A 56841-nucleotide genomic window follows, 5' to 3' on the forward strand; every position below is an offset into this window, starting at 1 on the left:
CAGGGCCGCGAGGCCCGCGGCGAGCGCCAGCACGCCCCAGCCGACGACGGCCAGGGGCTCCCGCGGCAGGGCGAAATAGCCGGCCGCGCCGCAGCCGACGGCGACCGGCGCCCAGAGCGCCAGGCGGTCGCCCTGGGCCTGCGCCTGGGCCGCCAGCCAGACGCGAACGGCCGACAGGCTAGGAGGGCGGCGAATCCACGTGCTAAGAGGCCGGCCAACGGCGACGCCCGCGGCGTCGCGCCCCTCACCTTCAGTCGAAACCTCTATGTCCGACCGCCCCGTCGTCACCCGTATCGCCCCCTCGCCCACCGGCTACATGCACATTGGCACGGCCCGGACGGCGCTTTTCAACTGGCTTTACGCCAAGCATGTCGGCGGCAAGTTCCTGCTGCGCATCGAAGACACCGACCGCGAGCGCTCGACCGAGCCGGCGGTGCAGGCGATTTTCGACGGCCTCAACTGGCTGGGCCTGACGCCGGACGAGGAGCCGGTGTTCCAGTTCTCGCGCGCCGACCGCCATCGCGCGGTGGTGCAGGAGATGCTGGCGCGGGGCTCGGCCTATCGCTGCTACATGACCCCGGACGAGCTGGCGCACGAGCGCGAGACCGCCCGCGCCGAGGGCCGGGTGATCCGCTCGCCCTGGCGCGACCGCGGCGAAGGCAATTATGACGCCGACCAGCCCTATGTGGTGCGGCTGCGCGCGGCGACCGAGGGCGAGACCCTGATCGCCGACCAGGTGAAGGGCGACGTCACCTTCCAGAACAAGGATCTGGACGACCTGATCCTGCTGCGCACGGACGGCTCGCCGACCTATAACCTGGCCGTGGTGGTCGACGACCACGACATGGGCGTGACCCACGTGATCCGCGGCGACGACCACCTGAACAACGCCGCCCGCCAGACCCAGATCTATCAGGGCATGGGCTGGGACGTTCCGGTCTGGGCCCACCTGCCGATGATCAACGGCCCGGACGGCAAGAAGCTGTCCAAGCGCCATGGCGCGCAAGCCGTCAGCGAATTCGACGACATGGGCTATCTGCCCGAGGCGATGCGCAACTACCTGGCCAAGCTGGGCTGGGGCCATGGCGACGACGAGATCTTCGGCGACGAGCAGGCCCAGGCCTGGTTCGACATCAAGGATGTGGTCGGCGCGCCGGCCCGGCTAGACTGGGCCAAGCTCGCCCATGTGAACAACCACTATATCCGCGAGGCGGAGATCGACCGGCTGGTCGGGCTGGTGACCCGAATCCTGAAAAGCCGCGACTGGCCGCTGCATGATGGCGACGAGGCCATTCTGCAACGCACCATTCCCTTGGTACGGGACGGGGCCAAGACCACCCTGGAACTGGCCGACAATGTGGTGTTCGCCCTGAAGCGCCGGCCGCTGGAGCTGCCGGAAAAGGCGATCGGCATGCTCAATGACGAGACCCGCGGCCGATTGGCGCGGCTGGCCGCTGTTTACGCGAACGTCACCGACTGGAGCGTACCGGTTCTGGAAGAGACGAACCGGAAGTTCGCGGAATCTGAAGGTGTTGGCCTTGGCAAGATCGGCCCGGCCCTGCGCGCTGTCCTTTCAGGCGGCTCGCCGGCCCCCGACCTCGCCGGCGCCTTGGTAAGCCTCGGAAAACCGGAAAGTCTCGCGAGGATCGACGACGCCCTTTCGCGCGCTGCGTAAGGCGCTATAAGGCTCGCGAACAGGCGTTTCAATTCCAGCATAAAAAGGGGATGGCATGGCCGACACGGCGAAAATGAGCATCGGCGCCAAGACCGTCGAACTCCCGGTTTTGACGGGGACGGATGGGCCCCCTGTCGTCGACATCCGCAAGCTCTACGCCGAGGCCGACGTCTTCACCTACGACCCGGGCTTCACCTCGACGGCGAGCTGCGAGAGCAAGATCACCTTCATCGACGGTGACGCGGGTATTTTGCTGCACCGCGGTTATCCGATCTCCCAGCTGGCCGAAGACTCCAGCTTCCTGGAGGTCTGCTACCTGCTGCTGAACGGCGAACTGCCGACCGCGGCCGAGTTCGAAACCTTCGAACACACCATCACCCACCACACGATGCTGCACGAGCAGTTCGACCGGTTCTTCCAGGGGTTCCGGCGCGACGCCCACCCGATGGCGATCATGGTCGGCGCCGTCGGCGCCCTGTCGGCCTTCTATCACGACAGCACGAACGTCGATGATCCGGTCCAGCGGATGATCTCGTCGCACCGGCTGATCGCCAAGATGCCGACGATCGCGGCGCGGGCCTTCAAGTACTTCCGCGGCCAGCCCTTCGTGCATCCGCGCAACGATCTCTCCTATGCGGAGAACTTCCTGCGCATGTGCTTCTCGGTCCCCGCAGAGGACTGGAAGCCGAACCCGGTGCTGACGCGGGCCATGGACCGGATCTTCATCCTCCATGCCGACCACGAGCAGAACGCCTCGACCTCGACCGTCCGCCTGGCCGGTTCGTCGGGCGCCAATCCGTTCGCCTGCATCGCCGCCGGCATCGCCTGCCTCTGGGGCCCCAGCCATGGCGGGCCAACGAAGAGGCCCTGAACATGCTGATGGAGATCGGCACGGTCGACCGCATCCCGGAATACGTCCAGGGCGTGAAGGATCGTCGCTATCGCCTGATGGGCTTCGGCCACCGGGTCTATAAGAACTACGACCCGCGCGCGACCGTGATGCAGAAGACCTGCCACGAAGTGCTGGCGGAAGTCGGCCACTCCGACGACCCGCTGCTGAAGGTGGCGATGGAGCTGGAAAAGATCGCGCTTTCCGATCCCTACTTCATTGAGCGCAAGCTCTATCCGAACGTCGACTTCTATTCCGGCATCACCCTGCGCGCCCTGGGCTTCCCGCCCGAGATGTTCACGGTGCTGTTCGCCCTGGCCCGCACCGTGGGCTGGATCTCGCAATGGAAGGAAATGATCGAGGATCCGTCGCAGAAGATCGGCCGTCCGCGCCAGATCTATACCGGCGCTCCGGCCCGCGACTACGTCCCCGTCGACAAGCGCGGCTAAGGTGAGGGGCTAGCGCCCCTCCCCGACGATTTTCAGGACTGCCGTCGCGGCGGCCTCCGAGGGATCGGGGCCGCCGCGACCCATTTTATCGAGCGCCTCGTACTGCTCGGCGACCTGACGGGCGCGCAGCTCGGGATCGTCCAGGCGCGCCGCCACCGCTCGGGCCAGGTCCGGACCATTGCAGTCGTCCTGCACGAACTCCGGCGCGATGAAGCGCTGGGCGGCGATATTGAACAGCACGATATAGGGCGTCCGGATCAGCCGCTTGAGGATGGTGTGGGTGAGCTTGGCCAGGCGGTAGCCGACCACCATGGGCGCGCCGGCGAGCGCCAGCTCCAGGGTCACCGTGCCCGAACAGGCGAGCGCCACCGTCGCGGCCTTCATGGCGTCGAACTTGGCCTCGTCGCCCTCGATGACATGGGCCCGGCGCGACCAGCCGGCCACCTTGGCCTTGACCGCCTCGGCCACCGTGGGCGCGGCCGGAATGACCACCTCCAGGTCGGGATGGTCGGCCTTGAGCAGCCTCACCGCATCCTCGAAGGCCGGCAGCACCCGCTCGATCTCGCTGGGCCGGCTGCCCGGCATCACCACCAGGATCTGGGCCTCGGGCGCTATGCCGAGCTGGCGGCGCAGGCGGTCGGGGTCGGACCGGGAGAAGTCGATGTTCAGGGCGCCATTGCCCACGAAGGTGACCGGCAGCCCCTCCTTCTCGAAGAACGGGGCGTCGAAGGCGTGGATGGTCAGGAGGTGGTCGACCTTGTCGGCCAGGACTTTGGCGCGACCCGGCCGGTCGCCCAGACCTGGGGCCCGACATACTTGATCAGGGGCAGCTTCGGGTCGAGCTTCCGCAGGCGATCGGCGACCCTAAGCGTGAAGCCCCAGGAATCGATCAGCACCGCCACGTCCGGCTTTTCCCGCGCCGCCAGGGCGGCGGTGTCGGCCACCCGCTTCATGATCCGCGGATAGGCCATCAGGCCTTCCAGCAGACCGAGGATCGAGATCTCGGAGATGTCGAAGGGGCTTTGCACCCCGGCCGCGGCCATGTGCGCCCCGCCGACGCCCACAAAGCGGACGCCGTCGCCCAGCCGTCGTTTCAGGGCCAGCGCCAGGGCCGCGCCGCGGTCGTCGCCGGACGCTTCAGCGGCGACCAGCATGACGCACAGAGGCCGGCTCATGCCGCCTCCGGCGCCACGCCCAGGATGAACAGGCCGAGATCGTCGGCGAGCGCGATGACCTCCTCGCGGTCCAGCACCAGGAGGTGGCCCACCTCGCCCACGATGCCGGCCAAGCCGGCGGCCGCGGCGCGCTGGACCGTGGCGACGCCGATGGTCGGCATGTCGACCTTGGTCTCCTGGATCGGCTTGGGGGCCTTGGCGAGCACGCCCTTATAGGCGCCGGGCTGACCGCGGATGGCGGTCGGAATCTCGTGGGCGACCCGGCGCAGCATGGCGTCGGTGCCTTCCTGGGCCTCGACGGCGAGGACCAGGCCGTCGCAGACCACGGCGCCCTGCCCCACATCGAGGCGGCCGATCTCGCGAGCGACGTGCAGGGCCCGGGCGATGTCGGCGGCGTGTTCCGGACCGGGCGCGACCTTGCCCAGCGGCCCGGCGCCCAGGGTCAGGTCGGTATTGGCCTCATGCGCGCCTTCGATGGCGAAACCCTCCTTGGCGAACTCGTCCAGCACGACGCGCAGCAGGGCGTCGTCGCCGCTGCGGGCGGCCTTGATCACGGCGGGGATGATCGACATGCCGCGGAGGTCGAGCTTGAGGGCCTTGAAGTCCGGGCGGCTGACATTGCCGACCAGGCACACCGACTGGCAGCCGGCCTGCTTCAGCGCCTTGATGCACTTGCCAACCTCGCCCAGGCCGATATCGGCGCCGGGATAGTCGGCGAGCTCGGGCCCCGCGAAGCCCTTCAGCCGGACGATGAAGAAGGGCCGGCCCGCCTGTTCGCAGTGGGCGGCGATCTCGACCGGGAGGGCGCCGCCGCCGGCGATGAGGCCAAGCTTGCGCATGGGCCCCGCCTAGATCTCGCGCTCGGGCAGGCAGAGCGGCCGGGCGCCGTCGGCGCGGATGAAGTCGATGATCTCGACCACTTCCGGACAGGCGGCATAGGTCTCCACCGTGTCGTCGAGGCGCTCCTGGAAGGTGCCCTCGTCGGCGAACAGCATGCGATAGGCCGCGCGCATGGTGTTGATGGTCTCGCGGCTGAAGCCCCGGCGCTTGAGGCCGACCAGGTTCAGGCCCTCGAGGTGGGCGTGGTTGCCCCAGACCGAGCCGTAGGGAATGACGTCCTTCACCACGGCAGCGAGGCCGCCGATCATGGCGTGACGGCCGACCCGGGTGAACTGGTGCACCGCCGCCAGGCCCCCGACGATCACATAATCGCCGAGGTCGCAGTGACCGCCGAGGGTCGCCTGCTTGGTCAGGATGCAGTGATTGCCGACCTTGCAGTCGTGGCCCACATGGCTCTCGATCATGTAGAGGCCGTCGGAGCCCACCTGGGTGACCCCGCCGCCATTGACCGTGCCGATGTTCATTGTCGCGTGCTCGCGGATGACATTGCGGTCGCCGATGCGCAACTGGGTCGGCTCGCCCTTATAGGCCGTGTGCTGGGGTGGTCCGCCCAGCATGGCGAAGGGATAGACGGTGTTGTCGGCGCGAGCTCGGTGTGGCCGTCGACCACGATGTGCGAGACCAGCCGGGTGTTTGCGCCCAGGCGGACATTGGGTCCGATGGTGCAGAACGGGCCGATGGAGACGCCGTCGGCGAGCTCCGCGCCGGCCGCGACGATGGAGGTGGGATGAACTTCGATGGTCACGACGTGGGGGTCTCCACCAGCATGGCGGCGAACTCCGCCTCGGCGGCGATCTTGTCGCCGACCATGGCCTGACCGCCGAACTTGAACAGCCCGCCCCGGGATTTCAGCACCCGCACATTCATGCGCAGGACGTCGCCGGGCCGCACCGGCGCGCGGAAGCGGCAGTTGTCGACCGAGGCGAACAGGATGGTCTTGCCGGCCGGATCGACATCCATGGTCTTGGACATCAGGACGGCGCCGGTCTGGGCCATGGCCTCGACGATCAGCACGCCGGGCATGACCGGATAGTCCGGGAAGTGGCCCTGGAAGAAGGGCTCATTGATCGTCACGCACTTGATCCCAACGATCGATTCATTGGCCACATAGTCCTCGGCCCGGTCCACCAGCAGGAACGGAAAGCGATGTGGGATGCGGGCGATGATCTCCGCGATGTCTATGGACACGCCTGCGCCCGCCGTCGTCCCGCTCATTTATCAGCTCCCTCACGGCCCCGCGTCGCCGCCCGGGCGACCCACGTGACCTCGCGTATCCATTGACGGATGGGCTGGGCCGGGAATCCCCCCCAGGTCTCCCCCGCCGGCACATCTTTCAGCACCCCGGCGCCGGCGGCGATCTGAGCGCCCTCGCCGATCACCAGGTGATCCTTCAGCCCCGCCCGGCCGCCGAACGCGGCGCCGTCGCCGATCGTCACGCTGCCGGAAATGCCCGTATGGGCGGCCATGACGCAATTGCGCCCGACCCGGACGTTGTGGGCGATCTGGACCAGGTTGTCGATCTTGGTGTTCTCGCCCACCACGGTGTCGTCATAGGCGCCGCGGTCGACGCAGCTGTTGGCCCCGATGGTCACCCCGTCCTGCAGGATGACGCGGCCCAGCTGGGGCACGTCGATCACCCCGGTCGCCGCGCCCGTGGCGCCGAAGCCGTGTTCGCCGATCACGGCGTTGGCCAGGATCTTCACCCGGTCGCCGATCAGGGAGAAGGCGATGCTGGCGTTGGAGCCGACATAGCCGTCCCGGCCGATGGTCACGCCCGGCCCGATCACCGCATTGGCGCAGATCACCGTGCCCGCGCCGATCCGCGCGCCGGGGCCGACCACGACGCCCGGGCCGAGCCGAGCGCCCGGCTCGATCACCGCATCGGCCGCGATCGCCTCCGCGCCCGTATGCAGGCGCGGCTGGTGCAGGCGGTTGGCGGACATGGCGTAGGCCGCCTGGGGCGTACGGGTGACCAGGGCCACGCAGCCCTCGGGGACCTGGGCGGCGAACTGGGGCGGCACGAAGCAGGCGGCGGCCGGGGTCTCGGCCAGGTCCGCCAGGTACTTCTTGTCGGTGATGAAGGTGATGCTGTCGCGATCGGCCCGGGCCAGGGTGGCGACGCGGGTGACGCGTACGCCCCCGGCCTCGGGAGAGATCTCGGCGCCCGTCAGCTGGGCGAGTTCGGACAGGGCCACGGGGCCCAGGTCCTGGAAGAAGCGCGGGTCAGGCATAGAAACCGATCTTTGGCGCGACCCGCGCTGTCGCGAGTCGTCTTACTTGCCACTCTGGGCGGCGGGAGCCGGCTGGTCCAGATGTTCACGGTCGAAGGCGAACTGGGTGATCTTGGCGTTCAGGCCGGTGACCACGGCGCCGGTGATGTCCATCGCCGGGTTGGCGATGACCAGGGCGTCGCGTTGCAGCAGCAGCGAGCACTTCGATTGCTGGTAGGCGGTGCGGATCACGGGGTCGAGTTCCTGACCGACGCGGCCCAGGGCCTTCTGCTGGGTGGCCTGCATTTCGCGGTCACGCAGCTGGCCCTTGCGCTGATAGGCGTTGGCCCGCAGCTGCAGATCGGCGGCCTGCTTGTCGAAGCTGGCCTGGTCCAGGGTGCCCTTCTGGGCGTCGAGCGCCTTGGCGGCGTTGTTGATCGCGGTCTGCTCGGCGGTCAGCTCGGCCTGAACCTGGGTGCCGATCTGGCCCAGACGGGTCTGGACGTACTTGCCGACGGTCGACGCGCCGATGGCGCCTTCCAGGGACACAACGCAGACGCCGGGGATCGCCGGGCCATGGCTGATCGGGGCCTGGGCCGCGGCGGCCGGCGCAGCCTGGGCCAGGGCCGACTGGGCGGTCACGAGCGAAGCGGCGGCGACGCAGGTGGCCGCGAAAAGAGACGTCATTTTCATGGGATCAGAACTTTGTTGCTGTGGAGAACCGGAAGGTCTCGGTCTTGTCGTAGGTTTCTTTGGCCAGAACTTGGCTGAAGTCGAAGCGGATCGGACCCATCGGCGACTTCCACGAGATCGACAGACCGGCCGAGGCCCGGAGCGCCAGATTGTCATAGATGTCGGGGTCGCGCTGGCCCGCCGCGCAGGCGTGGGTGTTGGTCGTGGTGTCGGCCGTGCGCGTGACGATGCAGATCTTGTCCTTGTCGTCGAGCATGCCGACGGTGCCGAAGTCGGTGAACAGCCCGGCCTTGATCCCGTATTGTTCGGGCAGGAAGGTCGGGATGGTCAGGTCGAGCGAGCCGATGGCGTAGGCCCGGCCACCCAGCGCGTCGCTGCGGCTGTAGCTGGTGTCCCGCGGACCGATGCCGGCGGTCTCGAAGCCGCGGAAGCTGTTGCCGCCCTTGTAGAAGCGGTCGTTGATCCGGATGGTGTCGCCGTTCCAGCCGCTGACATAGCCCGCCGAGCCGGTGACCGACAGGACGAAGTCCTTGTTGAAGCCGTGGAACCAGGCGGCGTCCGCCTCGGTCTTCAGATAGTTCACGTCGCCGCCGAGACCGGCCAGGTCCTGGTTGAGGTCGGCGTAGAAGCCGCGGGTCGGGCGGATCGGGTCGTTCCGGCGGTCGAGCCGCAGGCCGTAGCCGACCAGCGAGGTGACATAGCTGCCGCGCTGGGCGCAGAGCGAGAGCGAGACGAGCGGCGCGGCCGGATCGCAGTAGCTGGAGTCGATATCGACCTCGTCGCTGCGCAGGACGTAGCGGGTGGACATCGAGGAGTTCAGCGTCAGCGGGAAGCCGAGGCGCAGGTTCATCCCCAGGCTCTTGGACTGATAGGCCGAGTACTGGGAGAAGTCGTACTTGTAGGAATAGACATCGACCCCGGCGCGCAGGTTGCGCCCCAGGAACCGCGGCTCGGTGAAGGACAGGTCGACCTGCTGGCGCAGCGAACCGACCGACACCCGGGCGCGGACGTCCTGGCCGCGGCCGCGGAAGTTGCGCTGGGTGACGCCCAGATCGAGGACCAGCTGGTCCACCGAGGAGTAGCCGGCGCTGAACGAGAGCTCGCCGGTGGGCTGCTCCTCGACCTTCACCTGCAGATCCGTGCGGTCGGGCACCGCGGTCGGGATCTCCTTGATGTCGACGTCCTTGAAGAAGCCGAGCGACTTGATGTTGTTTTTCGAGCGATCGACCAGGGCGCGGTTATAGGCGTCGCCCTCCACCAGGTTCAGCTCGCGACGGATCACGTAGTCGAGGGTCTGGGTGTTGCCGACGATGTCGATGCGGTTGACGTAGACGCGCGGGCCTTCGTTGACCTCGAAGGTCACGTCGACGGTCTTGGTCTCGCGATTGGGGGTGTAGCGAGGCCGCACGTCCACCGAGGCGAAGCCGGCCGCGCCGGCGGCGAAGGTCAGAGAGTCGGTCGAGCTCTCGATCTTCTCGTCTTCGTAGAGGTCGCCGGTGTGGATCGGCACCAGCTGCAGCAGCAGGTCCTTATCGAGCTTCTTCAGCGTCGTCTCGACGCTGATCTTGCCGAACTTGTACTGCGGCCCCTCGTCGAGGGTGTAGGTGACCACGAAGCCGTTCTTGTCCGGCGCCAGCTCGGCGACGGCGGAGATGACCCGGAAGTCGTAGAAGCCGCGGTTGCGATAGTGCTTGCGCAGCTGCTCCTTGTCGTACTCCAGGCGGTCAGGGTCGTAATTGGCGTTGCTGGAGAAGAACTTCAGCAGGCTGGTCTGCTCGGTGACCACGACATCGCGCAGGTCGTTGTCCGAGAATTCCTTGTTGCCCAGGAAGTTGACCCGCAGGACGCCGCTCTTGGGCCCTTCATTGATCTCGAAGATCAGGTCGACGCGCTTTTGCGGCAGCTCGACGATCTTCGGTGTCACGGTCGCCGAGATGCGGCCCGAGCGGCGATAGAGCTCGATGATGCGCTGGACGTCGGTCTGCACCTTGGCCTTGGTGAAGATGCCGCGCGGACGGACCGAGACCTCGTCGCGCAGCTTGTCTTCCTTGAGGCCCGAATTGCCTTCGAAGACCACCTTGTTGATGATCGGGTTCTCGACGACGTTGATCGTCAGATCGCCGTTCACCAGCCCGACCTTCACGTCCGAGAACAGGTCGGTGCGGAACAGCGCCTTCAGCGCCAAGTCGATCTTGGCCGGGCCGACGCTGTCGCCAGGCTGGATCGGGAGATAGGAGAGGATCGTCGATTGCTCGATCCGCTCGTTGCCGGTCACCAGAATGCGCTGCACGACGCCTTCCTGCGGGGCGGCCTGGGCCAGGGCGATCGCCGGCGTGACAAGGGCTGTCGCCCCCATCAAGAGGGCGATGCCGGAGGCGAGCGCGGCGCTATGGGCGCGGGTTCTTTGCATCGTTTCTGCCGTCAACGGAAATGGGCGGGTCAGGAAGGGAGACCGCCGAGGATTTTGAACACACGCAGCTGCTGCAGATCGTTCCAGGTCGCGAACAACATCAATCCGAGCACCAGCGCAAGGCCCACACGATAGCCTGCGGCCTGAACCTTGGCAGCAAGAGGGCGCCGGGCGAGCGCCTCATAGGCGTAGAAGAGCAGATGGCCGCCGTCGAGGACGGGCACCGGCAGGAGGTTCATGAAACCGACGCCGACCGAGATCGCCGCGGCGAGTTGCAGAAGCGCCACGCCGCCGCCCAGCAGGAACGCGCCGAGATTGGGCGCATCAGCCGTGGCGTTGTGGGCGATCTTGCCGGACACCCGGGCGATGCCGAGCGGGCCGCTGAGCTGGTCGGCGGCCACCTGGCCGGTGATCATCCGGCCCAGATAGAAGACGGTGGTCCCGATCATGTCGGCCGTGCGGTCCACCCCGCCGGCCAGGGCCTGCACCGGGCCATAGGTCAGGTGCTCATAGGCGCCCTGGGCGGTGAGGCCCAGCGTGCCCTGCTTGCGCATGCCGCCCATCTGGGCGTCGGGGCGGTTGATCAGGGCCGGGGTGGCGACCAGATCGACGGTCGTTTCGCCGCGGCGGACAGTGAACTGGGTGGGCAGATTGACCCGGATCTGGGCGGTCTCGGCGATCTCGTCGAAGCTGCGGATCGGCTTGCCCTGGACCTTCAGCACGAAGTCGCCGGGCTGGAAGCCGGCGAGCGCGGCGGGGCTGTTCGGGTTGACCGCGGCGACCCGCGGCGGCGACACATACTGGCCGAAGATCAGCAGCAGGCTCGCGAACAGGGTGATCGCCAGGGCGAAATTGGCCATGGGCCCGGCGGCGGCGACGAAGGCGCGCTGCCACAGGGGCTTGAAATGATAGTAGCGGGCGACGGCGGCGCGCCCTTCCCGGCTCTCGATCTCGGCGCGCAGGGAGTCCAGATCGTCGCGATCAGGCACGCTGGCGGCGTTGTCGTCGCCGGAGAAGCGGACATAGCCGCCCAAAGGGATCCAGCCGACGCGCCATTCGACGCCGGACTTGTCGGTCCAGGAAAGGATGGGGCGGCCGAAGCCGATGGAGAAGCGGTCGATGGCCACGCCGCAGGCCTTGGCGGCCAGGAAGTGTCCGAGCTCGTGGATGGTCACCACCAGGGTCAGCACCAGCACGAAGCAGACCGCGGAATTCAGGGCGCCCTGTAAGAAGCCGATCATGGCGCTACCCCTTAATGCCGCGCCGCGCCGAGATCGGCCACGACCTCGCCCGCCACACGCCGGGCCGTCGCATCGTTTTGCCGCGCCGTTTCAAGAGCATCGCCCGTCGACTCCTCAGCGAGGCCCCTCGCCTCCACCCGCTCCAGGGTGTCGGCCACGATTGCGGCAATATCGAGAAAGCCTATCCGTCGGTCAAGAAAAGCGGCGACTCCGACCTCATTGGCGGCGTTCAGCACCGCCGGGGCGGCCCCGCCGGCGGCGAGCGCGGCCTTGGCGACCTTGAGCGCCGGGAACCGGTCATAGTCCGGCTCCTCGAAGGTGAGCGCCCCGGCCTTGGCCAGGTCGAGCTTGGGCGCGGGCCAGGGCAGCCGGTCGGGCCAGGCGAAGGCGCAGGCGATCGGGGTGCGCATGTCCGGCGGGCCCAGCTGGGCGAGCGTGGAGCCATCCGCATATTCCACCAGGCTGTGGACGATGGACTGGGGATGGATCAAGGCGTCGACACGCTCCGCGGGCATGGAGAACAGGTAGGCGGCCTCGATCATCTCGAGCCCCTTGTTCATCATGGTCGCGGAATCGACCGAAATCTTGACGCCCATGTTCCAGTTTGGATGCGCAACGGCCTGTTCCGGGGTGGCGTGCGCCATCTGCTCGCGGGTCCAGCTGCGGAACGGCCCGCCCGAGGCGGTCAGAATCAGGCGTGAGACATGCTGGGCGTTGGCCGGGTCGAGCACCTGGAAGATGGCCGAGTGCTCGGAATCGACGGGAATCACCGCCCCGCCCGCCAGCCGAGAGAGCCTCAGAAGGCTGGGCCCCGCGCAGACCAGGCTTTCCTTATTGGCGAGCGCCACGACGGCGCCGCCCTTCACGGCCCGCAGGGTGGGCGCCAGACCCGCGAAGCCGACGATGGAGGACATCACCCACTGGGCCGGCTCGGCCGCGGCGTCGGCCACGGCGGCGGCGCCGGCGGCGGCCTCGATCCCCGAGCCCTTCAGACGGTCGCGCAGTTCGCCCAGGCAGGACTCGTCCTCGATGACCGCCAGCCCAGGCCGCCAGCGCAGGGCCTGTTCGGCAAGGCGTTCGACATTGCGGCCGGCCGTAAGCGCGACGACCTCGACCTCGGCGTCGGCCTTGTCGAGCAGGTCGAGGGTGGAGACCCCGACCGAGCCCGTGGATCCCAGAATGCTGACGCGGCGTGGCAGGCTCAATGACCCCATCCCAGGTGGTTCACCAGCCGGGCGCCGGCGATGACCACCACTGCAAACAGGAGGCCGTCGACCCGGTCAAGCAGACCCCCGTGTCCGGGGATAAGGTCCCCGGAATCCTTCACGCCGAACCGGCGCTTCAACATCGATTCCCACAGGTCGCCGGCCATGGTGGCGAGGCCGCCGAGCAGGCCGACCACGGCGGCCGCCGCCAGGTTCAGGGTGAACATCGGCAGGGAGGCCATCATGGCGCCGGTGGCCATGGAGGCGGCCAGACCGCCGACGAACCCGGACCAGGTCTTGTTGGGCGAGAACCGGGGCCACAGCTTGGGGCCCTTCAGCACATTGCCGACCGCATAGGCGGCGATGTCCGCCGACCAGGTGATGGCGAAGAGCATGATGGTCCAGTAGCGCCCCTGGGGCATGGCGCGCAGCCAGATCAGGCAGACGCAGGCGATCCCCAGATAGACGACGCCGAAGGCGGCGTTGGCGGGGCGCTCGGCGACGCCGCGCGCCACCAGGGCCGCGGCCAGGCCGCCCAGCAGCATGCCGCCCCAGGCCAGCCACATGTGATCGCGGTGCGCGAGGAACAGCCCGGCCAGGACCGCGAAGCAGACCGCCGCAGAGACCCGCACCGGCGCGTTTGGCGCGGTCATGGTTCCCCATTCGATCGCCAGCACGGCGACGGCGACGGAAATGAGGGTCAGATAGGCCCAGCCCCCCAGCCAGACGGCCAGCAGGACCGAGGGGATCAGAATCGTCGCCGAGAGGACGCGGATTCCGAGGTTGGACCAGTCGAAGCGCTTAGCCTGCGGCAAGGACATCGTCCGCCGCCGCGCCGCCATAACGCCGGTCGCGCCGCCGGTACTCCTCGATCGCCGCCTTCAGGTGCTCGGCGTTGAAGTCCGGCCACAGGACGTCCTGGAAGATGAACTCCGCATAGGCGGCTTCCCAGAGCAGGAAGTTCGACAGGCGCTGTTCGCCCGAGGGCCGGATGATCATGTCCGGGGGCGGCGCCGCGCCGGTCGACAGATGTTGGGTGAAGACCGCTTCGTTGAGGTCGGCGGGATCGGCGCGGCCGGCCGCGACCTCCTCGGCGAAGCGCCGGGCGGCGTCGACGATGTCGGCCTGGCCGCCATAGTTGAAGGCGATGTTGAGGTTGAAGACCTCGTTATGGGCCGTGCGCGCCTCGGCGTCGGTCAGCATCTTGACCAGATCGGCCGACAGCCCCTGGCGGCGGCCCCAGCAGCGCACCCGGACGCCCTCGCGCTCCAGCCGGGCCAGGTCGCTCTCGAAATAGCGCTTGGGCAGGGCCATCAGCTCGGAGACCTCGGCGGCCGGACGGCTCCAGTTCTCGGTGGAAAACCCGAACACCGTCAGCCACTTAATGCCGAGCTCCGGCGCCACGGCGACCGTGCGCTTCAGCGCTTCGACACCCGCCCGGTGACCCAGCGACCGGGGCAGGCCCCGGCGCTTGGCCCAACGGCCATTGCCATCCATGACGATCGCCACGTGCAAGGGCGCGTCCGTTTTGGGCGGCTCGGAAGGGGCGGCGGCCATGGTGATCCTGTGCGTCCGTCGGTGTGCCGGACGATTATACCTGCATGATCTCTTGTTCTTTGGTTTTCAAGGCGTCGTCCACGCGCTTAATCGCCTCGTCCGTCATCTTCTGGACGTCGGCCTCCATGCGCTTCTGCTCGTCCTGAGTAATGACCGCGTCCTTCTCGGCCTTCTTCAGGTCGTCATTGGCGTCGCGGCGGACGTTGCGGACAGCGATCTTCTGTTGCTCAGCGTATTTGGCGGCCAGCTTGACCAGGTCCTTGCGGCGCTCCTCTGTGAGCGGCGGCACGGGAATGCGGAGCGTCATGCCCTCGGTCACCGGGTTGAGGCCCAGTCCGGCGTTGCGGATCGCCTTCTCCACCGAGATCACCAGGGCCTTGTCCCAGATGCTGACCGTGATCGAGCGGGGCTCGGGGACGCTGACCGCGCCCACCTGGTTGATCGGCACGCTGGAGCCGTAGGCGTCGACCATCACCTGGTCGAGCAGGCTGGCCGAGGCGCGGCCGGTGCGCAGGCTCGAGAATTCTTCCTTCAGGGCGAGAACCGCCTTGTCCATGCGGTCGCGGTACTTCGCAAGCACCGGCTTTTCGGCTGCGGCCATCTGCGCTCTCCTCAAAGTTCCGGGCGGTCGCGACGCATGCGAGTCGGCGCGCGCCCACGGGTCTCTATAGCTTGGCCGAGGCGCGCGCCCAACAGAGGCGCCCCTGCGGCCGGGTTCAGACGATGGTCGTGAAGACGCCCTGGCCCTTCAGGACCTTCATGAAATTCCCCCGCTCGCGGATCGAGAACACCACGATCGGGATCTGGTTGTCGCGCATCAGGGCGATGGCCGAGGCGTCCATCACCCGCAGGTCCTTGGACAGGACCTCGTGATAGCTGAGCTCCTCATAGCGCTTGGCCGAGGGGTCCTTCTTGGGGTCGGCGGTATAGACGCCGTCGACGCTGGTGCCCTTGAACAGGGCCTCGCAGCCCATCTCGGCGGTGCGCAGGGCCGCAGGCGTGTCGGTGGTGAAATAGGGCGCGCCGAGGCCGGCGGCGAAGATCACCACCCTGCCCTTTTCCAGGTGCCGGATCGCGCGGCGGCGGATGTAGGGCTCGCAGACCGCGTCCATCGGGATGGCCGACTGGACCCGGGTCTGGACGCCCGCCTTTTCCAGCGCGCCCTGCAGGGCGAGCGCGTTCATGACGGTGGCCAGCATGCCCATATAGTCGGCGCTGGCCCGTTCCATGCCGCGGCCGGCCAATGACACGCCGCGGAAGATGTTGCCGCCGCCGACCACCAGGCACAGCTCCACGCCGGCGTCGACGACCTCCTTGATGTCCTCGGCCACCGCCTCGATGGTCTTGGTGTCGATGCCGAAGAGGGCGTCGCCCATCAGGACCTCGCCCGACATCTTCAAGAGGATCTTCTTGTAGCGCGGCTGGGCGTCGGACATGGGCGGGCTTCCGAGAATCTGGGGTGTCTTACATAAACCAAGGGCGCGGCTCGCGTCGAACGCGGGCCACGCCCTCAAGTCTTCTTTTTTCGCTCAGACCTGGATCAGGCCTTGGCGGTCATCTGGGCCACTTCGGTCGCGAAGTCGGGGCCTTCCGGACCCTTGTCCACGCCTTCGCCAAGGGCGAAGCGCACGAAGCCCTTCACGGCCACCGGCGCGCGACGGCCTTGGCGGTCTCGGCGATCAGCTGCTCGATGGTCTGGTCCGGGTTCATGACGAAGGGTTGCTTCAGGAGCACCACTTCTTCCTGCCACTTGCGGATCCGGCCTTCGATCATCTTCTCGACGACGCCGATCGGCTTGCCCGATTCCAGCGCCTGGTCGGTCAGGAACTTCTTTTCCTTCTCGACGGCGGCCGGGTCGAGGTCGGCTTCGCTGAGCGCCAGCGGCGGGGTCGGCGTACCGGCCACGTGCAGGGCGATCTTGCGGCCCACGTCCTTCAGCACGGCCTGGTCGCCGGTGCTTTCCAGCGCCACGAGCACGCCGAGACGGCCGACGCCTTCGCCCTGCGCATTGTGCAGGTAGAGGGCCACGGCGCCGGCGTCCACCGCGAGGCGGGCCGAGCGGCGCAGACGCATGTTCTCGCCGATGGTGGCGATCAGGTTGGTCACCAGGTCCGAGACGACCTCGCCCTTGGCCGTCTTGGCCGCGGAGATGGCCTCGACGCCTTCCACGGTCAGCGCCACGTCGGCGATGTCGCGGGCGGCGGTCTGGAAGGTCTCGTTCTTGGAGACGAAGTCGGTCTCGGCGTTCAGCTCGATCAGCACGCCGGTCTTGCCGTCGGCGCTGAGCTTGCCGGCCACCAGGCCTTCAGCGGCGGCGCGATCGGACTTCTTGGCGGCCTTGGAGAGGCCCTTGGTCCGCAGCCAGTCCATGGAGGCGTCGATGTCGCCGCCGTTTTCCTGGAGGGCCTTCTTGCAGTCCATCATGCCCGCGCCGGACTTTTCGCGCAGGTCCTTAACCAACGCTGCGGTGATCTCCGCCATGGTCAGCTCCTTCCGTATGAATAAGACGACGGGCCCGGAGGGGCCCGTCGCCGGTTGTCTAGATCGCCAAGACTACGCCGTGATGGCGCAGGCCCGGTGTTACTCGCTCGCGGCCTCGGCCACCGGCGCAGGCGCCGATTCCATGGTCGCTTCCGGCAGGACTTCGGCCGGGGCGGCTTCCGCCGCCGGGGCCGGGGTCAGTTCACGGGCCAGGGTCGGCTCGATCGGAGCCACCGAGGCGCCGAGGTCGACGCCCGAGGCAGATTGGCCGGCGGCCAGGCCGTCGAGGACGGAATCGGCCATCAAGTCGCAATAGAGCTGGATGGCGCGCGCGGCGTCGTCATTGCCCGGGATCGGATAGGTGATGCCGTCCGGATCGCAGTTGGTGTCGAGGATGGCGATCACCGGGATGCCGAGCTTCTTGGCTTCCTGGATGGCGATGGCTTCCTTGTTGGTGTCGATCACGAACATCAGGTCGGGGATGCCGCCCATGTCCTTGATCCCGCCCAGGGACAGTTCCAGCTTGTCGCGCTCGCGGGTCAGCTGCAGCAGTTCCTTCTTGGTGCGGCTGGTGTCGCTCTCGATGACGCCTTCCAGCTCGCGCAGACGGGCGATCGAGCCCGAAACGGTGCGCCAGTTGGTAAGCGTGCCGCCCAGCCAACGGTGGTTCACATAGTACTGGGCGCAGCGCTTGGCGGCGATGGCGACCGGCTCGGAGGCCTGGCGCTTGGTGCCGACGAACAGCACGCGGCCGCCCGAAGCGGCGACCTCGCGCACCTTCACCAGGGCCTGGTGCAGGAGCGGGATCGACTGCGACAGGTCGATGATGTGGATGTTGGAGCGGCTACCGAAGATGTAGCGGTCCATCTTCGGGTTCCAGCGGTGGGTCTGGTGGCCGAAGTGGGCGCCAGCTTCCAGGAGCTGACGCATAGAGAAGTCGGGAAGCGCCATAGGCTTGCTCGTCCTTTTTCCGGTTAACCTCCGCAGGCAAACCCTCCTGATGGAGGACCGGAGTGGATACGTCGGGATGTCTCCCCGAACGCAACCAAACGCCTACGTGTGGAATGGGCGCGGATTTAGGGGTTTCGCCGGCGAAAAGCAAGCGTCGCCACGGGCTTGCAGCCCCTGCGGGAGCCTGACACACTCATAGGTGTCAGGAGAAGCCCATGAAGACCACAGCGATATTGAGCCTGGCCGCCCTGGCCGCCGCCCTCGCCGCCCCGGCCCATGCCGGCCAGAGCAGCTATTCCAGTTCGTCCTTCGCGAGCTACGCCCGCCCGCTCGCGGCGCCGGAACCGCCCAAGCCGATCGGGTCGATGGCCTCGCCGCCCGCCTTCAAGCCGTTCAAGGGCTCGAGTGTCTATTCGCCGCGCGGCGGGCTCAACCCCGATCCGAAACCGGCCAAGCCCAAGGGCTATATCGACCTCTATCACCCGAAGACGAAGAGCACGTTCTAGGGGCCACACCCACCGCTCGTCCCCGCGCAGGCGGGGATCGAAGCGGCCGTTGACCGCCCCACAATCAGGGATGGCCTTCGATTCAGCTTGGATCCCCGCCTTCGCGGGATGAGCGGGGTGGTCAGAGGTCCTCGACGAACACCACGCCGGGGGCGGTCTTGAGCGCGCCGCGGACGGCGCCGTCCAGGGTGAAGCGGCCGGGCAGCTTCATCTCGACCTCGCGGCCGCCCTCGACCGCCGAGACCAGGATGATCTCCCCGCCGCGGGTGTTACTGACCCCTTCAAGACGGCGCTTGAGCGCATCGATCTCGGCGCTTCGCGGGGCGAGGTGGACCCTCAGTCCCGCCACCGCATTGGCGACGGCCTTGTCGACCGGCTCGCAGTCGTCGCCGAAGAAGCGCACCTCCCCGTCGCGGGCCTTGGCCCGGACCTTGAGCGCCACGGCCTTGCCGGGTTCCAGCAGGTCGCGGCACTTGCGCAGGGCCTCGGGCGGGAACAGCACCTCATATTCCCCGGTCGGGTCGGAGAAGGTGACGAAGGCGAACTTCTCGCCGCTGGACTGTGACGCCCGCTCCTGCTTGCGGCGCACGACGCCCGCCATGCGGAACGCCTCGGCGCCGGCCTCGGCCTTGGGGATCACGTCGGCCAGGAGGTCGGTGCGCTTGCGGCGCAGGGCCTCGACCATGTCGTCCAGGGGGTGGCCCGAGAGATAGAAGCCGACCGCCGCCAGCTCCTCGTCCAGCCGCTCGGTCGGCGTCCAGGCCTCGGTGCGCGGCATCTTCTTGCGCAGGGCCTCGTTGTCGTGGCTGGTCCCGGCGAACAGGCCCATCTGGTCGGAGGCCCGGCCGCTGGCCACGGTCTGGCCGTAGCTGACCAGCATGTCGGCGGCGGCCACCAGCTGGGCGCGATTGGGGTGGATGGAATCGAAGGCGCCGGCCCGGGCCAGGGTCTCGAAGGCCCGCTTGTTCACCTGGCGCGGATCGACCCTCTCCACGAAATCGAAGATGTCGCGGAAGGCCCCGCCCTCGCGGCGGACCTCGACCACATGCTCCATGGCCTGCAAGCCGACGTTGCGGATGCCGCCCAGGGCGTAGAGGACCTCGCCCTCCTCCACATCGAAATCGGCGCCGGAACGGTTCACGTCCGGGGCGCGGATCTTCACCCCGAAGCGCTTGGCGTCCTGGTAGAACACCGACAGCTTGTCGGTGTTGGCGATATCCAGGCTCATCGAGGCGGCGAAGAACTCAACCGGCGCATTGGCCTTGAGCCAGGCGGTCTGGTAGCTGACCACGGCATAGGCGGCCGCGTGGCTCTTGTTGAAGCCATAGCCCGCGAACTTGTCCACCAGGTCGAAGATCGCCCCGGACTGGGCGGCCGGAACCCCCTTGGCCTCGGCGCCGGAGATGAAGCGCGCGCGCTGCTGCTCCATCTCCTCCTTCTTCTTCTTGCCCATGGCCCGGCGCAGCAGGTCGGCTTCGCCCAGGCTGTAGCCCGCCAGGATCTGGGCGATCTGCATCACCTGTTCCTGATAGACGATGATGCCGTAGGTCTCGTTCAGCACCGGGGCCAGGGTCGGGTGCAGGGTGTCGATGGGCTTGCGCCCGAACTTGCAGTCGATGAAGGCCGGGATGTTGTCCATCGGGCCCGGGCGATAGAGGGCGCCGACGGCGGTGACGTCCTCGATCGAACCGGGGCGCAGCTGGCGCAGGGTGTCGCGCATGCCCTGGCCTTCCAGCTGGAAGACCCCGACCGTCTGGGCGTTGCTCATCAGCTCATAGGTCTTGGGGTCGTCGAGCGGCACCGCGGCCATGTCGACGCCGGCCCCGCGCTTGTCGAGCAGCTTCAGGGCGCGGTCGATGACCGTCAGGGTCTTTAGGCCCAGGAAGTCGAACTTCACCAGGCCGGCGCTTTCCACCCACTTCATGTTGAACTGGGTGGCGGGCAGCTCGGAGCGCGGATCGCGATAGAGCGGGGTCAGCTCGGTGAGCGGGCGGTCGCTGATCACCACCCCGGCGGCGTGGGTCGAGGCGTTGCGATAGAGCCCCTCCAGCTGCAGGGAGGTGTCGAGCAGCCGGGCCACGGCCTCGTCGGAATCGCGCTGCTCGCGCAGGCGCGGCTCGATCTCGATGGCCTTGGACAGGGTCACCGGATTGGCGGGATTGGCCGGGACCATCTTGGCCAGGCGGTCGACCTGGCCCAACGGCATCTGCAGCACCCGGCCGACGTCGCGCAGCACGGCGCGGGCCTGAAGGGTGCCGAAGGTGATGATCTGGGCCACGCGATCGCGGCCATAGCGCTGCTGCACGTAGGAGATCACCTCTTCCCGCCGCTCCTGGCAGAAGTCGATGTCGAAGTCGGGCATGGAGACCCGCTCAGGGTTCAGGAACCGCTCGAACAGCAGGCCGTAGCGAAGGGGATCGAGGTCAGTGATGGTCAGCGAATAGGCGACGAGCGAACCGGCCCCGGAGCCCCGGCCCGGTCCGACCGGAATGCCGTGCGCCTTGGCCCACTTGATGAAGTCCGACACGATCAGGAAGTAGCCGGGGAAGCCCATCTGGGTGATGACCCCGATCTCCCGTTCCAGCCTGGCCTCATAGTCGGCGACCGGCGCCGTATTGGCCTGGCCCCGCGCCATCCGCGCCTTCAGACCCTCGCGGGCCTGGTGCGCCAGTTCGTCGGCTTCCGAGCGGCCGCCCTCGGTGGGGAAGCGCGGCAGGATGGGGTCGCGCTTCTTGACCATGAAGGCGCAGCGCCGGGCGATGTCGAGGGTGTTGTCGCAGGCCTCGGGAAGGTCGGCGAACAGGGCGCGCATCTCGGCGGCCGGCTTGAACCAGTGCTCCGGCGTGACCCGTCGGCGCTCCTCCTGGCTGATATAGGCGCCGTCGGCGATGCACAGCAGCGCCTCGTGGGCGGCGTACATCTCCTTGGCGGCGAAATAGACGTCGTTGGTGGCGACCAGGGGCACGTCGTGCTCATAGGCGAAGGCCACCAGCTCGGGCTCGGCCACCGCCTCGGTCGGCAGGCCGTGGCGCTGCAGCTCGATATAGAACCGGTCCCCGAAGGCCTCGGCCATGGCCGCCAGGGCCGCATTGCCCTCGACCGTCTTGCCGGCGACGAACAGCGGATCGACCGGACCGTCCGAGGCGCCGGACAAGAGGATCAGGCCCTCATTGTGCTCGACCACCTTGGTCCAGGGGACCGACGGCTCCTCGGTCGCCTCGGCCTCAAGAAAGGCCAGGGACGACAGCACCGAGAGGTTCAGATAACCCCGCTCGGTCTGGGCCAGCAGCACGATGGTCGGCGTCTTGGCGTAGCGCTCGGGCGGCGCGCCGCCGATGCCGGTGACCGGCAGGGCCACGCCCACGATCGGCTGGACCCCCGCCTCCTTGTTGCTGACCGAGAACTCCAGGGCGCCGAACAGATTGGCCCGGTCGGTCAGGGCCACGGCGGGCATGTCGTACTTGGCGGCCAGAGCCCCCAACTTGTCGGCCTTGATCGCGCCTTCCAGCAACGAATAGGCCGATCGGACCCGCAGATGGACGAAACCCTCGCTCTGCGTCTCGCTCACCGACCGCCTCCAAAATTCCCGCCGCTCAGGCGGCCAGCTGGGCCACCTGGCACATCATCCAGACAAAGCCCGCGACCGACATAAAGGCCAGCGATTCCCGCGCCAGACGAACCATGTTCCGTACCCCCGTTGTGTATGTTCTGCGTATGTTCCTATTCTGGTTTTGTTCTCATGACAAGGGGGTGTTGAGAACAATGTGGACAGAACGCCGCAGCGGTCGGTTCAGCCGCGGAACCAGCGGCGGCAGGCGCGGCTGAAGCTGGTGGGATCGGTGTAGCCCAGGGCCTCGGCGATCTGGGCGTGGGTCATAGCGCCCCCGCTCAGCAGGCGCTCGGCGCGGCGGCGCAGCTCGGCGTCCAGCAGCTGGCGATAGCCGACCCCGCCCTCGGCCAGCCGGCGCACCAGGGTGCGGCGCGACACGCCCAGCAGCCTCGCCACCGCATCCGCGCCCAACCTTCCGGACGGCAGGCTCGCCAGCAGGCGCTCCACCCGGCCACGCAGCCCCGCGGGCGCCGTGACCTTCTGGCGGGCGACCTGGAGCTCATGCAGGGCGGCGGCGTAGAGGGTGGGATCGGCGAACGGGGATTCCAGGGACAGCCAGGCCTTGGGCAGGCGCACGGCGTTGCGCGCCGCCCCATAGGTCGCCGCCCCGCCCAGGGCGCGTCGGACATCCTCGGCATGGGCCGGCTCGGCGCAGGCGAAGGTGAAGGCCATGCCCTCCGGCGGCTTGCCCAGGACTGCGGCGAACAGGGCGCGGGTGCCGATGAAGGCGATCTCGATCATCGGCCGCCAGCGCCGCTCATCCAGCGGGACGGTGAGGTCATAGTCGAGCCGGATCGCCTCGGCCTCGCGCCTCAGGGTGAGTTCATAGAACGGGGCCCGGACATGGGCGAAGGCGACCAGCACCTGGACCATGGCGGCGAGGTCCGGCGCGGCCAGGGCCGCCACGCCCAGCGGGCCATGGGCGGAGGGCGTCCACAGCTCGGGCGCCAGGACCGCCCAGCCCTCCCCCACCAAGGCGCTGACGTTCTCCACCTGGCGGGCCTGCTGGAACAGGCTGATGTCGGCGCGGGGATCGCGCACCATCTCCTCGGTGACCCCGGTGCCGTCGAGGATCGCGGCGCGCCGGTCGGCCGTATCGCCGAAGCTGCGCAGGATCAGCCGGAAGTATCCGGGCGACATGGGCAGACGGTCGAGGGCGGGGCTCGCGGTCATCTGGCGCAAAATGCCATGAAACAGGCGCGGTCGGCTATCCTCTTGCGGCGCCGCTCGGCCTAGGGTCTCGGCTCACACCTGCCGCAGAGCAGGCGCCAGGGAGGCACGACTATGGCCGACGGTTCCGTTCCCCAGTCCGCGCGCGATTACGCCAGCACCATTCCCCTCGATCAGATCGATGTCAGCCACCCCGAGCTGTGGCTGAACAACAGCCATTGGCCGCTGTTCGAGCGGCTGCGGCGCGAAGCGCCGGTGCACTACTGCGCCAACAGTCTGTTCGGCCCTTATTGGTCGATCACCCGGTTCAACGACATCATGGCGATCGACACCAATCACCAGGTGTTCTCTTCGGAGGCGGCGCTCGGCGGGATCACCATCCTCGACCAGGGCGAGGAGCTGCGCCTGCCGATGTTCATCGCCATGGACCCGCCCAAGCACGACGTGCAACGCAAGACGGTCAGCCCCGTGGTCTCGCCGGCCAATCTGCAGCTGCTCGAGCCCCTGATCCGCGAGCGGGCCGCCAAGATCCTGGACGAGCTGCCCCGCGGCGAGACCTTCGACTGGGTCGACCGGGTCTCCATCGAGCTGACCACCCAGATGCTGGCCACCCTGTTCGACTTCCCGTTCGAGCAGCGCCGCAAGCTGACCTACTGGTCGGACATCGCCACGACGATCCCCGGTCCCGGCATGATGGTCGAGACAGAGGCGGAAAAGCTGACCATCCTGATGGAGTGCCTGGGCGCCTTCACCGAGCTGTGGAATGAGCGGATCAACGCCCCGCCCAAGGGCGACCTGATCTCGATGCTGGCCCATGGCGAGGCGACCCGGAACATGAGCCCCGAGGAATATCTGGGGAACCTGATTCTGCTGATCGTCGGCGGCAACGACACCACCCGCAACACCATCACCGGCTCCATCGTCGCCCTGAACGAGAACCCGGACCAGTACGCCAAGCTGCGGGCGAACCCCGAGCTGATCCCGTCCATGGTCTCCGAGACCATCCGCTGGCAGACCCCGCTCGCCCACATGCGCCGCACCGCGCTGGAGGACTTCGAGCTGCATGGCCAGACCATCAAGAAGGGCGACAAGGTGGTCATGTGGTACGTCTCGGGCAACCGGGACGAAGAGGTGATCGAGAACCCCAACGCCTACATCATCGACCGGGAGCGCCCCCGCCAACACATGTCCTTCGGCTTCGGCATCCACCGCTGCGTGGGCAACCGCCTGGCCGAGCTGCAGCTGCGGATCGTCTGGGAGGAGATCCTGAAGCGCTTCCCGGTGGTCGAGATCATGGCGCCGCCGGAACGGGTGCCCTCCCCCTTCGTGAAGGGCTATCTGAACCTGCCGGTCCGCATCCCCGCCTGAGGCCGCCCCAAGGTCGCCACGATCGCTTCGTAGGGCGGGCCCAAAGCGGAGCTTGAAGATGGAAGTCGAGATCTCGACCGAAGCGAAGGACAAGCGCTTCAACCGGATGGTCGCCATCACCGTGGTGGTGCTGTCGATCTTCATGGGCCTGTCGCAAGTGAAGGACGGCAACATCGTCCAGGCTATGCAGCAGGCCCAGTCCTCGGCGGTGGATCGCTGGGGCGAGTACCAGGCCACCAAGACCAAGCAGCATATCGACGAGACGGCTCTGGCCCAGATCGAGGCGCTGAGCCTGATCGGCGGCGGCAAGGCGGCCCAGGCCTCGGCCCCGGAGATCGCCCGGCTGAAGGCCGAGATCGCCAAGTACAAGGCCGAAATCCCGCAACTGCGCGACCAGGCCAAGGGCTTCGAAGACCAGTACAACGCCCTGAATGTCCACGACGATCAGTTCGACGCCTCAGACGCCCTGATCTCCATCGCGGTGTCGATGGCCGCCGTCGCCGCCCTGGTCGAGGTGGCCGGCGCCCTCTATGGCGCGTGGGTGTTCGGGGCCGGCGGGATCATCATGGGCCTGGCCGGCTTCCTGGGCTGGAGCCTGCACTCGGACTTCATGGCGAAGCTGCTGTCCTAGAAAACTGTCTGGGTTTCCAGCTTGCCGCCCTTCAGCGCCAGGACGCGGTCCATGTGGCGGGCCAGTTCGAGATTGTGGGTGGCGACCAGGGCGGCGACGCCCTCGCTGCGGGCCAGCTCATAGAGGTTCTCGAACACCGCCGCCGAGGTGGTGGGATCGAGGTTGCCGGTCGGCTCGTCGGCCAGCAGCAGGCGCGGCTTGTTGGCCAGGGCGCGGGCGACGGCGACCCGTTGCTGTTCGCCGCCGGACATCTGGGCCGGCTGGTGATGGATGCGCTCGGCCAGGCCCAGGCGGGACAGCAGCTCCTCGGCGCGGGCGCGGGCGGCCTTGCGGCTGCGCCCGGCGATCATCTGCGGCAGAGCGACGTTGTCGAGCGCGGAGAACTCCGGCAGCAGGTGGTGGGCCTGATAGACGAAGCCGATGGTCGACAGGCGGATGCGGGTGCGGACCCGATCGCTAAGCGCCGAGCAGTCGCGGCCCTCGATGAAGATCTGACCGGCGGTGGGCCGCTCCAAGAGGCCGGCGGCGTGCAGCAGGGAGGACTTGCCCGAGCCGGACGGCCCGATCAGGCCGACGATCTCGCCGCGCGCCACGTCGAGGTCGGCGCCGTTCAGCACCTGAAGGGTGCGGTCGCCGGAGACATAGGCCCGCTCGAGGCCGCGGATGGCGAGGACCAGATCACTCATAGCGAAGGGCCTCGACCGGATCGAGGCGCGAGGCGCGCCAGGCCGGCGGCAGGGTCGCCACGAAGGCCATGGCGAGCGACCAGCCGGTGATGCCCGCGACCTCCTGCCAATCGATCTTGGCCGGCACGCGGGTCAGGAAATAGACGTCGGAATTGAACACCTGGGTCCCGGTCGCCCATTCCACGAACTGTTGGATCGGGCCGATGAAGGTGCAGAACAGGATGCCGATGGCGAGGCCGGCGATGGTGCCCAGGAGGCCGACAGACGCGCCGGCCATGAAGAAAATCCGCAGGATGGAGCCCTGCCCCGCCCCCATGGTGCGCAGGATGGCGATGTCGCGGCTCTTGTTCTTCACCAGCATGACCAGGCCGGAGATGATGTTCATGGCGGCGATGGCGACCAGCATCATCAGGATCAGCCGCATGACGCTGCGCTCGACCTGCAGGGCGCCCCAGTAGGAGGCGTTCTTCTGGGTCCAGTCGGTGACGACGGCGGTGGGGCCGGCGATGCGCGCGACCTCGGACTTCAGGGCCATGGCCTCGTCCGGGTCCTTGAGCTTCATCTCCACGAAGTCGACGGCCGTGTCGCGGCCGAAGAACAGCTGGGCCTGGCTGAGCGGCATGTAGATGAAGGTCTGGTCGTACTCGCTCATGCCGACGCTGAAGGTGCCGGCGATGGTGTAGGTCTTACGCTGCGGCGTCGCGCCGAAGGCCGTGGCCCCGCCGGTGGGCGAGATCAGGGTGAGCGCGTCGCCGGGCTGGACGCCGAGGTTCTGGGCGAGCTTGTCGCCGACCACGATCAGGTCGCCGCCGAAGTCGCCGTCGCCGAAGCCTTCCAGCGAGCCGCGCACCATGTTGCCGGAGACGATCTTGGTGTCGCGCAGGTCGTGCGGGGTGATGCCGCGCACGATGGCGCCGCTGATCTGGCCTTGTCCGAGCGCCATGGCCTGGGCCTCGATGATCGGAGCCGCCTGGGTGACGCCGGGAATGGCCTTGAGCCGGGCGATCATCGGCTCGCGCGCCGGGGTCATCATCACCCCGCCGGTGACATAGACGTGGCCGTTGAAGCCCAGGATCCGGCTGAGCAGCTCGGAGCGGAAGCCGTTCATGACGCTCATGACGATGATCAGCACCGCCACGGCCAGCATGATGCCGATGAAGGAGATCAGCGAGATCAGGGCGACCCCGCCCTCGCTGCGCTTGGCGCGGAGGTAGCGGGCGGCGACGGATCGCTCCCACAGACCGAAGGGCGGCGCGCGGCCGGTCAGGCTCTCAGCTTCGCTCACCCGTCTAGGCCTCGCGACCGAAGAGGAGACCTGGGTGCGGGTGCGGGAAGAGCGGAAGGCGCATGCGGATCCTGACGACGTCTTCTAGGCGACCCGTGATAGCCGCAGCCCCTCGCTCTTGGCAATGAAAGCGCACCAAAAGAAGGCCGACCCGCGCGCGGACGACCTTCGGGAGAGCGCATGAAAAGAAGGCCGCCCAGGGAGGTGGGCGGCCTTCAGGTCGTCGGGGAAAAACGCCACGGGCGGGCCAACTGGGCCAGCCGTGATGACGAGATGTAACTTGAGTTACGCCCTGTCCGCCGCCCCTTATTCCGTTGCGGGAACCGGTTTGCGCGCCGCGCTCAATCTTTGGGCGGGTCGTGCCGCGCCCGCGCAAATATGCGGCGAAACCGCCCGCCTAGCCCCAGTTATGGGGCAGAGCCGGCAGGCTCACGAGGTGGAAGGTGATCGTCAGCCACAGGGCGGCGAACAGGATCGCCGAGATCCAGGTGGTGGTGATGAACTTCTTCTTGAGCTTGGGCTCCACCGGCGCGCCCGGATCGCCGCCATCTCCGAGATCGATTCCCGCCTCGGCGTGGCTGGTCACGCCCAGGGGCAGGACGGCGAAGAGCACCGTCCACCAGATGGTCATGTAGATCGCAAGCGCGGTGAAGATGCTCATCAGTGGGGGTCCTTAGGCGTTTCCATCAGTTCGACCAGCACGCCGCCCATGTTCTTGGGATGGACGAAGATCACCGGGGTTCCGTGCGCGCCGATGCGCGGCTCGCCGGTCCCGAGCACGGTCGCGCCCTTGGCGCGCATGTCGTCGCGGGCGGCGATGATGTCGGCGACCTCGAAGCAGATGTGATGCTGGCCGCCGGCCGGGTTCTTAGCCAGGAAGCCGTGGATCGGCGAGGCCTCTCCATAGGGCTCGATCAGCTCGATCTGGCTGTTGGGCAGATTGACAAAACAGACCCAGACGCCCTGCTCGGGCATGGAAAACTTCTCGCCGATCGAGGTGGCGCCCAGGACGTCGCGATAGAGCTTCACCGACTCGTCGATGGAGGGGGTCGCGACCCCGACATGGTTCAGTTTGCCGATCATGACGCCTCTATACTCCCTATGGGCGGTGGAGGCCAAAGCCCTAGGCGATCTGCCGCAGCGGAACGCCAGGGGGCTGAAGACTAGACCCGCAGCACCGTGGTCTCGACGACCGGGCGGCGGCCCCAGATGCGCTGGCTGGCCTTCTTGACCACCCGCGACAGGGTCTGCTCGATCACGTCGTCAAGCTCGCGGTCGTCGCCGGACAGGCGCTTGAGCCCGTTCTCGGCCTCGCCCGCCAGATCATCCAGCACCTCGTCCATCGGATAGTCGTCGTCGGCCGGCAGGCCGATGGCGCGAACCTGGGGTCCGGAGACGATCTTGCCGCGGCCATCCAGCACGACGGCGACGGTGAGAATGCCATTGAACGCCGCGTGACGGCGCTCGCGCAGGGCGTCGCCGTTCTCGGGCGTCACCACGCCGGCGTCGACATAGAGCCGGCCGGCGGGCACCTCGTCGATGATCTCGGCCCGACCGGGGGCCAGGCGGACCATGTCGCCGTTGCGCGGGGCGATGGTCTGGGGAACCTGCAGGTCCTTGGCGAAGGCGGCGTGCTCAAGCAGATGGCGACGCTCGCCATGGGTCGGCACGGCGATCTCGGGACGGGCCCAGCGGTACATGCGGGCCAGCTCATCGCGGCACGGGTGGCCGGAGACGTGGATGCCCGGATGGTCGCGTTCCGTGTAGAGCCGCACGCCGCGGTCGGCGAGGCGGTTCTGCAGGTTGCGGATCGGCACCTCGTTGCCGGGAATGACCCGGGAGGAGAACACGCAGGCGCCCCCTGCCCCCAGCTTCACATGCGGGTGGGTGCCGTCGGCGATCCGCGACAGGGCGGCGCGGGGCTCGCCCTGGCTGCCGGTGCACAGATAGAGGATCTTGTTCTCGGGGAACTGGTTGGCCTGGGACTCGGTGACGAACTCGCCGACATCGTCGAACAGGCCGACCGAGCGGGCCGCCGCGGCCATGCGGATCATGGAGCGGCCGACCAGGCAGACCTTGCGGCCCGCGGCTTCCGCCGCCTTGATGACCGAGTGCATGCGCGCCACGTTGGAGGCGAAGCAGGCCACCGCCACCTTGCCCGTCAGCCCGCCGATCAGGCCGCCCAGCGCCGTGCGCACGTCGGCTTCCGATCCCGCCTCGCCGTCGACGAAGACATTGGTGGAATCGCAGACCATGGCCAGCACGCCCTCGTCGCCGAGGCGTTCGATGGCGGCGATGTCGGTGACGCCGCCCAGGACCGGATCAGGATCGATCTTCCAGTCGCCGGTGTGCAGGATCGTGCCCAAGGGCGTGCGGATCGCCACGCCGTTGGGCTCGGGGATCGAGTGGGTGAGCGTGATCAGCTCCAGATCGAAGGGGCCGATCGAGAAGCGACCGCTGAGCGGCACCTCGGTGATCTCGGCCTCTTCGAGCAGGTCCTTTTCCCTGAGCTTCTCGCGTAGCAGGAAGGCGGTGAAAGGCGTGGCGTAGAGCGGCGCGCGCAGGCGCGGCCACAGCCAGGCCACGGCCCCGATATGGTCCTCGTGGGCGTGGGTCAGCACGATGCCCAGGATGTCATGGGCGTGCGCCTCGATGAATTCCGGGTCCGGCAGGATGATCTCCACGCCGGGCGTGGTCTGATCGCCGAAGGTCACCCCGAGGTCGACCACGATCCATTTGCGCGCATGCGGCGGACCGAAGCCGTACAGGTTGAAGTTCATGCCGATCTCGTTCGAGCCGCCGAGCGGCAGGAACACGAGTTCGTCGTCTTGTTTGGATTTCGCCATTACGCCTTGATTTGGTTGCGCCGCTGGATTTCCAGCAGACCGCGAATAGTAAGATCGGGGTCGAAGTGATCGATCGCCAGGGTCGCGCCGTGGAACAGCGAGGCCACCCCGCCGGTGGCGACGACGGTCATGGGGCCATCCCACTCCGCCTTGAGACGGGCGATCAGCCCTTCGATGAGGGCTATATACCCCCAAAACACGCCAGATTGCATGGCGCCTACCGTATCCTTGCCCAGAACCCGTTGCGGCTTCTGGATCGCCACCCTGGGAAGCTTGGCGGCGGCCGCGTGCAGGGCCTCCATGGACAGGTTGATGCCGGGCGCGATCACCCCGCCCTCGAACCCGCCGTCGGCGGCGATGACGTCGAAGGTGGTGGCCGTGCCGCTGTCGATGACGATCAGGGCGCCGGGATAGACCACATGGGCGCCGATGGCGTTGACCAGGCGGTCGGCGCCGGCTTCCGACGGCTTGTCGATGCGGACCGGGATGCCGAGCTCGCGTTCTCGCCGATCACCAGGGGCTCCACGTGCAGATAGCGCCGCGCCAGGTTGCGCAGGTTGAAGATCGACTGCGGCACGACGCTGGAGATGATGCAGGCGTCGAGCACCTCGAACTTCAGATTGGCCATGGCCAGCAGCTGGAACAGCCACACGGCGTATTCGTCGGCCGTGCGGCTGGAGTCCGTGGCGGCGCGCCACTGGGCGATCCAGGTCTCGCCGTCATGGACGGCGAAGAGGGTGTTGGTGTTGCCCTGTTCGATGGCGAGCAGCATGTCAGCCTTCCCCGAAAAACACGTCGCCGGCGGTTATCCGCAGAACCGCCCCGTCGTCCAGCCGCAGCCTGAGCGCCCCGTCGAGATCGAGCCCCTCGGCAATGCCCCGGTGGGTCTGGTTGGGCAGACGCGCGACGCAGGGCTCGCCCAGGCCATGGGCCCGCGCGGTCCAGGCCTTGGCGATGGGGGCGAAGCCCTCGCGCTCCCAGATCTGTTTCCAGCTCTCGAAGCTGCGGGCCAGGATTTCCAGGGCGTCGCGGGGCTTGGGCGGGGGCGCAGACATGTAGTCGGCGAATGAGGTCGCCGGGCGCTCCACGTCGGTGGGGGCGTGGGCCAGATTGACCCCGATGCCGACGGCCACCCACAGCTTGCCGTCCGGGCGCTGACCGGATTCCACTAGGATGCCCGAGGCCTTGCGACCATGGATCATCAGGTCGTTGGGCCATTTCAGCCGGGCCAGGTCCGGGCCCAAGCAGGCCTGCGCGAGGTCGGCGACCGCGAGCGCGGCGATGAACGAGACCTGGGCGGCGTCGCCCGGGCTCATCTCGGTCAAGAACAGCAGGGTCGCGGCGAGATTGCCGGTCTTTGTGTCCCAGGCCCGCCCCCGCCGGCCACGGCCGGCGGTCTGGGTGAGCGCGGTGATCCAGACCGGGCCGCCCTCCCCCGCCTCGGCGCGGCGGCGCGCCTCGGCGTTGGTGGAGTCGATCTCGTCATAGGCCTCTATGGCCGGGATCTGCACCTAGGCGAGGCCGAAGGCCGCGGCCGCCGCCTTGGCGAGCGGATCGATGAACACCAGGGCGACCAGCACGACGGGGAAGGTGAAGAGCGCCGCCGAGATGGCGATGGTCTTGGCTTCCATCGGGGTGGCGTCGGTTTTGCCGACGGCGGTGTCGAACCACATCACCTTGATCAGGCGCAGATAGTAGAAGGCGGCGACGACCGAGCCGACCAGGCCGGCGATGGCCGCGCCCTGGATCGCCACGTCCGGCGTATTGATGGCGGCCTTGAACACATAGAACTTGGCCCAGAAGCCGGAGAACGGCGGCAGGCCGAGCGCCGACAGCGAGAACGCGGTCATGGCGAGCGCAATGCCGGGACGTTCGCGGAACAGGCCGGCCATGTCGTCGATGGACTCCATCGACTTGCCGTCGCGGCTGAGCGCCGAGAGGCAGGCGAAGAAGCCGGTCACGTCGACCATGTAGAGCACCATGAACACCAGCATGGCCTGGACGCCCTCGGCGTTGCCGGCGGCGAGGCCGAGCACGGCGTAGCCGACATTGGCGATCGAGGAATAGGCCCACAGGCGCTTGAGGTTTTTCTGGGCCAGGCCGCCGAAGGCGCCGACCGCGATGGACAAGAGCGCCATGATCACCAGCACCTGGCGCCATTGGCCGGCGGCGCCGCCGAAGCCCTCGGTCAGGATACGGGCGAACAGCAGCATGGCGGCCAGCTTGGGCGCGCCGGCGAAGAAGCCGACGACCGGGGTGGGCGCGCCCTCATAGACGTCCGGGGTCCACATGTGGAACGGGGCCGCCGAGATCTTGAAGGCCAGGCCGCAGATCAGGAACACCAGGCCGAACAGCACACCCGTGCCCGCGCCGCCATGCACGGCGGTCGCGATGTCGGCGAACTTGGTGGAGCCCGCGAAGCCGTAGATCAGCGAGGCGCCATAGAGCAGCAGGCCCGAGGACAGGGCGCCCAGCACGAAGTACTTCAGGCCGGCTTCCGAGGCCTTGGCGTTGTCGCGGTGCATGGCCGCGAGCACGTAGAGCGCCAGCGACTGCAGCTCGACCCCGACATAGAGCGAGATGAGATCGGCCGCGCCGACCATCATGCCCATGCCCAGAGCGGCCAGCAGGATCAGCACCGGGAACTCGAAATTGTCGACGCCGCGACGGGCGAACCAGCGCTGGCCCAGCAGGATGGAGACGGCGCTGGCCGCGTAGATGGCCACCTGGGCGAAGCTCGAGGCGGCGTCGGAGACCAGGCCCCCGCCGAACGCCTTGCCCACCGGGCTGACGGCGGCGGCGGCCGCGGCGGCGGCCAGAGCCAGGACGGCGCCTGTGCCGACCACAAGGGTGCGCTTGGGCGCGAAGGCGCCGGCGACCAGCAGGAACAGGGCCGATCCGGCGAGGATCAGCTCAGGGACGGCCAGGGCGAGATCAGCGGAGAAGGTCATGTCGCTTTCGTCCCCTAGGCGCCGATCGCCGCGCGGTAAACCGCGACGAGGCTGTCGACCGAAGCCTGGGTCAGGTCGAAGATCGCGCCCGGATGGACGCCCAGATAGAGGGTGGAGAGGATCAGGGGCGTGAAGATCGCCACTTCCCGCCAATCCAGGTCGGTGATCGCGGCCAGGGCCGGATTGGTCATCTCGCCGAACACCACGCGCCGATAGAGCGACAGGGCATAGACCGCCGAGAAGATCACGCCCGAGGCGGCGACCAGGGCCGTCCAGGTCGAGGCCTTGTAGGCGCCGGTCATGGTCAGGATCTCGCCGACGAAGCCAGAGGTGCCCGGCAGGCCGACATTGCCCATGGTGAAGAGCATGAACACCGCTGCGTACCAGGGCATGCGGTTCACCAGGCCGCCATAGAAGGCGATCTCGCGGGTATGCATGCGGTCATAGACCACGCCGACGCAGAGGAAGAGCGCGCCGGAGATCACCCCGTGGCTCAGCATCTGGAAGATCGCCCCCTGCACGCCGACGGCGTTGCCGGAGAAGATGCCCATGGTCACGAAGCCCATGTGGGCGACGGAGGAATAGGCGATCAGCTTCTTGATGTCGGTCTGACGGAAGGCGACCAGCGAGGTGTAGACGATGGCGATCACGCTGAGCGCGAAGACCAGCGGCGCAAACATCTCGGACGCCTGCGGGAACATCGGCAGGGAGAAGCGCAGGAAGCCGTATCCGCCCATCTTCAAGAGGATCCCGGCCAGGATGACCGAACCGGCGGTCGGCGCCTCGACGTGGGCGTCAGGCAGCCAGGTGTGGACCGGCCACATCGGCATCTTCACCGCGAAGGAGGCGAAGAAGGCCAGCCACAGCCAGGTCTGGATCCAGGGCGCGAACTTGTAGTGCATCAGCTCGGGGATCGAGCTGGTGTGCGAAATCCCGATCATGGCCAGGATGGCGGCCAGCATCAGGACCGAGCCCAGCAGGGTGTAGAGGAAGAACTTGAAGGCCGCATAGACCCGGCGCTTCCCGCCCCAGATGCCGATGATCAGGAACATCGGCACCAGGCCGAATTCGAAGAAGGCGTAGAACAGGACCAGGTCCAGCGCGCAGAACACGCCGATCACCAGGGTCTCGAGGATCAGGAAGGCGATCAGATATTCGAGGACCCGTGTCTCGATCGATTTCCACGAGGCCACGATGCAGAAGGGCATCAGGAACGCGGTCAAGAGCACGAACAGGATCGAGATCCCGTCCACGCCCATGCGGTAGTGCAGGCCCGCGAACCAGTTGGCGTCTTCCACGAACTGGAAGCCCGCGTTGGACGGCACGAACTGGACCGTCAGCAGGGTCGACAGCGCCAGCGTGGCGAGCGTCGTGAACAGCGCGATCCACTTGGCCGCGTTGACCGTCTTGGCGTCGTCGGGCTTGCCCGCCAGGCGCAGGAGCAGGATCGCCGCCACGCCGAGGAGCGGCGAGAAGGTGGTGAGGGAGAGAATGCCGGTCATCGGGTCGCTCCCTTAAGCCTGCCAGGCCACGAGGGCGAAGGTCAGAAGACCCGCAACCCCGAGCAGCATGACGAACGCGTAGTGATAGAGGAGACCGGTCTGCAGCAGGCCGGTCCGCTTGCCGACGGCGGCGGAGACGGCGGCGACGCCGTCCGGGCCAAGGCCGTCGATGATCTTCTGGTCGCCGACCTTCCAGAACACATCGCCCAGGAAGCGGGTCAGGCGCACGAAGGTCGCCTCATACAGCTCGTCGAAGAACCACTTGTTGTAGAGGAAGGTCCAGAGCACGCCCTTGTTGGCGGCGATCCGCGCGCCCATGCCTTCCTTGATGATGTAGACATAGAAGGCGCCGGCGAGGCCCAGCATCGACACCACCAGCGGCGCCCACATCAGCCATTCCGGCGAATGGTGGGCGTGCTCCAGCACGTGGTTGGTCGAGGCGTTGAAGATCGCGCCCTTCCAGAACTCCGTCCGCTCGTCGCCGACGAACTTCTCGACGAAGACGAAACCGGCGAAGACCGCGCCGATCGCCAGCACGATGAGCGGAACCAGCATGACCAGCGGGCTCTCGTGCGGGGTGTGCGCATGACCGTGGCCATGGTCGTCATGGGCGTGATCGTCGCCATGGGCGTGATCGCCGTGCGCATGGGCGTCGGCATGGGCGCCGTGGGCGTCATGCGCGTCGTCATGGCCCCACTTGGCGTGGCCGTGGAAGGTCATGAAGGCCAGGCGCCAGGAATAGAAGGCGGTGAGGCCGGCGGCGAAGATGCCGACCACGAAGGCGAAATAGGCGACGCCGCCATGTTCGCGCCGGCCGCGAAGGCCGCCTCGATGATGGTGTCCTTGGAGTAGAAGCCGGCGAAGCCGAGTTCCACCCCGGGAATGCCGAAGCCGGTGATGGCCAGGGTGCCGATGGTCATGACCGCATAGGTCACCGGCAGATACTTCCACAGGCCGCCCATCTTCCGCATGTCCTGCTCGTGGTGCATGCCGTGGATCACCGAGCCCGCGCCCAGGAACAGCAGCGCCTTGAAGAAGGCGTGGGTGAAGAGGTGGAACATGGCCGCCTGATAGGCGCCCACGCCGGCGGCGAAGAACATGTAGCCGAGCTGCGAACAGGTCGAATAGGCGATGACCCGCTTGATGTCGTTCTGAGCCAGGCCGACGGTCGCCGCGAACAGGGCGGTGACCGCGCCGATCAGGGTGACGATCTGCTTGGCTACGGGTGCGTACTCGAACATCGGCGAGAGCAGGCAGACCATATAGACGCCGGCGGTCACCATGGTGGCCGCGTGGATCAGGGCCGAGACCGGGGTCGGGCCCTCCATGGCGTCCGGCAACCAGGTGTGCAGGAAGAACTGGGCCGACTTGCCCATGGCGCCGACGAACAGCAGCGCGCAGGCGAGGTCCACGGCCGGCCAGACGTGGCCCGCGAACAGCCAGCCCTTGCCGGCCATGCCTGCGATCTGCGGGAACAGCGGGGCGAACTGGATGGTGTGAAACTGCCAGAAGACCGTCATGATCCCCAGCGCGAAGCCGAAGTCGCCGACCCGGTTGACCACGAAGGCCTTGATCGAGGCGGCGTTGGCGCTGGGCTTATGGAACCAGAAGCCGATCAGCAGGTAGGAGGCGAGGCCCACCCCTTCCCAGCCGAAGAACAGCTGCATGAAGTCGGCGGCGGTCACCAGGGCCAGCATGGCGAAGGTGAACAGCGACAGATAGGCGAAGAACCGGGGCTTGGACGGGTCTTCCGCCATGTAGCCCCAGCTGTAGAGGTGGACGAGCGCCGAGACCGTGGTCACCACGATCAGCATGGTGGCCGAGAGCGCGTCGATCCGGATGACCAGTTCGAGATGAAGTCGCCCACATGGATGAAGGGGGCGAGCGTCAGGGTGAAGGGCTCGAGCACCCCAGGTCCACTGGCTGAACACCACCCACGAGAGGGCGCAGGACAGCATCAGGAGGCCGGTGGTGATCGCTTGAGAGACCGTATCGCCGAGCCGGCGGCCGAACAGGCCGGCGACCGCCGCGCCCAGCAGGGGCCCGAAGACGATGACGGGGACGAGTGACTGCGCGTTCATGGGTTCCCGTCAGCCCTTCATCATCGAGGCGTCGTCCACGGCGATGTCGCCGCGGTTACGGAAGAAGGTCACGAGGATCGCCAGGCCGACGGCGGCCTCGGCCGCGGCGACGGTCAGGACGAACATGGCGAAGATCTGCCCGACCACGTCGTGGAGGAAGGACGAGAAGGCCACGAGGTTGATGTTCACGGCGAGCAGGATCAGCTCGATCGACATCAGGATGACGATGATGTTCTTGCGGTTCACGAAGATCCCGAACACCCCGATGGTGAACAGGATCGCGGCGACCGCGAGATAGTGGGCGAGCCCGATGCTCATTCCGAAATCCCCTCGCCCGGCTTGATCTGGACAATACGCATGCCGGTCTTGGGCCCGCGCGCGACCTGGTCGGCGATGACCTGGCGGCGAACCCCCGGCTTGTGGCGGAGCGTCAGCACGATGGCGCCGATCATGGCCACCAGCAGCACCAGGCCCGCCGCCTGGAAGAAGTAGATGTAGTCGGTGTAGAGCACCCGGCCGATGCTCTCGACATTGCTGAACCCGGCCGTCGCGGCCTGGGGCGCGTCATTGGCCTTGGCCGCGCCGTGAGTGGCCACCGCGCTCGACACCAGGATCATCTCGAAGGCCAGGAAGCCGCCGATAATCGCCCCCAGCGGCGCATACTGGGCGAAGCCCTGTCGCAAGGCCGCGAAGTCGACGTCGAGCATCATGACGACGAAGAGGAAGAGCACCGCCACCGCGCCGACATAGACGACGACGAGCAGCATCGCCAAAAACTCTGCGCCCAGCAGGACGAACAGCCCCGCGGCGGAGAAGAAGGCCAGGATCAGGAACAGCACCGAGTGCACCGGGTTGCGGGATGACACCACGCATAGCCCGGCCACGACGGTGACCGTCGCCAGCAGATAGAAAGCGATCGCCTGCAAGGCCATGACGGCTCTTCTCAGCCCCTCTTCTCGCGCCGAGCCGGCCCCTTAGGGTCCGGCGATGCGACGCTGTTCAGCACCCTAGGAATCGCGCGCCGGTCTTACCGGTAGGCCGCGTCGAGTTCCAGATTCTTCGCGATTTCCCGCTCCCAACGGTCCCCGTTATCGAGCAGGCGTTCCTTGTCGTAATAGAGCTCTTCCCGCGTCTCGACGGCGAACTCGGTGTTCGGCCCCTCGACGATGGCGTCCACCGGGCAGGCCTCCTGGCACAGGCCGCAATAGATGCACTTGACCATGTCGATGTCGTAGCGGGTCGTCCGGCGGCTGCCGTCCTCCCGCGGTTCGGCCTCGATGGTGATGGCCTGGGCCGGGCAGATGGCTTCGCAGAGCTTGCAGGCGATGCAGCGCTCTTCCCCGTTGGGATAGCGGCGCAGGGCATGCTCGCCCCGGAAGCGCGGCGACTGCGGGCCGCGCTCATAGGGATAGAGCACGGTCGCCTTGGGGCGGACCATGTACTTCATCGCCAGGCCGAACGCGCCGACGAAGTCCGCCAGGGCGGCGCCTTTGATCGCTTGATTGATGCGCGACATCATCGGCTCAGGTCCTCTTGCACTCATAGGCGGCCATCCGCGTGGGATCGCCTTCCGTCTTCAGCACCAGCTTTTCGCCCTTGGCCTCGCAGTCGGACCGCGCGGCCTTGAGGGCGTCATAGGTCGCCACCCCGCCCAGGGACTCGCCGCCGGGCGCGCTGGCGCACGCCGCGAGGGCCAGGACCGAGGAGATGGCGAGGATCGTTCTCATGCGTGTCCGCCGAACACGCGCCAAGCGGCGACCAGCACCACGGCGATCCCGGAGGTCGGCAGGAACACCTTCCAGCCCAGGCGCATCAGCTGGTCGTAGCGATAGCGGGGCACGATGGCCTTCACCATGGCGATCAGGAAGAAGAAGAAGCAGATCTTCAGCGAGAACCACATCAGGCCGTAGAAGCTCTGGGCGGTCGGGCTCCAGCTGTGGACGAAGGCGAAATCGACCGGCGCCTGCCAGCCGCCGAAAAACAGCAGCGAGATCAGGGCGCACATCAGGACGATGTTCACCAGCTCGCCGATCATGAACAGCAGGAAAGGCGAGGAGGAATATTCCACCTGATAGCCGGCCACGAGTTCGGACTCGGCTTCCGGCAGGTCGAAGGGCGGGCGGTTGGTTTCGGCGAGCGCCGAGATGAAGAACACGACGCTCATGCCGATCATGACCGGGGCGATCCAGATGTTCTTCAGCCCGCCGCCGAAGACGTTCCAGTTCCAGAAGCCGCCGGCCTGCTTTTCCACGATGGTCTGCAGGTTCATCGAGCCGGCCAGCAGGATCACGGTGATGATCACGAAGCCGATCGAGACTTCATAGGAGACCATCTGGGCCGCTGACCGCAGCGAACCGAGGAAGGGATACTTCGAGTTCGAAGCCCAGCCGCCCATGATGATGCCGTAGACGCCGAGCGACGAGATGGCGAACAGGTAGAGCACGCCGACATTGATGTTCCCCACGACCCAGCCGGGCGCGAAGGGGATCACCGCCCAGCCCACCAGGGCGAGCGCAAAGGTCAGCAGGGGCGCCAGCAGGAAGACGAACTTGTCGGCGCCGTCGGGAATAACGATTTCCTTCAGTACGAACTTCATCAGGTCGGCGAAGGACTGCAGCAGGCCGAAGGGGCCGACCACATTGGGGCCTTTGCGCATCTGCACGCCCGCCCAGATCTTCCGGTCGGCGAGCATGAAGAAGGCCAGAGCCACCAGCAGCGGCAGGATCACCAGCATGATCTGGCCGACCGTGATCAGCGTCCAGCCGCCGGGGGTGGCCCAGAAGGAGGTGGCAGCCATGTCTACTCCGCCGCGATCTTGGCGGCGCCCGAAGCCTGGGCGGCGCACTCGGCCATCGTCACGCTGGCGCGGGCGATGGGGTTGGTCAGGTGGAAGGCCTTGATCGGGCTTTCGAAGGCCTGGTCGGAGACCGCGCCCTCCCCGCCCACGGCGGAAAGATCGAAGTCGACCGGGCCGGCCACATAGTCGATCTGGCCGAAGGTCGGATGATCGGCGAACAGCTTGGCCCGCAGCTGGGCCAGGGTGTCATAGGGCAAGGTCTTGCCGAGCTTGTCGGACAGGGCCCGCAGGATCGACCAGTCCTCACGGCCCTCGCCCTTCGGGAACACCGCGCGCTGGCCCAGCTGGACCCGGCCCTCGGTGTTCACATAGAGGCCGTCCTTCTCGGTATAGGCCGCGCCCGGCAGGATGACGTCGGCGCGGTGCGCGCCAGCGTCCCCGTGGGTGCCCAGATAGACCGTGAAGGCGTCGGAGCCGGTGAGACCGATCTCGTCGGCGCCCAGCAGGAAGAGAACGTCCAGCGCGCCCGGCTTGACCATCTCGGCCGCCGTCTTGCCGCCCTCACCCGGAATGAACCCGAGATCCAGGCCGCCGACCCGGGCCGCAGCGCTGTGCAGCACGTTCCAGGTCATCTTGTAGGTCTTGGCGACCGCAGCGGCCGCCTTGGCCACCGCCGCGCCGTCGGCGCGGGCCAGAGCGCCGGAGCCCAGGATGATCGCCGGAGCCTTGGCGTCCTTCAGGGCCTTGAGGAAGTCGCCCTTGGACTTGGAAAGCCCCGTCAGGCTGGCCGGACCGGCGCCCAGATATTCGTAGCCATAGGTCAGGTCCGGCTGTTCGCCGATCACGCCGACCTTCAGGGCGCCCGCCATCCAGCGCTTGCGCAGGCGGGCGTTGAGCACCGGGGCCTCGAGGCGCGGATTGGTTCCGACCAGCAGGATCACGTCGGCGTTTTCGATGCCGGCGATGGTCGAATTGAACAGCCAGCTTTCGCGGGGACCGGCGCCGAGCGCCATGCCGTCCTGGCGGCAGTCGAGATTGGTCACGCCCAGCGACCCGAACAGGTCCTTGGCGGCCTTCATGGATTCGACGTCCTGCTGATCGCCGGCGATGACGCCGATGCGGTCGGCGGGGGCGGCCTTCAGCTTGTCGGCGACGAGCGAGAGCGCCTCGGCCCAGGTGGCGGGACGCAGCTTGCCGTTCTCACGGACGTAGGGGCGATCCAGACGCTGGCGGGAGAGACCGTCGACCGCATAGCGGGTCTTGTCGCTGATCCACTCCTCGTTGATCTCCTCGTTCAGCCGGGGCAGCACGCGGAGCACCGCGGGACCGCGGCTGTCGACGCGGATCGCCGAGCCCAGCGCGTCCATGACATCGACGCTCTCGGTCTTCTTCAGCTCCCAGGGGCGGGCGTTGAAGGCGTAGGGCTTCGAGGTGAGCGCGCCGACCGGGCACAGGTCGATCACATTGGCCGACAGCTCGGAGGCGACCGCCTTGCCGAGATAGGTCGTGATTTCAACGTCTTCGCCGCGGGAGATGAGACCGATGTCCGGCACGCCGGCCACTTCGGTGATGAAGCGGACGCAGCGCGTGCACTGGATGCAGCGGGTCATGACCGTCTTGATCAACGGCCCCATCGACTTCTCTTCGACCGCGCGCTTGTTGTCGGCGTAGCGGCTGTCGTCGCGGCCATAGCCCATGGCCTGGTCCTGCAGATCGCACTCGCCGCCCTGGTCGCAGATCGGGCAATCCAGCGGGTGGTTGATGAGCAGGAACTCCATCACCCCTTCGCGGGCCTTCTTCACCATCGGCGTGTTGGTGAAGATCTCCTGGTTGTCGGCGGCCGGCAGGGCGCACGAAGCCTGGGGCTTCGGCGGACCGGGCTTCACCTCGACCAGGCACATGCGGCAGTTGCCGGCGATGGACAGGCGCTCGTGGTAGCAGAAGCGCGGGATCTCTTCCCCGGCCAGTTCCGCCACCTGCAGAACCGTCATGCCGGGTTCGAACTCGACCTCGACGCCATTGACCTTGGCTTTGGGCATCTCTTACTCCGCCGCCTGAAGGGTGCGCCCTGAACGAAGGGTTTGCCGGCGCGATAGTTGGTGATCCGCTCTTCGACTTCGTGGCGGAAGTGGCGGAACAGGCCCTGGATCGGCCAGGCCGCCGCGTCGCCGAGGCCGCAGATGGTGTGGCCTTCGACCTGGCTGGCCACGTCGAGCAGCATGTCGATCTCGCGCATCTCGGCCTCGCCGGTCGCCATGCGCTCCATGACCCGCCACATCCAGCCGGTGCCTTCGCGGCACGGCGTGCACTGGCCGCAGCTCTCATGCTTGTAGAAGTAGGAGAGCCGGGCGACCGCCTTCACGATGTCGGTGGACTGGTCCATGACGATGACCGCGGCGGTGCCGAGGCCGGACTTCAGCGCCGAGAGGCTGTCGAAGTCCATCAGGGCCGTCTCGGCCTCATGGGCCGGGATCATGCGGACGGACGAACCGCCGGGGATCACCGCCTTGAGGTTGCCCCAGCCGCCGCGAATGCCGCCGCAATGGTCTTCCAAGAGCTGCTTCAGCGGGATCGACATCGCCTCTTCGACGACGCAGGGCTTCATCACATGGCCCGAGATGGCCATCAGCTTGGTGCCAGTGTTGTTCGGCCGGCCGAAGCCCGCGAACCACTCCGCGCCCCGGCGCAGGATCGTGCCGACCACGGAGATCGACTCGACGTTGTTGATGGTGGTCGGGCAGCCATAGATGCCGGCGCGGCCGGGAACGGGGGCTTCAGGCGCGGCTGGCCCTTCTTGCCTTCCAGGCTTTCCATCAGGGCGGTTTCGTCGCCGCAGATATAGGCCCCGCCGCCATGGGTGACGTGCAGGTCGAAGTCCCAGCCGTGGACATTGCCCTTGCCGATCAGCTTGGCCGCATAGGCCTGCTTGATCGCCGCCTCCAGGCGCTCGCGCTCGAAGACGTATTCGCCGCGGATATAGACATAGGCCGTGTGCGCCCGGATCGCGTAGGCGGCGATCAGGCAGCCTTCGATCAACAGGTGCGGGTCATTGCGCAGGATCTCGCGGTCCTTGCAGGTGCCCGGCTCGGATTCGTCGGCGTTGACCACCAGATAGTGGGGCCGCTCGCTCTCCTGCTTGGGCATGAAGGTCCACTTCAGGCCGGTGGAGAAGCCGGCGCCGCCGCGGCCGCGCAGGCCCGAATTCTTGATCTGGTCGCAGAGCCATTCCGGCGTCTGCTGCAGCATCTCGCGGGTCGCGTTCCAGCACCCACGCGCCTTCGCGCCCTCCAGGCCCCAGTCATGGAGGCCATAGACGTTCGTGAAGATGCGGTCCTTGTCTTCCAGGATTCCGACCACGATCCCCTACTCTCCCCTGTTCGCGCGGGCGGACCCGGCGATGGACATGTCTTGCGCGGAATAGATCATTACGCGGCGGGCTCCTTGGCGGCCTTGCCCTTGGGCGGCGCGTTGGGGAGCGACTTGATCGGCTTGGCGGCGGAGCCGTCGTAGAGCTTGGGATCGGTCAGCACCAGCGGGCCGCCCTCGGGGGCCGCGCCCTGGCGCTTGATCGCCGATCCCGGCGCAGGCGACTTGCCGGCCGCGAAGTCGTCGAGGATCGCCTCGAAGCTCTCGGCGGTCAGGTCCTCGTAATAATAGTCATTGATCGCGGCCATGGGCGCGTTCGAGCAGGCGCCCAGGCACTCGACTTCCTGCCAGTAGAACTGGCCGTCAGCCGACAGGTGGTCGCGGTTGCCGAACTTCCGCTGGCAGACGCTGATCAGGTCGCCGGCGCCGCGCAGCATGCAGGGCGTGGTGCCGCAGACCTGCACGAGCGCCTTGGAGCCGACCGGCTCCAGCATGAACATCGTATAGAAGGTGGCGACCTCATAGACCCGGATCACCGGCATGCCGAGCTTTTCGGCCACGACCCGCAGGGCGGGCTCGGACACCCAGCCCTGCTGCTTCTGGACCAGCCAGAGCAGCGGCAGCACCGCCGATTGCTGGCGGCCCGCCGGGAACTTGGCGATCCACCACTGGGCCAGGGCTTCCTGCTCCGGCGTGAAGGCGAAGCTGTCGGGCTGGTTCGGGGAGAGGCGACGAACGCTCAAGAGGGCCTCACTTCACGAAGTCGACGCGGGCGATCTTGCCGTCCGCGATGGTGTAGATGGGCGCGACCTCGAAGCTGTCGCCGCCGGGGGCGCGCGAGACCTTCTCGTGGTCGATGACGTTGGCGCCGACGACGATGCGGTTCACCAGGGTGGCGGTGTTCTGCGGGAACTCGGCGAACAGCTTGGCGTGGCGCTCGCGGATCGAGGCGAGGCCCGTATTGGTGATCTCGCCATTATAACCGGCCAGCACCGCGTCGTCCGCATAGCAGGCGCAGAAGGCGTCGAGGTCCTGGGCGTTATAGGCCGCGAGCTGGGCCGCGACGATCTCGGCGGGGCCGCTCAACGGTCGACCTCCCCGAACACGATGTCCAGCGAGCCCAGGATCGCGGAGACGTCGGCCAGCATGTGGCCGCGGTTCATCCAGTCCATGGCCGACAGGTGCGGGAAGCCCGGGGCGCGCAGCTTCACGCGGTAGGGCTTGTTGGTGCCGTTGGAGACCAGGAACACCCCGAACTCGCCCTTGGGCGCTTCCACGGCCGCATAGACCTCGCCTTCCGGCGTGTGGAAGCCCTCGGTGTAGAGCTTGAAGTGGTGGATCAGGGCTTCCATGGACTTCTTCATCTCGCCGCGACGGGGCGGCGAGACCTTGTTGTCCTCGGTGAGCACGGGGCCGGGCGTCTTCTTCAGCTGGGCGATCGCCTGGCGGATGATCTTCACCGACTCCCGCATCTCCTGCATCCGGCAGAGATAGCGGTCGTAGCAGTCGCCGTTCAGGCCGAGCGGAATGTCGAACTCGAACTCGTCATAGCACTCATAGGGCTGCGAACGGCGCAGGTCCCAGGCGATGCCGGAGCCGCGCACCATCACGCCCGAGAAGCCCCAGGCCAGGGCCTGCTCCTTGGTCACCACGCCGATGTCGACGTTGCGCTGCTTGAAGATGCGGTTGCCGGTGATCAGCTTGTCGATGTCGTTGATCGGCCGCTCGAAGGCCTTGGCCCAGGCGTCGATGTCGTCGATCAGGCTTTCGGTCAGGTCCTGGTGGACGCCGCCGGGCCGGAAGAAGTTGGCGTGCAGGCGCGCACCGGACGCGCGCTCATAGAACACCATCAGCTTCTCACGCTCCTCAAAGCCCCAGAGCGGCGGGGTGAGCGCGCCGACGTCCATGGCCTGGGTCGTGACGTTGAGGAGGTGGTTCAGCACCCGGCCGATCTCGCAGAAGATCACCCGGATCAGGCTGCCGCGCTTGGGCACTTCCAGGCCCAGCAGCTTCTCGATGGCCAGGCAGAACGCATGTTCCTGGTTCATCGGCGCCACATAGTCGAGGCGGTCGAGATAGGGGATGTTCTGGAGGTAGGTCCGGTACTCCATCAGCTTCTCGGTGCCGCGATGCAGCAGGCCGATGTGCGGATCGACGCGTTCGACGATCTCGCCGTCCAGCTCCAGGACCAGGCGCAGAACGCCGTGGGCCGCCGGGTGCTGGGGACCGAAATTGATGTTGAACTTGCGGACCGGGGTTTCCGGGACGAGCGACGTCTCGACGACGGCTTCGGTCACGGACGGGATGGGGGTGGCGTCGTCAGCCATCACTTCGGTCCTCCGGCTTGCGGGGCCTTTTCGTCGCCGGGCAGAACATAGTCGGCCCCTTCCCAGGGCGACATGAAGTCCCAGTTGCGGTATTCGACGGACTTCACCGGCTCATAGACGACGCGCTTGAGCTCATCGTCGTAGCGCAGCTCGACATAGCCGGTCATAGGGAAGTCCTTGCGGAGCGGATGCCCGTGGAACCCATAATCGGTGAGGATGCGGCGCAGGTCCGGGTGGCCGGAGAAGAACACGCCGTACATGTCGAAGGTCTCGCGCTCGTACCAGTCGGCGCAGGGGAAGACCCCCGTGGCGGTGGGCACGGCGGTGTCCTCGTCGGTCTGGACCTTGAAGCGCAGGCGCGCGTTCCGGGTCATCGACAGCAGGTGATAGACCACGTCGAAGCGCAACGGACGGTCGGGATAGTCGACGCCGCTGAGGTCGATCAGCTGGTGAAAGCCGAACTTGTCGCGCAGCAGGGTCAGGGCCTCGACCGCCTTGTCGGCCGGGCCGGTCAAGGTCAGCTCGCCAAAGGCCACGGTGGCGTCGGTGAAGGCGCCCGCGCCGTCGGCCAGGATCTGTTGGCCGAGGGTTTCGAAGGTTTCGTCGGTGACCGGCCAGCTCATCGCTCGATGGTCCCCGTGCGACGGATCTTTTTCTGCAGCTGCAGCACGCCATAGACCAGGGCCTCGGCGGTGGGCGGGCAGCCGGGCACATAGATGTCGACCGGAACGATCCGGTCGCAGCCGCGCACGACGGAATAGCTGAAATAGTAGTAGCCGCCGCCGTTGGCGCAGGAGCCCATCGAGATGACGTAGCGGGGCTCGGGCATCTGGTCGTAGACCTTGCGCAGAGCCGGAGCCATCTTGTTGCACAGGGTGCCGGCCACGATCATCACGTCCGACTGGCGCGGTGACGCGCGGGGCGCGAAGCCGTAGCGCTCCAGGTCATAGCGCGGCATCGAGGCGTGCATCATCTCGACGGCGCAGCAGGCCAGGCCGAAGGTCATCCACATCAGCGAACCCGTGCGGGCCCAGGTGATGAGGTCATCCGCCGCGGCGGTGATGAAGCCCTTGTCGGCCAATTGCTGAGAGACCCCGTCGAAGAAGGGGTCGTGCAGCTTCGGATCATAGCCCTCGACGGTCGAGCGACCGGCGGAGCCCGCGGGAACGATCACTCCCATTCGAGCGCGCCCTTCTTCCATTCATAGATGAAGCCGACGGTCAGGACGCCCAGGAAGGTCATCATCGACCAGAACGAAAACTGCGCGACGGCGGTCGGCAGTTTCATGAGCGAGACCGCCCAGGGGAACAGGAACGCCACCTCGAGGTCGAAGATGATGAAGAGGATCGAGACCAGATAGAATCTGACGTCGAACTTCATCCGCGCATCGTCGAAGGCGTTGAAGCCGCACTCGTAGGACGAGAGCTTTTCCGGGTCCGGCGCGGTCGGGGCGAGCAGCGCCGAGGCCAGGATGAATACGACCCCCAGGACGCTCGAGATCCCCAGGAAGATCACGATCGGGAGGTACTGCAGGAGAAAGGCGTTCATGGAATCCTCGAAGGAGTCGCGGCCCTTCTAGACCAGCATTGCGCAGGGTTCAAACGGCGGTGTCACACTGTCGCGCCCTAAATGCGAAACCTCGTTATCGGACACCTCAGACCGGGTATGGCGGGGCCCCACGCACAAGAAACACGCCGTGATCGTCACTTCTCGCAACTCGGGCGTTGACACGATTCCGGTCGGGACATATCAGACGCCCCTCGCGGCGACGCGAAGCATAGATGCGGATGTAGCTCAGTTGGTTAGAGCGCCGGCCTGTCACGCCGGAGGTCGCGGGTTCGAGCCCCGTCATTCGCGCCACTTCTCCCTGAAAATCTGAAGTTTGGCGCCGCGAGCGATCGCGGGGACGCGCCTGCGCGGCTATTTGTTCACAAACATGCCGCCGCCGATCGGATCTTGCCCCTCTCCCCTTGCGGGAGAGGGTGGCCCCTCGAAGAGGGGTCGGGTGAGGGGTCGCTCAGAGTTTCGAGACAAGGCGCCGCCAAGCCTAAGCGGATATCGGAGCAAAACCCCTCATCCGTCGGCTTCGCCGCCACCTTCTCCCGCAAGGGGAGAAGGACGCTTGGCCCCCTACCCCACCGGCTCGGCCGCCCACTTCAGCGCGAAGTCCGCGGGGTCGGGCGCCAGGGTCGCGCGCCAGTAGTCGACCAGGGCGAAGGGCCAGTTCTGGCTGACCCGGCCGTTTTCGGTCTTGTACCAGCTGGTCACGTGGGGCGAGCCCCAGGCCATAAGCGCATTGCCGGCGTCGACCCGGGCGTTGAAGGCCTCGGTCACGTCGCGCTTGACCTCCAGCGCCGAGATCCCCCGCTCGGCCATCAGCCTCAGGCAGCCCACGATGTAGCGGACGCTGCATTCGGAGAAGAACACGATCGAGCCGTTGACCACGATGTTGGTGTTGGGCCCGTAGATCATGAACAGGTTCGGGAAGCCGGGCGTGGTCATGCCCAGATAGGCCTTGGGATCGCCCGCCCAGGTCTCGTGCAGGTCGGCCCCGCCCCGGCCCTTGATCTTCATCGGCCACAGGAACTTCGAGGCGTGGAAGCCGGTGCCGTAGATGATGACGTCGACCTCGTGGGCCTTGCCGTCGGCGGTGACGATTCCCGTGGGCGTGATCTCGGTGATGGCGTCGTCGATCAGCTGGGCGTTCGGGCGCTTCAGCGCCGCCAGCCAGACGCCGTTGTCCAAGAGGGCGCGCTTGCCGCCGAACGGGTATTTGGGAATCACCTTCTCGGCCAGGTCGGGGCGGTCCGCGACCTGGGCCTGGATGGCCATGGCCAGCATGTCCTTGAAGAGCGCGTTATCGAGGCTGACCGTATCCTTGGGCCCGTTCCACTTGGGATCGGCCCGCACCCCGGCCAGGAAGCCGTCGGTGGCCATCCAGAACAGGAAGAAGCGGTACCACTTGTCGTAATTGGGCAGGTGCTCCAGCAGCCAGTTCATCCCGGCCGGGACATCCTCGTGATAGTGCAGGGCCGGCAGGCTCCAGGGCGGGGTGCGCTGGAAGACGGTCAGGCTGGCGACCTGGTCGACGATCTCGGGCACGAACTGGAAGGCGCTGGCCCCCGTGCCGATCACCGCCACCCGCTTGCCGGTCAGGTCCACGTCGTGGCGCCACTGGGCGGAGTGGAAGGCCTCGCCCTTGAAGCTGTCGCGGCCCTTGATGTCGGGGAAGCGCGGGCGGTTGAGCTGGCCCACGGCGGTGATGACGGCGGTCGCCTCCACCGTCTCGACGCCGGTCGGGGTCTTGAGCGTCACCTTCCAGACCGACCGCGCCTCATCCCAGACCATCTCCTCGACGCTGGTCTGGAAGCGGATGTGTGTCTTCAGGTCGTAGCGGTCGGCGACGCCGCGGAAATAGTCGAGCAGCACCGGCTGGGTCGAGAAGTGCTGGGGCCAGAAGTGGTTCGGCTCGAAGGAATAGGAATACATGTGGTTGGAGCTGTCGACCCGGCACCCCGGATAGGTGTTCTCCAGCCAAGTGCCGCCGACGTCGGCGTTCTTCTCGACGATCTGGAAGGGCACGCCGGCCTGGCTGAGCCGGATGCCGGTCAAGAGGCCCGACATGCCCGCGCCCACCACCAGCACCTTCAGCTTGCGGGCGGCGGCCTGGCGGATCGGCGCCTCCCACTGCGGGTCCTTGGAGCTGGTCCCGGCGATGGCCAGTTCATCGGCCAGGAACTCGCCATAGCCCTCGGGGATCTCGGCGCCGGCCACGAAACTGATCATGCGTTCGATGGTGGCGGGGCTGGGGGCCGGGCCCATGGGCGCCTGGCCGGTCAGATAGGCGGTGATGGCGGCCTTGGCGGCGGCGCGCAGCTTGGCCTGCTCCGCCTCGGTCACGCCGATCTGGGTGCGGTCCAGGGGGTCGTAGGCGGGCGTCCATTCGGGCTTCAGCCAATGGGTCTCCCCGGTCAGGTGCACCAGGGCCGCGCAGAGCGCCGGCAGATGGGCGCTCTCCAGCGCAGCATCCAGCTGCGACAGGTCCAAAGACGTGTCCGTCATGTCGTTTCCGCCCTGATGTCTCGTTCTTATGAGGCGACCTTACGCCTCCCCGGAGGGAGAGGAAGGGCGCCGTGGGGTCACCCCTCTCCGCTCGTCCCGGCGAATGCCGGGATCCAGATGGAAGCGTGCAGAGGTGGGCTCCAGGGGCGCGGAAGACATCCAGCCCGCCACCCAGCTTTGGGATCTGGATCCCGGCATTCGCCGGGATGAGCGGATCGGGGGAGCCCCCTACTCCACGATCCTCACCGGCAGGGACTCATAGCCCTTCACGAAGCTGGAGCGGACCATCTTGGGCTCGCCGACGACCTCGATCTGGGTCCAGCGCTTGAGGATCTCCTCCCAGACGATGCGCAGCTGCAGCTCAGCCAGGCGGTTGCCGACGCAGCGGTGGATGCCGAAGCCGAAGGACAGATGCTGGCGGGGGCGCTCGCGGTCGATGATGAAGCGGTCCGGGGCCTCGATGACGCTGTCGTCTCGGTTGCCCGAGACGTACCACATGACCACCTTGTCGCCCTTCCGGATGGTCTGGCCGGCGAGCTCGTAGTCCTCGGTGGCCGTGCGGCGCATGTGGGCCAGCGGGGTCTGCCAGCGGATGATCTCCGAGACCATCGACGGCACGAGGTCATGGTTGGCTCGCAGCTTCTCGTACTGGTCGGGGTTCTGGTTCAGGGCCAGAAGGCCGCCGGAGATCGAGTTGCGGGTGGTGTCGTTGCCGCCGACGATCAAGAGGATGACGTTCCCCAGATATTCGTCCGGGGTCATGTTCCGGGTGGCCTCGCCATGGGCCAGCATGGAGATCAGGTCGCCGCGGGGCGGCTGATTGACCCGCTCGTTCCACAGCCTCGTGAACCAGGCCAGGCAGTCCATCAGCTCGGCCTGACGGGCCTCCTCCGTCTCCACCAGCCCGCCGGGGATGGGGATCGAGGTGGCGATGTCCGACCAGCGGGTCAGTCGGCGGCGCTCCTCGAAGGGGAAGTCGAACAGGGTCGCCAGCATCTGGGTGGTGAGCTCGATCGACACCCGGTCGACCCAGTCGAAGGTCTCGCCGATCGGCAGGGCGTCGAGGATCTTCGCCGCCCGCTCGCGGATGATCGGCTCCATCATGTGCAGATTGGTCGGCGAGACGATCGGGCTGACCGTCTTCCTCTGCACGTCATGCTTGGGCGGATCCATGGCGATGAAGCTGGGACGGCGCAGGTCCGGCCGGGCGTCGCGGATGGTGATGCCGCCGAGCGCGGCCTCGGACGAGAACACCTGGTGATTGGTGTCGACGGCCATGATGTCGTTGTAGCGGGTGACCGACCAATAGGGGCCGAACTCGCTGTCGCGGCACCAGTGGACCGGGGCCTCTTTGCGCAGGCGTTCGAAATAGGGCCAGTGGGTGTTGGTGCGAAACAGCTCCGGATCGCCCGGATGCATCTCTTCGAGCGGCATGGAATAGGCGCGCAGACGCGCCTCGTCGGCCAGCTTCATGGCGCCATCGGCCATAGGCCCGTCCTCCCAAATGCGCGGGCGTCGCTCGCCCATTCTCTGGTGGCGATCAAATCCCAAACCGCCGGGAGCGGCAATGGCGCCGAACTTAGTTTGGATGGGCGTCCTGGGCCGTGCGGATGGCATCGGCGAGGTCGGGCAGCAAGGCCAGCCCGGAGGCCGCGAGGTTGTCCGTCAGATGGCTCATGCGCGTGACGCCGACCACGGCGGCGGCGACATCCCGGTTGGCCAGCACATAGGCGAGCGCGGCCTGGGCCCCGGTCATGTCCGCGCGGCGATGCAGAAACCCGAAGCGCGCGCCGGCGGCGATCTCGGCGCGATGGTTCTTGAGCGCGCGTGCCGCATACCAGAGGTCGCGCAGGGACCGGATCTTCAGCACCTGGCCGCCCGTGTGGCCCATGGCCAGAGGCATGCCGGCCAGGACCCCCTTCCCCGCGGCCGCAGCCCGGGCGATCAGCGGCCCGCGCTCGGGGCGCAGCACATTATAGTCGATCATCACGACGTCGATCTGGGGCTGGTCGATTGCACGGTCGATGACGGCGGGGTCGAAGCTGGTGACCCCGATCGCGGTGACCAGACCCTGGCGCTTGAGGTCGGCGAGCGGCTCCAGGAGCTCAGGGACCAGTTCGGCGGCCGAGGGGCCGTGCAGCTGCAGCACCTGGATCTTGGAGAGCCCCAGGCGCTCCAGACTTCGCGAAACGCTGACCCTTATGGCCTGAGGCGACATGTCGCGGACGATCCGGCCGTTCTCGAACCGGGTTCCAGCCTTGGTGGAGATCACCAGGCCCGAAACGTCCCGCCCTTTGAGCACGCGGCCGAGTCGCGGCTCGGCCTCGCCGCCCGAATAGCCGGGGGCGGTGTCGAACAGGGTGACCCCGCCGGCGAGCGCCGCCTCGACCAGGGCCTGGGCGTCGCGCTCGGAAAACGCCCGTTGCCCCCACCAGCTGGCGCAGCCGAATCCGATCTCCGAGACAGAGAGACCGGTGCGGCCGAGGGGGCGGTAGAGCATGGGCGCTCGTCGGATTGGGCGGGACCTGTCCTGCGAAGCGCGCAGCGCGAAGCAGGATGGTGGGCGGCGAGGGGTTCGAACCCCCGACCCCCTGGGTGTAAACCAGGTGCTCTGACCAGCTGAGCTAGCCGCCCGTGGGCCCCGTCTTAGCGGGGCGTCGGCCAAACGAAAAGGGCGGCCGCCAGCCCGGCGACCGCCCTTTCCTGTAGGTCGACTAAGCGTCGAACGCCTAGTTCAAGGCGCCCTTCAGGCCCTCACCGACGCGGAAACGCGCGGTGTTGGACGCCGGACGGCTGACGGTTTCGCCGGTGCGCGGATTGCGGGCGGTGCCCGCGGCGCGCTTCACCGGAACGAAGCTGCCAAAGCCGACGAGACGAACTTCGTCTCCCGCCTTGAGCGACGCCGTGACAGAATCGATGAACGCTTCAAGAGCGTCTTTCGCCTGCGCCTTGTTGAGGCCCGCCTTATCGGCGATCGCCGTGACGAGTTCGGCCTTGGTCATTTTTTGTCTCTCCCAGCCCATTATATCTCCGCGAACCGCTCGCGGCATTCGCGAGGCTGCTTCGCGTGTCGCGATTATGGCGACCTTGCGTCAGGCGTCAAACGAAGGCGGCGCAGGAATCCCCTGCGCCGCCAAGAAAAATGCCGATTTTTCACGTTTTCAGTGGGTGATCACGGCCTCGTGGTCTCCATCCTCGGTCGCAACCGCAACCGCGGGTTCCTCGGACGGCTTCCAATCGATCGGCGCGAGCGGCTCGGTCAGGGCCCGGGCCAGCACTTCATCGATGGAGGACACCGGGATGATTTCCAGGCCGGTCTTCACCGACTCGGGGATGTCCTCCAGGTCCTTCACGTTCTCCTCGGGGATCAGCACGGTCTTGACCCCTGAGCGCAGGGCCGCGAGCAGCTTTTCCTTGAGGCCGCCGATGGCCGTCACCCGGCCGCGCAGGGTGACCTCGCCGGTCATGGCGATGTCCTTGCGGATCGGGATCCCGGTCAGCACCGAGACGATCGCCGTGGCCATGGCGGCCCCCGCGGAGGGACCGTCCTTGGGGGTGGCGCCGTCCGGCACGTGGATGTGGACATCGGTCTTCTCGAAGACCGGCGGTTCGATGCCGAAGTGGGTCGCCCGGCTGCGGACATAGGAGTTCGCCGCCGAGATCGATTCCTTCATCACATCCTTCAGGTTGCCCGTGATGGACATGCGGCCCTTGCCCGGCATCTTGACCGCCTCGATGGTCAGGATGTCGCCGCCGAACTCGGTATAGGCCAGGCCGGTGATGATCCCGACCTGATCCTCGGCGTCGGTTTCGCCATAGCGGTACTTCTTGACCCCGGCGTACTTGGCCAGCCGGGCGTCGTCGATGGTGATCGACAGCACCTTCTCACGGCCGAGATCCCGCACGGTCTTGCGCGCCAGATTGCCCAGCTCCCGCTCCAGCGACCGCACGCCGGCTTCGCGGGTGTAGTAGCGGATCAGGTCGCGGATGGCGGCGTCCGGCACCACGAACTCGGCGGCCGTCAGGCCGTGGTCCTTGGTGAGCTTCGGCAGCACGTGGCGCTTGGCGATCTCGATCTTCTCATCCTCGGTGTAGCCGGGGATGCGGATGATCTCCATGCGGTCCAGCAGGGGCTGGGGCATGTTGAGGCTGTTGGCCGTGGTGACGAACATCACCGGCGACAGGTCGTAGTCCACCTCCAGATAGTGGTCGGCGAAGGTGGAGTTCTGCGCCGGGTCCAGCACTTCCAGCAGGGCCGAGGACGGGTCGCCGCGATAGTCGGAGCCCATCTTGTCGATCTCATCCAGCAGGAAGAAGGCGTTGGTCGACTTGGCCTTCTTCATGGACTGGATGATCTTGCCCGGCATGGAGCCGATATAGGTCCGGCGGTGACCGCGGATCTCGGCCTCGTCGCGCACCCCGCCCAGCGACACGCGAACGAATTCGCGGCCCGTGGCTTCGGCGATCGACTTGCCCAGCGAGGTCTTGCCGACGCCGGGAGGACCGACCAGGCAGAGGATCGGGCCCTTGAGTGCCCCGGTCCGGGCCTGGACGGCCAGGTACTCCAGGATCCGCTCCTTGACCTTCTCCAGACCATAGTGGTCGCGGTCGAGGGTCTCCTCGGCCTTCACCAGATCGATGGCCTTGGTCTTGGCCTTGCCCCACGGGATCGACAGGAGCCAGTCCAGATAGTTCCGGACAACCGTCGATTCCGCCGACATCGGGCTCATGTTGCGCAGCTTCTTCAGCTCGGCGTCCGCCTTCGTGCGGGCCTCCTTGGAGAGCTTGGTCTTCTTGATGCGCTTCTCGAGGTCAATCAGCTCGTCGCGCTGGTCGTCCTGCTCGCCCAGCTCGCGCTGGATCGCCTTCATCTGTTCGTTCAGATAGTACTCGCGCTGCGTCTTCTCCATCTGACGCTTCACGCGATTGCGGATCTTCTTCTCGGTCTGCATCACCGAGATCTCGCCCTCCATCAGGGCGTAGACCTTCTCCAGACGCTTCACGACATTGAAGATCTCAAGCAGGTTCTGCTTCTCGCCGATCTTCACCGACAGGTGGCTGGCGATGCGGTCGGCCAGCTCCCCGGGGCTGTCGACCTGAGGCATGGAGGCCAGCGCCTCCGGCGGGACCTTCTTGTTGAGCTTCACATAGTTTTCGAACTGCTCGACCACGGCGCGCGACAGCGCCTCGGCCTCGGCGGAGCCGGCCCCGTCCTCGGTGACGTAGGAGATCTCCGCCTCGTAGTACTCCTCCTGGTCGGTGAACTTGGCGATCCCGGCGCGGGCCTTGCCCTCGACCAGAACCTTCACCGTGCCATCGGGCAGCTTGAGCAGTTGCAGGACGGAGGCCACCACGCCGACGTCATAGATCGCGTCGGGCGACGGATCGTCGTCGTCCTTGTCCTTCTGGGTGGCCAGCAGGATCTGCTTGCCGGGGGTCTTCATCGCTTCTTCAAGCGCGCGCACAGACTTCTCGCGGCCCACGAAGAGCGGCACCGGCTGGTGCGGGAACACCACGATGTCCCGCAGCGGAAGAATGGGCAGGGTCTTAACTTCGGTCATGTCGTCATCAACTCCTGGCCGGGCCCCCTCACAAAGCGAAGCGCGGCCTTTAGCCGGACCGCGGTCACGTCAGACGATGCGTCTGAGTCGGACGGCCCGTCCGCCCTGCCGGGCGGTCTGTCAGGTCATTTATGTGGACGCTTTGGACGCCTATTCAAGTTGCCGCCAGCCTGCGGCGACATCCGTCTACAAACTATGAGGCCGATCCGCCCGCGTGGGTGTGTCACAGGGCGAATTTTCGCGAGGTCCGCGCCGACGAAAAAGCCCCGCGGATCGCGCCGCGGGGCTTTCGAGGGTTTGGAACCGGCTGGGGCCTAGGCCGCGCCGCCCTTGTCGCGACGCTCGGCGTAGATGATCAGCGGCTGAGCGCGGCCGTCGACCACCTCGGCGTTGACCACCACTTCCTCGACGCCGTCATAGGTCGGCAGCTCGTACATGGTGTCGAGCAGGATGGCCTCGAGGATCGAGCGCAGGCCGCGCGCACCGGTCTTGCGCTGGATGGCCTTGCGGGCCACGGCGTTCAGCGCGTCGTCGGTGAAGGTCAGGCCGATGTTCTCCATGTCGAACAGGCGCTGGTACTGCTTGACGAAGGCGTTCTTCGGCTCGGTCAGGATCTTGACCAGGGCGGCGACGTCCAGGTCGTCAAGGGTGGCGATCACCGGCAGACGGCCGATGAATTCCGGGATCAGGCCGAAGCGCTGCAGGTCGTCCGGCTCCACCTGGCGGAAGATCTCGCCGGTGCGGCGGTCGTCCGGGTCCGACACCTTGGCGCCGAAGCCGATCGAGGTCCCCTGCCCGCGGGCCGAGATGATCTTTTCCAGGCCGGCGAAGGCGCCGCCGCAGATGAACAGGATGTTGGTGGTGTCGACCTGCAGGAACTCCTGCTGGGGATGCTTGCGCCCGCCCTGCGGCGGCACGGAGGCGACGGTGCCTTCCATGATCTTCAAGAGCGCCTGCTGCACGCCCTCGCCCGACACGTCGCGGGTGATCGAGGGGTTGTCGGACTTGCGGCTGATCTTGTCGACTTCGTCGATGTAGACGATGCCGCGCTGCGCCCGCTCGACATTGTAGTCGGCGGCCTGGAGCAGCTTCAGGATGATATTTTCCACGTCCTCGCCGACATAACCGGCTTCGGTGAGCGTCGTGGCGTCGGCGACCGTGAACGGCACGTCGATGATTCGGGCGAGCGTCTGGGCCAGCAGGGTCTTACCCGTACCGGTCGGACCGATGAGCAGGATGTTGGCCTTGCCCAGCTCGACGTCGTTGTTCTTCGAGGCGTGGTTGAGGCGCTTGTAGTGGTTGTGGACGGCGACCGAGAGCACCTTCTTGGCGTGGTCCTGGCCGATGACATAGTCGTCGAGGACTTCGCGGATTTCCTTCGGCGTCGGCACGCCGTCCTTTGATTTCACAAAGGAAATCTTGTGCTCTTCACGGATGATATCCATGCACAGCTCAACGCATTCATCGCAGATGAACACGGTCGGGCCCGCAATCAGCTTGCGAACCTCGTGCTGGCTCTTGCCGCAGAAAGAGCAATAGAGGGTGCTCTTGGAATCTCCGCTCGCGGCCTTGGTCATGGTCGTTTCTCACTCTCTCGACGAGACCGGCGAAGGGCCAGACCGTCTTTCCCGGAGGCGTTTCCTGACGCCATCTATGCAGGATACGCGCCTTGGGTTGTCTAATCCTTGACATTCCCTGATCCGAGCCAGGATCACAAGCCTTTGGCCGGCGTCGGTGACAAATGGCGACAGGGCGCCCGATGGCGGGCATGTCCGAATCCCTAGATGGGTGTGCATCGAAACGGCACAAGACCAGGGCAGGATCAGCGCCCGCGACGCGACGCCTCATCCCCGGAGGCTGACGCGCCAGGGGCGAGTCCGGTTGACGCGCGCGCGGTCATCCGCGCGCAAAGGGGGAACATGAGACGCAAGAACAACCTCAGGGGCGCCGGAAGCGGAATGTCCGACTTCCTGGACGACCAGATCGAGGACGCCGGGGTCGTGGCCTTCGACTTCGACGGCACCATCACGGTGCGCGACAGCTTTACGACCTTCCTCAAGTGGCGCGCGGGTCCGCAGCGCTACGCCGCCGGCATGATGCGTCTGGCGCCGGCCGGCCTCGCCTATCTGGGTCACCGCAACCGCGGGCGGATCAAGGCCGCGGCGACGCGGGAGTTCCTGGCGGGCGTCAGCCGCGAACAGCTGGAGGACGAGGCCAAGACCTTCGCCGAGCACCAGGCCCCGCGCCTGCTGCGCG

Annotated in this window: 49 protein-coding genes, 2 tRNA genes and 6 pseudogenes (1 of these 57 only partly in view); 7 read left to right on the forward strand and 50 right to left on the reverse strand. The window is 67.1% G+C overall.

The genetic code is table 11. The features are described from left to right. Positions 1-288: hypothetical protein (locus tag MQH10_RS19550; RefSeq protein ID WP_242565668.1), on the reverse strand; the 288-nt coding region annotated here is incomplete at its 3' end. Here MQH10_RS19550 and gltX point away from each other — a divergent pair. Together gltX and gltA are read left to right on the forward strand one after the other, a co-directional pair. Next, the gene (gene gltX, locus MQH10_RS19555; protein WP_242565669.1) at positions 266-1675 is read left to right on the forward strand and encodes a glutamate--tRNA ligase; all 1410 of its coding nucleotides are present in this window, start codon (positions 266-268) and stop codon (positions 1673-1675) included. The two genes, MQH10_RS19550 and gltX, sit on opposite strands and share 23 nt — an antisense overlap. 73 nt (positions 1676-1748) lie before the next feature. Then, a pseudogene (gene gltA, locus MQH10_RS19560) lies at positions 1749-3013 on the forward strand (citrate synthase). Positions 3014-3022: 9 nt separating this feature from the next. On the opposite strand, the pseudogene lpxB reads toward gltA, so the two are convergent. The 15 genes and pseudogenes from lpxB to rpsB form a co-directional block, all read right to left on the reverse strand. Continuing rightward, positions 3023-4188, reverse strand: a pseudogene (gene lpxB, locus MQH10_RS19565) (lipid-A-disaccharide synthase). Beyond that, on the reverse strand, positions 4185-5027 hold the full coding sequence (lpxI, locus tag MQH10_RS19570) for a UDP-2,3-diacylglucosamine diphosphatase (RefSeq protein WP_242565670.1): 843 nt from the start codon (positions 5025-5027) through the stop codon (positions 4185-4187). The pseudogene lpxB and the gene lpxI overlap by 4 nt, the downstream one beginning before the upstream one ends. 9 nt (positions 5028-5036) lie before the next feature. After that, positions 5037-5827: pseudogene (lpxA, locus tag MQH10_RS19575) on the reverse strand (acyl-ACP--UDP-N-acetylglucosamine O-acyltransferase). Positions 5828-5829: 2 nt separating this feature from the next. Further along, positions 5830-6303, reverse strand: a complete 474-nt coding sequence (gene fabZ, locus MQH10_RS19580) for a 3-hydroxyacyl-ACP dehydratase FabZ (protein WP_242565671.1) — start codon at positions 6301-6303, stop codon at positions 5830-5832. Next, positions 6300-7319 carry a UDP-3-O-(3-hydroxymyristoyl)glucosamine N-acyltransferase gene (gene lpxD / locus MQH10_RS19585; RefSeq protein WP_242565672.1) on the reverse strand — a complete coding sequence of 340 codons (1020 nt, stop codon included), beginning with the start codon at positions 7317-7319 and terminating at the stop codon, positions 6300-6302. Before lpxD ends, fabZ begins: the two co-directional genes overlap by 4 nt. Positions 7320-7361: 42 nt before the next feature. Further along, positions 7362-7985, reverse strand: coding sequence for an OmpH family outer membrane protein (locus MQH10_RS19590; protein WP_242565673.1), 624 nt, complete (start codon positions 7983-7985; stop codon positions 7362-7364). 10 nt (positions 7986-7995) lie between these two features. Beyond that, a complete protein-coding gene (gene bamA / locus MQH10_RS19595; protein WP_242565674.1) occupies positions 7996-10401 on the reverse strand; it encodes an outer membrane protein assembly factor BamA in 2406 nt (801 codons plus the stop codon). A 29-nt stretch (positions 10402-10430) separates the two neighbouring features. Next, positions 10431-11642, reverse strand: coding sequence for a M50 family metallopeptidase (locus MQH10_RS19600; protein ID WP_242565675.1), 1212 nt, complete (start codon positions 11640-11642; stop codon positions 10431-10433). Between the two features lie 11 nt (positions 11643-11653). After that, a complete protein-coding gene (dxr, locus tag MQH10_RS19605; protein ID WP_242565676.1) occupies positions 11654-12856 on the reverse strand; it encodes a 1-deoxy-D-xylulose-5-phosphate reductoisomerase in 1203 nt (400 codons plus the stop codon). Then, positions 12844-13668 (reverse strand): phosphatidate cytidylyltransferase, encoded by an 825-nt coding sequence (locus MQH10_RS19610; protein WP_242565677.1) that lies wholly within the window; start codon positions 13666-13668, stop codon positions 12844-12846. The genes dxr and MQH10_RS19610 overlap by 13 nt, the downstream gene beginning before the upstream one ends. Further along, positions 13649-14404: a polyprenyl diphosphate synthase gene (gene uppS, locus MQH10_RS19615; protein WP_242565678.1), complete on the reverse strand. Its 756-nt coding sequence runs from the start codon at positions 14402-14404 to the stop codon at positions 13649-13651. Before uppS ends, MQH10_RS19610 begins: the two co-directional genes overlap by 20 nt. A 34-nt stretch (positions 14405-14438) precedes the next feature. Continuing rightward, positions 14439-15005 (reverse strand): ribosome recycling factor, encoded by a 567-nt coding sequence (gene frr / locus MQH10_RS19620; protein WP_242565679.1) that lies wholly within the window; start codon positions 15003-15005, stop codon positions 14439-14441. A 115-nt stretch (positions 15006-15120) separates the two neighbouring features. Continuing rightward, positions 15121-15840, reverse strand: coding sequence for a UMP kinase (gene pyrH, locus MQH10_RS19625; protein ID WP_242565680.1), 720 nt, complete (start codon positions 15838-15840; stop codon positions 15121-15123). 104 nt (positions 15841-15944) lie between these two features. Next, positions 15945-16885, reverse strand: a pseudogene (gene tsf / locus MQH10_RS19630) (translation elongation factor Ts). A 99-nt stretch (positions 16886-16984) separates the two neighbouring features. After that, positions 16985-17836, reverse strand: a complete 852-nt coding sequence (gene rpsB, locus MQH10_RS19635; protein ID WP_242565681.1) for a 30S ribosomal protein S2 — start codon at positions 17834-17836, stop codon at positions 16985-16987. 215 nt (positions 17837-18051) lie between these two features. Here rpsB and MQH10_RS19640 point away from each other — a divergent pair, with 215 nt between their 5' ends. Beyond that, a complete protein-coding gene (locus MQH10_RS19640) occupies positions 18052-18342 on the forward strand; it encodes a hypothetical protein (protein WP_242565682.1) in 291 nt (96 codons plus the stop codon). A 121-nt stretch (positions 18343-18463) separates the two neighbouring features. Here the strand turns inward: MQH10_RS19640 and dnaE are convergent, their stop codons facing one another. The 3 genes from dnaE to MQH10_RS19655 form a co-directional block, all read right to left on the reverse strand. Then, positions 18464-21910 (reverse strand): DNA polymerase III subunit alpha, encoded by a 3447-nt coding sequence (gene dnaE, locus MQH10_RS19645; RefSeq protein WP_242565683.1) that lies wholly within the window; start codon positions 21908-21910, stop codon positions 18464-18466. A gap of 25 nt (positions 21911-21935) precedes the next feature. After that, the gene (gene sidA, locus MQH10_RS19650) at positions 21936-22025 is read right to left on the reverse strand and encodes a cell division inhibitor SidA (RefSeq protein WP_242565684.1); all 90 of its coding nucleotides are present in this window, start codon (positions 22023-22025) and stop codon (positions 21936-21938) included. Between the two features lie 107 nt (positions 22026-22132). After that, positions 22133-23125, reverse strand: coding sequence for a helix-turn-helix transcriptional regulator (locus MQH10_RS19655; RefSeq protein ID WP_242565685.1), 993 nt, complete (start codon positions 23123-23125; stop codon positions 22133-22135). Positions 23126-23236: 111 nt separating this feature from the next. Between MQH10_RS19655 and MQH10_RS19660 the strand changes: the two genes are divergently transcribed. After that, positions 23237-24490, forward strand: a complete 1254-nt coding sequence (locus MQH10_RS19660; protein ID WP_242565686.1) for a cytochrome P450 — start codon at positions 23237-23239, stop codon at positions 24488-24490. A gap of 58 nt (positions 24491-24548) precedes the next feature. After that, complete coding sequence (locus MQH10_RS19665) at positions 24549-25121, forward strand: DUF4337 domain-containing protein (RefSeq protein ID WP_242565687.1); 573 nt, start codon at positions 24549-24551, stop codon at positions 25119-25121. On the opposite strand, the gene MQH10_RS19670 is transcribed toward MQH10_RS19665, so the two are convergent. The 24 genes and pseudogenes from MQH10_RS19670 to MQH10_RS19785 form a co-directional block, all read right to left on the reverse strand. Then, complete coding sequence (locus tag MQH10_RS19670) at positions 25118-25807, reverse strand: ABC transporter ATP-binding protein (RefSeq protein WP_242565688.1); 690 nt, start codon at positions 25805-25807, stop codon at positions 25118-25120. The genes MQH10_RS19665 and MQH10_RS19670 overlap by 4 nt on opposite strands. Next, positions 25800-27092: a lipoprotein-releasing ABC transporter permease subunit gene (locus MQH10_RS19675; RefSeq protein WP_242565689.1), complete on the reverse strand. Its 1293-nt coding sequence runs from the start codon at positions 27090-27092 to the stop codon at positions 25800-25802. The genes MQH10_RS19670 and MQH10_RS19675 overlap by 8 nt, the downstream gene beginning before the upstream one ends. 397 nt (positions 27093-27489) lie before the next feature. Beyond that, positions 27490-27753, reverse strand: a complete 264-nt coding sequence (locus MQH10_RS19680) for a DUF1467 family protein (protein ID WP_242565690.1) — start codon at positions 27751-27753, stop codon at positions 27490-27492. Continuing rightward, the gene (gene mce, locus MQH10_RS19685) at positions 27753-28175 is read right to left on the reverse strand and encodes a methylmalonyl-CoA epimerase (RefSeq protein WP_242565691.1); all 423 of its coding nucleotides are present in this window, start codon (positions 28173-28175) and stop codon (positions 27753-27755) included. The genes MQH10_RS19680 and mce overlap by 1 nt, the downstream gene beginning before the upstream one ends. Positions 28176-28255: 80 nt before the next feature. Beyond that, positions 28256-29938, reverse strand: coding sequence for a ribonuclease J (locus MQH10_RS19690; protein WP_242565692.1), 1683 nt, complete (start codon positions 29936-29938; stop codon positions 28256-28258). After that, a pseudogene (locus MQH10_RS19695) lies at positions 29938-30710 on the reverse strand (type III pantothenate kinase). The gene MQH10_RS19690 and the pseudogene MQH10_RS19695 overlap by 1 nt, the downstream one beginning before the upstream one ends. Position 30711: 1 nt before the next feature. Further along, complete coding sequence (locus MQH10_RS19700) at positions 30712-31449, reverse strand: biotin--[acetyl-CoA-carboxylase] ligase (protein ID WP_242565693.1); 738 nt, start codon at positions 31447-31449, stop codon at positions 30712-30714. Beyond that, a complete protein-coding gene (gene nuoN / locus MQH10_RS19705; protein WP_242565694.1) occupies positions 31450-32889 on the reverse strand; it encodes an NADH-quinone oxidoreductase subunit NuoN in 1440 nt (479 codons plus the stop codon). 14 nt (positions 32890-32903) lie between these two features. Further along, positions 32904-34391 carry an NADH-quinone oxidoreductase subunit M gene (locus MQH10_RS19710; RefSeq protein WP_242565695.1) on the reverse strand — a complete coding sequence of 496 codons (1488 nt, stop codon included), beginning with the start codon at positions 34389-34391 and terminating at the stop codon, positions 32904-32906. A gap of 12 nt (positions 34392-34403) precedes the next feature. Continuing rightward, positions 34404-35168, reverse strand: coding sequence for a proton-conducting transporter membrane subunit (locus tag MQH10_RS19715; protein ID WP_242565696.1), 765 nt, complete (start codon positions 35166-35168; stop codon positions 34404-34406). After that, on the reverse strand, positions 35108-36472 hold the full coding sequence (gene nuoL / locus MQH10_RS19720) for an NADH-quinone oxidoreductase subunit L (RefSeq protein ID WP_242565697.1): 1365 nt from the start codon (positions 36470-36472) through the stop codon (positions 35108-35110). The genes MQH10_RS19715 and nuoL overlap by 61 nt, the downstream gene beginning before the upstream one ends. A gap of 9 nt (positions 36473-36481) precedes the next feature. After that, a complete protein-coding gene (gene nuoK / locus MQH10_RS19725; RefSeq protein WP_242565698.1) occupies positions 36482-36790 on the reverse strand; it encodes an NADH-quinone oxidoreductase subunit NuoK in 309 nt (102 codons plus the stop codon). Continuing rightward, a complete protein-coding gene (locus tag MQH10_RS19730) occupies positions 36787-37404 on the reverse strand; it encodes an NADH-quinone oxidoreductase subunit J (RefSeq protein WP_242565699.1) in 618 nt (205 codons plus the stop codon). The genes nuoK and MQH10_RS19730 overlap by 4 nt, the downstream gene beginning before the upstream one ends. A 95-nt stretch (positions 37405-37499) precedes the next feature. Then, a complete protein-coding gene (nuoI, locus tag MQH10_RS19735) occupies positions 37500-37991 on the reverse strand; it encodes an NADH-quinone oxidoreductase subunit NuoI (protein WP_242565700.1) in 492 nt (163 codons plus the stop codon). Between the two features lie 4 nt (positions 37992-37995). Then, a complete protein-coding gene (locus MQH10_RS19740) occupies positions 37996-38199 on the reverse strand; it encodes a hypothetical protein (protein WP_242565701.1) in 204 nt (67 codons plus the stop codon). Continuing rightward, entirely contained in the window at positions 38196-39269 is a 1074-nt protein-coding gene (nuoH, locus tag MQH10_RS19745; RefSeq protein ID WP_242565702.1) for an NADH-quinone oxidoreductase subunit NuoH, read from the reverse strand. The genes MQH10_RS19740 and nuoH overlap by 4 nt, the downstream gene beginning before the upstream one ends. 2 nt (positions 39270-39271) lie before the next feature. Further along, positions 39272-41308, reverse strand: a complete 2037-nt coding sequence (gene nuoG, locus MQH10_RS19750; RefSeq protein ID WP_242565703.1) for an NADH-quinone oxidoreductase subunit NuoG — start codon at positions 41306-41308, stop codon at positions 39272-39274. Next, a pseudogene (nuoF, locus tag MQH10_RS19755) lies at positions 41257-42626 on the reverse strand (NADH-quinone oxidoreductase subunit NuoF). The gene nuoG and the pseudogene nuoF overlap by 52 nt, the downstream one beginning before the upstream one ends. A gap of 68 nt (positions 42627-42694) precedes the next feature. Next, positions 42695-43378 carry an NADH-quinone oxidoreductase subunit NuoE gene (gene nuoE, locus MQH10_RS19760; RefSeq protein WP_242565704.1) on the reverse strand — a complete coding sequence of 228 codons (684 nt, stop codon included), beginning with the start codon at positions 43376-43378 and terminating at the stop codon, positions 42695-42697. Positions 43379-43385: 7 nt separating this feature from the next. Further along, a complete protein-coding gene (locus MQH10_RS19765; RefSeq protein WP_242565705.1) occupies positions 43386-43721 on the reverse strand; it encodes a nuclear transport factor 2 family protein in 336 nt (111 codons plus the stop codon). Continuing rightward, positions 43718-44962, reverse strand: coding sequence for an NADH-quinone oxidoreductase subunit D (locus MQH10_RS19770; RefSeq protein ID WP_242565706.1), 1245 nt, complete (start codon positions 44960-44962; stop codon positions 43718-43720). Before MQH10_RS19770 ends, MQH10_RS19765 begins: the two co-directional genes overlap by 4 nt. After that, positions 44962-45585, reverse strand: a complete 624-nt coding sequence (locus tag MQH10_RS19775; protein WP_242565707.1) for an NADH-quinone oxidoreductase subunit C — start codon at positions 45583-45585, stop codon at positions 44962-44964. Before MQH10_RS19775 ends, MQH10_RS19770 begins: the two co-directional genes overlap by 1 nt. Continuing rightward, positions 45582-46163 carry a NuoB/complex I 20 kDa subunit family protein gene (locus MQH10_RS19780; RefSeq protein ID WP_242565708.1) on the reverse strand — a complete coding sequence of 194 codons (582 nt, stop codon included), beginning with the start codon at positions 46161-46163 and terminating at the stop codon, positions 45582-45584. Before MQH10_RS19780 ends, MQH10_RS19775 begins: the two co-directional genes overlap by 4 nt. Next, positions 46133-46510 (reverse strand): NADH-quinone oxidoreductase subunit A, encoded by a 378-nt coding sequence (locus tag MQH10_RS19785; RefSeq protein ID WP_242565709.1) that lies wholly within the window; start codon positions 46508-46510, stop codon positions 46133-46135. The genes MQH10_RS19780 and MQH10_RS19785 overlap by 31 nt, the downstream gene beginning before the upstream one ends. Positions 46511-46745: 235 nt before the next feature. Between MQH10_RS19785 and MQH10_RS19790 the strand changes: the two genes are divergently transcribed. Next, positions 46746-46822, forward strand: a tRNA-Asp gene (locus tag MQH10_RS19790). A 270-nt stretch (positions 46823-47092) separates the two neighbouring features. Here the strand turns inward: MQH10_RS19790 and MQH10_RS19795 are convergent. The 7 genes from MQH10_RS19795 to clpX all read right to left on the reverse strand — a co-directional run bounded on the left by MQH10_RS19795 (position 47093) and on the right by clpX (position 56162). Beyond that, positions 47093-49024, reverse strand: coding sequence for a flavin-containing monooxygenase (locus tag MQH10_RS19795; RefSeq protein WP_242565710.1), 1932 nt, complete (start codon positions 49022-49024; stop codon positions 47093-47095). 228 nt (positions 49025-49252) lie between these two features. Then, on the reverse strand, positions 49253-50512 hold the full coding sequence (locus MQH10_RS19800) for a cytochrome P450 (protein WP_242565711.1): 1260 nt from the start codon (positions 50510-50512) through the stop codon (positions 49253-49255). A gap of 91 nt (positions 50513-50603) precedes the next feature. Beyond that, on the reverse strand, positions 50604-51524 hold the full coding sequence (locus MQH10_RS19805) for an aldo/keto reductase (protein ID WP_242565712.1): 921 nt from the start codon (positions 51522-51524) through the stop codon (positions 50604-50606). A gap of 57 nt (positions 51525-51581) precedes the next feature. Next, positions 51582-51658: transfer RNA gene (locus MQH10_RS19810), tRNA-Val, on the reverse strand. Positions 51659-51753: 95 nt separating this feature from the next. Further along, positions 51754-52026 (reverse strand): HU family DNA-binding protein, encoded by a 273-nt coding sequence (locus MQH10_RS19815; RefSeq protein ID WP_242565713.1) that lies wholly within the window; start codon positions 52024-52026, stop codon positions 51754-51756. 159 nt (positions 52027-52185) lie between these two features. Further along, the gene (gene lon, locus MQH10_RS19820; protein WP_242565714.1) at positions 52186-54585 is read right to left on the reverse strand and encodes an endopeptidase La; all 2400 of its coding nucleotides are present in this window, start codon (positions 54583-54585) and stop codon (positions 52186-52188) included. 314 nt (positions 54586-54899) lie between these two features. Further along, entirely contained in the window at positions 54900-56162 is a 1263-nt protein-coding gene (gene clpX / locus MQH10_RS19825; protein ID WP_242565715.1) for an ATP-dependent Clp protease ATP-binding subunit ClpX, read from the reverse strand. Positions 56163-56543: 381 nt separating this feature from the next. Here clpX and MQH10_RS19830 point away from each other — a divergent pair, with 381 nt between their 5' ends. Then, positions 56544-56841, forward strand: the 5' end (the start) of a protein-coding gene (locus MQH10_RS19830; RefSeq protein WP_242565716.1) for an HAD-IB family hydrolase. Its footprint extends 332 nt past the window's final position; the window shows 298 of its 630 coding nt (coding positions 1-298); the start codon lies at positions 56544-56546; the stop codon falls past the right edge of the window.

The organism is Phenylobacterium aquaticum (assembly GCF_022695515.1).
GTDB lineage: Bacteria > Pseudomonadota > Alphaproteobacteria > Caulobacterales > Caulobacteraceae > Phenylobacterium > Phenylobacterium aquaticum.

Excerpts from the sequence above, each read along its gene's own strand:
- gltX (WP_242565669.1), top strand. The coding sequence starts at position 266 with ATGTCCGACCGCCCCGTCGTCACCCGTATCGCCCCCTCGCCCACCGGC.
- lpxI (WP_242565670.1), bottom strand. The coding sequence starts at position 5,027 with ATGCGCAAGCTTGGCCTCATCGCCGGCGGCGGCGCCCTCCCGGTCGAG.
- fabZ (WP_242565671.1), bottom strand. The coding sequence starts at position 6,303 with ATGAGCGGGACGACGGCGGGCGCAGGCGTGTCCATAGACATCGCGGAG.
- lpxD (WP_242565672.1), bottom strand. The coding sequence starts at position 7,319 with ATGCCTGACCCGCGCTTCTTCCAGGACCTGGGCCCCGTGGCCCTGTCC.
- MQH10_RS19590 (WP_242565673.1), bottom strand. The coding sequence starts at position 7,985 with ATGACGTCTCTTTTCGCGGCCACCTGCGTCGCCGCCGCTTCGCTCGTG.
- bamA (WP_242565674.1), bottom strand. The coding sequence starts at position 10,401 with ATGCAAAGAACCCGCGCCCATAGCGCCGCGCTCGCCTCCGGCATCGCC.
- MQH10_RS19600 (WP_242565675.1), bottom strand. The coding sequence starts at position 11,642 with ATGATCGGCTTCTTACAGGGCGCCCTGAATTCCGCGGTCTGCTTCGTG.
- dxr (WP_242565676.1), bottom strand. The coding sequence starts at position 12,856 with ATGGGGTCATTGAGCCTGCCACGCCGCGTCAGCATTCTGGGATCCACG.
- MQH10_RS19610 (WP_242565677.1), bottom strand. The coding sequence starts at position 13,668 with ATGTCCTTGCCGCAGGCTAAGCGCTTCGACTGGTCCAACCTCGGAATC.
- uppS (WP_242565678.1), bottom strand. The coding sequence starts at position 14,404 with ATGGCCGCCGCCCCTTCCGAGCCGCCCAAAACGGACGCGCCCTTGCAC.
- frr (WP_242565679.1), bottom strand. The coding sequence starts at position 15,005 with ATGGCCGCAGCCGAAAAGCCGGTGCTTGCGAAGTACCGCGACCGCATG.
- pyrH (WP_242565680.1), bottom strand. The coding sequence starts at position 15,840 with ATGTCCGACGCCCAGCCGCGCTACAAGAAGATCCTCTTGAAGATGTCG.
- rpsB (WP_242565681.1), bottom strand. The coding sequence starts at position 17,836 with ATGGCGCTTCCCGACTTCTCTATGCGTCAGCTCCTGGAAGCTGGCGCC.
- MQH10_RS19640 (WP_242565682.1), top strand. The coding sequence starts at position 18,052 with ATGAAGACCACAGCGATATTGAGCCTGGCCGCCCTGGCCGCCGCCCTC.
- sidA (WP_242565684.1), bottom strand. The coding sequence starts at position 22,025 with ATGGTTCGTCTGGCGCGGGAATCGCTGGCCTTTATGTCGGTCGCGGGC.
- MQH10_RS19655 (WP_242565685.1), bottom strand. The coding sequence starts at position 23,125 with ATGACCGCGAGCCCCGCCCTCGACCGTCTGCCCATGTCGCCCGGATAC.
- MQH10_RS19660 (WP_242565686.1), top strand. The coding sequence starts at position 23,237 with ATGGCCGACGGTTCCGTTCCCCAGTCCGCGCGCGATTACGCCAGCACC.
- MQH10_RS19665 (WP_242565687.1), top strand. The coding sequence starts at position 24,549 with ATGGAAGTCGAGATCTCGACCGAAGCGAAGGACAAGCGCTTCAACCGG.
- MQH10_RS19670 (WP_242565688.1), bottom strand. The coding sequence starts at position 25,807 with ATGAGTGATCTGGTCCTCGCCATCCGCGGCCTCGAGCGGGCCTATGTC.
- MQH10_RS19680 (WP_242565690.1), bottom strand. The coding sequence starts at position 27,753 with ATGAGCATCTTCACCGCGCTTGCGATCTACATGACCATCTGGTGGACG.
- mce (WP_242565691.1), bottom strand. The coding sequence starts at position 28,175 with ATGATCGGCAAACTGAACCATGTCGGGGTCGCGACCCCCTCCATCGAC.
- MQH10_RS19690 (WP_242565692.1), bottom strand. The coding sequence starts at position 29,938 with ATGGCGAAATCCAAACAAGACGACGAACTCGTGTTCCTGCCGCTCGGC.
- nuoN (WP_242565694.1), bottom strand. The coding sequence starts at position 32,889 with ATGACCTTCTCCGCTGATCTCGCCCTGGCCGTCCCTGAGCTGATCCTC.
- MQH10_RS19710 (WP_242565695.1), bottom strand. The coding sequence starts at position 34,391 with ATGACCGGCATTCTCTCCCTCACCACCTTCTCGCCGCTCCTCGGCGTG.
- nuoL (WP_242565697.1), bottom strand. The coding sequence starts at position 36,472 with ATGAACGCGCAGTCACTCGTCCCCGTCATCGTCTTCGGGCCCCTGCTG.
- nuoK (WP_242565698.1), bottom strand. The coding sequence starts at position 36,790 with ATGAGCATCGGGCTCGCCCACTATCTCGCGGTCGCCGCGATCCTGTTC.
- MQH10_RS19730 (WP_242565699.1), bottom strand. The coding sequence starts at position 37,404 with ATGGCCTTGCAGGCGATCGCTTTCTATCTGCTGGCGACGGTCACCGTC.
- nuoI (WP_242565700.1), bottom strand. The coding sequence starts at position 37,991 with ATGATGTCGCGCATCAATCAAGCGATCAAAGGCGCCGCCCTGGCGGAC.
- MQH10_RS19740 (WP_242565701.1), bottom strand. The coding sequence starts at position 38,199 with ATGAGAACGATCCTCGCCATCTCCTCGGTCCTGGCCCTCGCGGCGTGC.
- nuoH (WP_242565702.1), bottom strand. The coding sequence starts at position 39,269 with ATGGCTGCCACCTCCTTCTGGGCCACCCCCGGCGGCTGGACGCTGATC.
- nuoG (WP_242565703.1), bottom strand. The coding sequence starts at position 41,308 with ATGCCCAAAGCCAAGGTCAATGGCGTCGAGGTCGAGTTCGAACCCGGC.
- MQH10_RS19770 (WP_242565706.1), bottom strand. The coding sequence starts at position 44,962 with ATGGCTGACGACGCCACCCCCATCCCGTCCGTGACCGAAGCCGTCGTC.
- MQH10_RS19775 (WP_242565707.1), bottom strand. The coding sequence starts at position 45,585 with ATGAGCTGGCCGGTCACCGACGAAACCTTCGAAACCCTCGGCCAACAG.
- MQH10_RS19780 (WP_242565708.1), bottom strand. The coding sequence starts at position 46,163 with ATGGAAGAAGGGCGCGCTCGAATGGGAGTGATCGTTCCCGCGGGCTCC.
- MQH10_RS19785 (WP_242565709.1), bottom strand. The coding sequence starts at position 46,510 with ATGAACGCCTTTCTCCTGCAGTACCTCCCGATCGTGATCTTCCTGGGG.
- MQH10_RS19795 (WP_242565710.1), bottom strand. The coding sequence starts at position 49,024 with ATGACGGACACGTCTTTGGACCTGTCGCAGCTGGATGCTGCGCTGGAG.
- MQH10_RS19800 (WP_242565711.1), bottom strand. The coding sequence starts at position 50,512 with ATGGCCGATGGCGCCATGAAGCTGGCCGACGAGGCGCGTCTGCGCGCC.
- MQH10_RS19805 (WP_242565712.1), bottom strand. The coding sequence starts at position 51,524 with ATGCTCTACCGCCCCCTCGGCCGCACCGGTCTCTCTGTCTCGGAGATC.
- MQH10_RS19815 (WP_242565713.1), bottom strand. The coding sequence starts at position 52,026 with ATGACCAAGGCCGAACTCGTCACGGCGATCGCCGATAAGGCGGGCCTC.
- lon (WP_242565714.1), bottom strand. The coding sequence starts at position 54,585 with ATGACCGAAGTTAAGACCCTGCCCATTCTTCCGCTGCGGGACATCGTG.
- clpX (WP_242565715.1), bottom strand. The coding sequence starts at position 56,162 with ATGACCAAGGCCGCGAGCGGAGATTCCAAGAGCACCCTCTATTGCTCT.